Below are 57,671 nucleotides of genomic sequence, written 5' to 3'. Positions count from 1 at the left end.
AAAAAAAGAGTGTTCGACAGGAAGAACCCATCAAACACCCTTTTCTACGAATTAAGAAGCAGGATTATAAAATACCCGTAAAGATATCGTTGCAATATAGCTGTTTTCCGAAGCATTTGTCACGTCAATTTGTTCTATTTCTGCCTTACGCTGCATACCATCAACTTCTGTTAGGAACTGGTGCAATGCTTTGTAATCAGAAGAAGTTGTGCTGAGCTGATAGACAAAGGACCCATCTGCTTCGGTAGTCGTATCATTGGAAATCGATGTAATTGTCGTATCATTTCCCTTGGCTAATTTCGTTAATTCTCTTAATAGTTCGTCCTCAAGCGGCGCTTCCGGCAGTTGACTTTGTTCTTTTGGAGCAACCGACGTTTCCAGAACACGTTCCTGGTTCGCTACAGTTGTTTCAACGGAGGCGACGTCATTCTTTATAGGCATCACATATAGAACAAAACACATTACCGTCAGCAAAATAACAAGCAAGAAGGAAAAAATCATAACCTTCCGTCGCTGTGAGGGATCTGACCAGTTTATCATTCTGCTGTCACCTCGCTTGTCCAAGCAGCTTGATCTATAGTAAAGATAAATACTGCTTGAAAACTATTAGCTCCTTGCGGCGTCATTGACTGTAAGGACGCACGAGACACAAAACCGGTATCTTGGACCGCTTGAATGTAATCAGCAGCACTATCCGCGTTCTCCACAAGCACGGTTACCGTTACAGGTTCTATCCCAGGTGCATTGTAACTAATCAGTTCTGTTCCTTCAGGCGCTAAGCCTTTGAGCTTGTCCATCAACTCAACTGCATAAGGCATTGCTGTGCCGGTGTTATTGGAGGAGTCTGGTGTCATTGCATCAAGCTCTGTTTGATTTGCGGCTTGTTGGGTCTCCAAGTCTTGCAGCTGTCCTTTAGCTGAGAGAAGCTGCCACGTAAACAAAACTGCACAAACAAGTATAATAGCTCCTAAAATACTCAGGAAAAGAACCGGGGAACGATGCTCCTGTGATTGATTTCGGAGTAAATTAATATCCAGCATCCTATTTATCCCCTTTCATCGACAAACCCAGCACATCAGCGTAGGCAAGAGGCAGTTCTTCCATTAACTCACGCTGGAATGTTACTGTCTCGATTTGCAGGCGCTGTCTAAGTTCATCGATTACTTCACTCAGCTGTTCATAATCTCCAGAAACAAGCAGCTTTGTAATACCAGATTCGCCGTTCATAACGGAATAGCGGTAGAAATCCATAAAGCGCTCAATTTCCGTGAGCTGCTCTTGTAAATAAGCGTTCGCTCGGTCCGTTTCTTCTGTATAAAACAAATCTTGCTCCATATGCTCCTGCAAGTTTCCAAAACTAGATTGTGACTGACGAATAAACAAAGGCATGTCTTGATGAAATGCTGTTAAAATAAGACCGCTGTGATTCCATTGCAATAAAAGAAGATGATCAGCAGCCGTTTCCTCGTACTGTTTCGTATATAGACGATAAAGAGATAAAGAAGCCAAATCTGCTGTAATCGGCTGAAGTCCCGCTTCTTTAAATGCTTGCTGAAACGCATCAACACGCTTGCCAGGATATGCAACTAACAGAATGGTATGTTCTTCTTCTCCTTCAGCGAGCAATTCAAAATCCAAAACCGGATCCTCAAAAGGCAGCTGAATTGTGTGCTGTAATTCTGTATACAGAAACGGTTTAATCTCCTCCCGTTTCAATTGACTCGGCACTTGATGCTGCCGCAACGTTACCGCTTGGTCAGGCAATGTAAATAATAGATTGCGGCCGCGCCAGTTGTTTTCTTCCACTACTTTTCGGACAACCTTTATGAATTGTTCGGCAGATTCCAATTTTCCGTTTCGGATTGTTCCCTGCGGCATTTCCAAACTGCCATATGTATTGCCATTGCGAAATCCAGCAGGCTCACCTGCTGCATAGCGCAAAACGTTTTCTTGAATGATGATGTACACTTGTTTGCTTTGCTTTTTAAACATGAACGACCCTCATTTAAAAGAATGAATTAATGTACCAGCTTATCATTGCTTCTCCATGGAAATAAGTAATCAGTGCCCCGAGCAGAATGTAAGGGCCAAAAGGAATAGCCTGCTTCCGCTTCAGCACCTTTGTCAAAAGGAGCACGAAACTGATTATCGCCCCAATAACCGACGATAAGAAGAACGTAAGCAAAACACCCTTCCAGCCAAGCACGACTCCCAGTACGACAAACAGCTTCAAATCCCCGCCGCCCATTCCGCCTCGGCTGAATAGAATTACAAGGAAAAGCAGCACAAATGCTACGACAGCTCCAATGATAGAATCCCACCAAGGGTCTAATGGAGTGATGACACGGAGAATAATGAATAGTGGAAGAAAGAACAGCAATATCTTATTCGGAATCAGCATAAATTTCATATCCGTAACGAACAGAATCGCAGCCATAGATACGAAAACAAAAGCAGTAATCAGCTCCCATTCCAGTCCGATTACATAATAGCTATAGCCAAATAATAAGCCTGTTGCCAGTTCCGTGAAGGGATAGAGTGGGGAAATCTTCTGTTTGCAGCTGCGACATTTTCCGCCAAGGATTATGTAGGAGATTACTGGTATTAGATCGTATGCTTTAATCTGCTGCTTACAATTAGGGCAGTAAGAGCGTTCGGATTGGAACATCTTTTTTTCAGGTATCCGCATGCCTACGACATTGTAGAAGGAACCGAGGACCGAGCCAAAAATAATAACGTATAATAGTAGAAAAATTGACAAAGTATCACACCTTTTATTAGTAAAGAACAGAAATCTCTCACAAAGAGAGATTTCTGTAGATTGTTAATTATTCTGGGTCAGCACCAGCAGTGTATTCTCCACTACCACCTTCAATAGTTGCAGTAAACTCACCATCATCTGATAAAGTCACTTTACCTGTTGTAATATCTTCATTAGTATCAGGGTTAACAGGCTGTTTGAGGTAACCTTCATCCACAAGCGTTTGTAATGTAATACTATCTCCACGAGCTAAATCTCCTGCAGCTTCAGCCAATCTAGCAGCCTCAATCATTTGTTGCGCAGAAGCATCAATAGAATCTTGCTTCGTGTTAGAGATGATACTACCAATAGCAGGAATCGCAATCGCAGCCAAAATACCCAAAATAACAATAACTGCTAATAACTCAACAAGTGTAAAACCTTTCTCTGACTTCATTTTCTTTTTCAAAAATTTCATCATACATGGACTCTCCTTTATTATGTAGTAGTTTCCGGCCATGTGGAAACAAGTGTGATCAATATGGCCGGTTGCACTACTAGCTCCAAAATAACCAAGTGCCCACATAGAGTTATTTTTTCAACGCTTCCTATTAATCTAGTAAGATTATATCAAACTATTGTAGAAAATCTACCCGCAATATGAAAAATTTACAGTTATTTTGTCATTTTTGTAGTTCTTTCCTACTGCAAGTTTTCATACATGGAGAACATTGGAATAACAACTGCTGTGACAATACTACCAACCATTGCTGAAAGGATAAGAATTAAGATTGGCTCGAGCATAGCTTTCAATCTCTCAGCAGCATAATCAAGTTCCTGTTCATAAAAATCAGCAGCTCGATGCAGCAAGCTGTCCAGCGAACCAGATTTCTCTCCCACCCGAATCATTTGCGTAATCATCGGCGGGAACGCCCAATGCGCTTCCATCGGCTTGGCAAGTGAGTCACCTTTCTCAATTGTTTCATAGCAGTCCTGTATAACTTGCTCCATTACTTTATTCTGCAAAATACGGCTTGATATTTGCAAAGTATCCAAAATAGGTACGGAGCTTTCAAGCAGTGAGCTCATTGTTCGAGTCATCCGGGCAAGAATCGCTTTTTGATAAAAACTTCCGAGCACAGGGATCCGCAATCTAACTTTGTCTATAAAAAGTTTTCCTTCGGGCTTTGAAATAATTACCCGATATAGTACAGCACATAAAAGCAAGAAAACTATACCAAGGTACCAATATTTCTGCATACCTTCTGATAAACTTAAAACGAAAGCTGTATAGGCTGGAAGTTCTGCATCCATACTGGCAAACATACCGGTAAATTGTGGAAAGACAACCACCAGAAGCGCCACACAAATCCCTATGGCAACAAATGCTACGAGAACTGGATAGCTCATTGCTGTAATTACTTTTTGCCGCATGTCGTATTGTTTCTCATAATAAACCGCCATCTTGTTTAATACATCGTCAAGTTCCCCGCTCGCTTCTCCCGCGCGAATCATATTTACGAACAACTCAGGAAATATTTTTGGATGCTTTTCAACAGAATCTGAGAAACGAACACCTTCCACAAGGTCTGTACGAACAACTTTTAGCGTTTCTTTTAAAAACTTATCTTTTGTTTGTTCCTGCAGCAAGCCTGTTGCTTCTACTAACGAAACACCCGCTTCAATAAGTGTTGATAATTGGCGGAGGAAGATGATAAATTCTTTTTTCTTCACTCGTTTTCCGAACGAAAGTTCTTTATTTAATGTGCGATTCAATTCGCGCAGCTTAAAAACAATAAGCTGCTGCGCTTGCAGCTTTTCTAGCGCTTCACTGCGATTATCTGCTTGCACTTTGCCTCGCTTTGCTTTACCTAGCATATCTCGAGCATTGTATTGAAAGTAATGCATTTATACCCCTCGCTCTTCCAAGAATGGTGTCACTTGCTCCATCGTTACGATTCCTGCGGACACCATTTTGCGAATGCTCATGTCCATCGTATGCATACCTTGATCACGCGACGTTTGCATAATACTTGGAATCTGATGCATTTTCCCATTGCGAATCAAGTTTTTGATTGCTGATGTGTTAATGAGTAACTCTGTTAATGCTTTACGCCCTTGTCCATCGGCTCGGCGAACGAGTCGCTGCGATAGCACTGCAGACAGCACACTAGCTAATTGAATACGAATTTGCGGCTGTTGTTCAGCTGGAAACACGTCGATAATCCGATCGATTGTTTGTGACGCGGAACTCGTATGCAACGTTGCTAATACGAGGTGACCCGTTTCGGCTGCTGTTATAGCTGTCGATATCGTTTCTAAGTCTCGCAGCTCTCCCACAAGAATGACATCCGGATCTTGGCGCAAACAAGCGCGCAGACCATTTGCGAAATTATCCGTATCCAAGCCCACTTCCCGCTGGTCGATAATACATTGATTATGACTGTGTAAATACTCAATTGGATCTTCCAACGTAATGATGTGCCGCTGCATGCTCGTATTCATATGGTGAATCATCGCAGCTAAAGTGGTACTCTTCCCGCTGCCAGTCGGACCTGTTACAAGAACTAAGCCCTGAGGTTTTCCAGATAGCATGCGCAGTACATCCGGCAAATCCAGATCAGTTAGCGTTGGCACGTTGGTCGGGACAACACGGACCGCTAAAGAAACGCAGCCTCTTTGGTGATAAGCATTAATCCGAAACCGTGAAATACCAGGAATACTATAGGAAAAATCAACTTCCCCTGCTTCTTTAAATCGATTCCAGTTTTTTTCACTTAAAATCGCTTTTGCCATTCCTTCTGTATCCTCAGGCTTCAGGTTTTCTCCCTGATGACGGCGCAGGACACCGTGCACACGAAAGATTGGCGGAACTGCCACTGTCAAATGAATATCGGATGCTTTCATTTCCATTGCTGTTATCAATAGCTGATCAAAAGTCTCTCTCATCTGGACGCTCCTTAACTATCTACCGTAATCCGCAATACTTCTTCCACTGTTGTCATGCCTTGTATCGCTTTCTCTAACCCATCATCGATTAACATTTTCATTCCATTTTCTATGGCTGCTTGCTTAATTGTATCCACCGAACGCTGCTGAATAAGCAAATCACGAATTTGATCATCGACAACGAGCAGCTCATGTACAGCCATCCGCCCTCTATAACCTGTCTGCTTACAGCTGTTACACCCCATACCGCGAAATAGCTGGTCACTTTCTAAACCGTGTCTTGCTAGTAGTTCCGCTTCTACGTTAGTTGGTGTATATGCTTGTTTACAGTCTCGGCATATGCGTTTCACGAGGCGTTGTGCTACAACCCCTGTCACAGAGGAGACAACTAAATATGGCTCTATCTTCATGTCCATTAAACGCGGTATAGATGCAATGGCGTTATTTGTATGTAACGTACTGAAAACAAGGTGACCAGTAAGGGAAGCACGGATGGCAATCTCTGCCGTCTCACTATCCCGGATCTCCCCGACCATGATAATATTCGGGTCTTGACGAAGAATTGACCGCAGTCCTGTTGCAAAGGTTAGTCCGATGCTGCTGTTCACTTGCATCTGGTTCACACCTTGCAGTTCAAACTCTACCGGGTCTTCAACCGTGATAATATTAAACTGCTCGCGATTCAAGTGATTAATAGATGCATATAGACCTGAGGATTTACCAGAACCAGTTGGACCGGTAAACAATATTAGACCAGAGGGCTGCTCAATAAGCCGACTGTATTTCTGATAATTATCTTCGCTAAAATCTAACTCGTTTAGTCCTTTAATTACATTGCTTAAGTCAAGAATCCGAATAACCACTTTTTCTCCGTAAACAGTTGGAAGCACACTTATACGAAGGTCCACATGTGTGTTTTCCATTTTTAGCTTAATTCGCCCATCCTGCGGCAGTCGAGTTTCTGTAATGTTCATGTTAGCTAAAATTTTAACGCGAGCCACTACCGCTGCCTGAATTGATTTAGGCAAGGTTCTTTCCCGGCGAAGGTCACCATCAATCCGATAGCGAACTTGCACTTCTGTTTCGTAAGGGTCCATATGTATATCACTAGCTTTCAGCTGAACACCTGAGCTAATAAGCTGCTCTACGATACGAATCGCTGGCGCCGCTTCTGCCGCCGCCTCGGAACGTGATTCACCAGATTCTGCTTCTTTGTAGACAGCCGTTATTGCTTCCAAGATTTCTGCTTTAGCGGCAATGACCGGTTTAATCGAGAACCCGGTATACATCTCCATATCATCAATCGCGTAATAATCCATTGGATCATGCATCGCAACCGTCAGCACGTTATTTTCTCTGCTTAGTGGAATCACGACACTTTTTCTGGCGAACTGAATCGGAAGAAGCTTTACTAAGTCAAATTGGAATGGATAACGGAAAAGTGAAACATGCGGGATCCCTAACTGAAATTCTAATACTTCAATTAGTTGCTGTTCGGTGATATATCCTTTTTCAAGCAGCACATCCCCTAATTTTTGACCCGGCCGCTGTTCTTGAATTGCCGCTACGATCTGCTCTTCTGTAACAAGCTCTGCCCTTTTCAGCAGTTCACCCAGTTTTCTCTTTTTCGCCACACTTCCACTTCCTATCTTAAGTTTCTACAAAATCTTCACTGTCTCTTGTCAATAGATTACTATTAATATAGTCTTAGATTAAAATGTAAGCAATACTAAAGTAACATAAATAGGAATTCTGATGGAACTTTGGAACTATCTGGAGATGGGGATGTATTCAACCTCTGTACGTTTATTATCATTTTTATCACTTACTATTACCGTCAATTCGATTTGATTTTTATCCAACTCAAGTTTTGGTCTAAGTGTAGCGGTAAAGTCATCAATATTTATTGAATCAGGTACGTTGTTAACTAAGCTAGACATTTCTTTTTCCGTAATGCCCTCAGTTCCGCCATGTTGTTTTAAGTATGTACTCACATATATTGCAGACATATTTATAATATCAGTTTCAGCAGCAGCTTCTTCTTGCTTCACCATTTGTTTAGAAGTGGTTAGCAGCTGCGCAAATAGAATTGTTCCTAAAACAACAAACAGCACGATAATCCAGAGGACTAAAACCAATGCTGCACCTTTTTCATTATTAACTTTGGCCATTGGTTTCACCCACTGTTAGAAATTTTCTCGCTATCCCTTTTGTTTCTGGTCTTTCCCCATTTGTTGTGGTAAAGACAGCTTTAACAAGGTTTTCTACCTGCCCTGTTTCGTACCTACATACATCTACGTCAACTGTATATGTTTTACCACCTATTGTTTTCGTGAAATTCGGTAACTTGCTCTTTTTTGCGCTGCTACAACTTGCCAGCTGACTTGCTGTAATATCCAAATCAGAGATTTTTTCATATTCTGCTGCAACAACATGTGCCGCTTCATTTGTTTTTAATGTATTGCCATTTATCTTGTTGTGCATAGCAGCTTGAGTGAACATAGGAACAAAAGCAACAATCACTATTGCTAAAATTGTTAGGCTCACCATTATCTCAATTAAGGTAAAGCCCTTCTCATTAAATTTATATAATTTCAATAGTCTCACCTCTATTAATCTTTCAGGAGTGTTAATATGTCGAATGAAAAAGGATTCACGCTCATTGAACTGCTTGCCGGATTGCTTTTATTCAGCATTGTATCCGTAGCTGCGGTGTCCCTAACTGTTCAAGCGATGCATAACAATACAAATGCAGAAGCGACTAACAGTTTAAGAAACGATGCTGCTTATGTAACACAAGTCTTACGTACTGCTTATGAAAACGGTAATTTAGATGGTATGTGTCTTAATAAGGAAGAGGAAAATATACTTCGATCAAAAAGTGATGAAATAATCACGTTACAGTTAAATGATAATAAACTTTCAGCTATCGAATTTTCTTATAAAGGGTCTGACCCTTCTAAACCTAATTGCTTTAATTCTCAATCAGAAGTTAAAACTTTGCAAGTAAATTTTACTATATCTCATGAAAACATTAATAAAAAAACCGAGACTTTTGATGTGGTTACTGCTTTCACAAAACCTACAGATGAAGAACTTACTGTATCCATTACACAGCCAACGCTTCCTCCAATCACCAATCCAGATGATGAAGAATCAAAACCCGATGACAAAGAAGAAGATAAACCGCCTGTAGCGGAAGAACCGGAGGAACCTTATAAACCTGAAGAACCATCTGACTCGACTGACGAAATACCAGACGGCTGTGATTATTATGGAGACACAAAATTAGCAGACAGTCAGTTCGGAGATTGGAAGTACTGCCCAATAATAAATATCCACGACGGCAGTCTTTGGATACCGATGAGCACATCTATCTTTATACAATTTAATATTGATCACAATTTTTACGTATCCGGTAATCTAACTGGTCAACAGAATGCGATTATTAATGCAAAAGATGATTCATTTATAAAAAACAATGTAAACCTGCACTCACAAAACTTGTTCACAGGCAGAAATCTAACTGCCGGTGGAACTTTTATTCTTGATACAAAAAGTTCTGTTCAGCTGAAGGGATCGTTGCAGACTGGAGGAACCACTGAATTCAGATCGAATACAAGTGTAACTGCTGGTAAAAACGTAACTCTCGGCGGAAATACAACAATACAGGAAAATGCCAAAGTGAACACAGGAGGTAACTTCCTTTTGATGGGCAATCTACAGCTCACTAGTAACCCAAATGTAGTTATCAAAGGTAATACAGAGATAAGAGGTGCTTATAATTCAGAGAATAACAGCTACGTAGAAGTAGGGAAAAACTTTACGATTGAAAATAAGATTAACCTAAAAAGCAATTCTGTTTTATATATAAAAGGAGATGCCCATTTAAACGGAAACGTGCACATACAAGAGGATGCTAAAATAGTTTCTGATGGCGACATATATATCAAAGGAAAAATAACACCTGACTGGGACGGAGGAACTATCTGCGCTAAAGGTGACATCAAAATGGATCAACCCTATACAGGTCACGAAGTAAAGATCCAGCCAAACAACCAAAAATGCCAAAATTAAAGACCTATCCCACCCGGGATAGGTCTTTCCTTATATCCGCTTATTCTACAACAAACTCAAAGTCAGCTGTGAACTTAACATCTTTCCCAATCAATACGCCGCCTGTTTCTAGTGCTGCGTTGTACGTTAGGCCGTATGCTTCACGGTTGATTTTGCCTTCTACTTCGAAGCCGGCGATTGTGCTGCCGTCCATTGGGTTTTTGGATGTGCCGTTGTATTCTGCTTTGAAAGTTTCTTCGTTTGTTACGTCTTTAATAGTGAAGTCGCCAGTGATTTCGAATTCGTCACCAGAAACTTGTTTAACTGATTTGCTTTTGAATGTCATGGCAGGATGACCCGCTGCGTCGAAGAAGTCTCCGGACTGCAGGTGACCGTCACGGTCCTGGTTGCCTGTATTAATTGAAGCAGACTGGATAGTTACGGTAACAGATGAATTATCCAAATCATTCAAATCTCCGCTGAATTGTACGTCGAAGTCTTCGAATTTCCCCTTTGCTTTGGAAACCATCATATGTTTCACCGTAAATGAAATACCGCTGTGTGCTTTATCTAATTTTAATTCTGCCATGTTTGTTCCTCCTCAGTTTCGTTTTTTCATATAGTTACTTTACGTAAGTAACTATATATTAATCACCTAAACACGTCAACAGTAAATACAAAAAAACATTCCTATCAAGAAGGAATGTTTTCTGGACTTTGTTCAATTTGATCATATATGGCTACTCTGTTGCGGCCCCGCTGTTTTGCACCGACATACATGGCACGATCGGCGTGCCTGACAAGTTCGAGGTGATCCTCGCTGTTCTCTGGGTAAGATGCAACGCCAATACTTGCGGTGACAGCAAGTGTAACAATTGACTGGTCATCAAGAAAATGCTGCGTGATAAAAATGCGCTCTGTGATGCACTGCTGCACTTCTGACGCAATAGCCTCCGCTTCATCTGATGTACAGCCAGGAAGAATAATGGCGAATTCTTCTCCGCCATAGCGTGCCAGCACTCCTTCTTCACCTACGACGAGACGTAACCTGTCCGCTACTTGGCACAGCACATCATTGCCTGCTTCATGCCCGTACAAGTCGTTCACTTGTTTGAAGTGATCCAAGTCGAGCATAATCAGAGATACCGGCTCTGATTGGTCTCGATATTCAAACAGCTTATTCATTTCTTTTTCGAAATAGCGATAATTATACAATCCTGTTAACGCACAGCGCTCACTGATTTTCTTTGTTTGTTCATAGTTAACAGCATTCAGCAAGCTGACGGCCATAAAATCTGCAAGCAAATTAACAAGCGTATATTGATACTTTTCGTATGCGTTTCGCTGATCAGATAACAAAACAAGCATACCAATCAGTTGATTTTCACGTTGTATCGGCAAGCACATCAAACTTTCACTGTACGCTGGGGCAGTTTCTTTCCAATTGTGTATCCATTGTTTGCGTTTTCCGTATCTCACGCCGGCGCCTTTTGCACAAATTGTACTACCCAATCCTTTTTCTTTATTTATCCAATCTCCATGCTTATAGGGAGAATGTTGCTTAGGGTCGTATAAACGAATTAATTTTAACCCCTCCCCTTCTTTCACATCGAAGAGAAGAGCCTGATCTACAGGAACAAGTTCGACGATTCGCTCCATAAACAGGTCGAGCGTCTCTTTCACATTCAATTGTGCGGTCAGCTTATGTCCTATTTCACTGACCATCCGCAACCGCTCATTCATGCTGCGGCTGCCATAATAGAGCCGCAAAATGTACGAGGTACTGGCGATGGAAAAACCGATAAATACGACAGCAATTGCACCGATCTCTTGATACAGCAAATGCAGAAGAAGCGCTGCTGGCAAAATATAAAAGGTTGTCATGAATTCCCAGAAAAAGCTTCGTTCAAAAATTTTGTCACGTTTACCAAATATGAATCTTCTGGTCAAAGTAATCAAAACATGATTCAGCAGAAAAAGCGTCAAAGAATAAGCCAATATGGCAATGATATGCATCGGTGTTCCCAGTGTCTTTTCTTCATTTCCTGGCAAATCAAATAAACGATATACACCTGCTGCGCTGACAGACATTACCAGGAACATCAGATAATTTAAAGGAATCCGGAAGATATCTTTTCTTGTCACCCGCACTTGCAGCAGCACAATCGTGATGCTAAGTGTTGTAATAATCAATTCAATAAATAAGCCGAAGTTGAGATAAATAACCAAGGTGATGCCATTGAGGAAGAAAACAGGTATTTGGTTAACCATGATCGGAAAAAGTGCAACGACGATCGCCAGCACGGTAAATGCACTTAAATCCAGCCATTTGATCTCCTGAAAATCAGTATGTTGATAGATCATATACAAAGAAGCAGGCCACATGATCAACCATGCTATCCAAATCCCAAGTCTCTTGCTGCTGCTCACCATCTAGCTTCTTCCTTCCTGCTTTGTCCCACGACCTCATAAATTTCAGATAATTAAAATTAACACATTTTTCAATTTTTAACAATATACGTTCGCACTTGATAGATAAAGTGAAGTGATCCCGTCACAAAATAAACCGTATCTCTTTGATTAGCTGTAAATGCCTGATCGACCCATTCCGTCCATTTGCCTGTCCTATTTAATCCCGGAAATGCTTCTGTCAGTGTTTCCAAGTCAGCGGCACGTTCGTGTTCAAAAGACGTTAATGTGATGTCGTCTGTAACCTCTTGAAGCTGCTGCATCATCTGTTCGAAAGGCTTGTCCTGAAATGCACCGAATAGAACCTTTCGTTTCGTGTCTGGGTAATTTGCTTGTACCGTTCTAACAAAAGCAGCCATTCCTTCTGCATTATGTGCTCCATCAAGGATTATTTTAGGCTCTTTCTCGACAAGCTCAAATCTACCCGGCAGCTGCGTCTGGCTTATGGCTTGTCTCACTTTATCTTCTTCTAAAGAAATCCCTAACTCCTGAAGAACCCGGCAAGCTACCGATGCAAGTGCTGCATTCAGCTTTTGATGCGGGCCTTTCATTTTTGGATGCACTTGTAATCGCTCCACGTCCTTTTCTCTTACCCAAGTAACCGGCACTCCTTCCGCCTTTGCATGCGCCTCTACTACTTTCATTGCCTCATCCTGTGCCGCAGCACTAAGCACTGGTGCTCCAGCTTTGATAATACCGGCTTTTTCTGCTGCAATGTCCGCAATGGTATTCCCTAAGAACTTCTGATGGTCAAGCCCGATATTGGTAATAATGCTGAGTAACGGCTGTACGACGTTAGTCGCGTCACCACGGCCGCCCATGCCTGCTTCGATCACGCTGATGTCAGCATGTTGGGCCAAATAAGAAAAAGCGATACAAACATGGATTTCAAATTCACTCGGATGCGCATCTTGACCGTCCATTTCTTCAATTGCAGCAAGAAGCGCATTGCACTCATGAACAAAGGCTTCCTCTGTTATCCAATTACTATCTACTTGAATACTTTCCAAAAAGCCGCCTGGAGTCGGTGACGTAAAGCTTCCCGCTTTCCAGTTGTTTGCTGTCAATGCTTGGGCAATATAAGCAGCCGTTGACCCTTTGCCATTTGTACCTGCAATATGTATTGTTTTCATTCGCCGCTCAGGATTGCCTGATGCTTCTAGCAGCTGCTGGATCCGATGCAACCCCGGCTTTATGCCAAGATGTCTGCGGCTGGCCAAAAAAGCTTCTGCTTGTGCTAGGTTTTCAAACATAAAGCATCTCCTTCCATGTATAATGGACTATTATAACAAACTAGATCGTGCTGCCACTATAGAAATAATTTCTTCATATGTAGCGCATCTCCTAAAGAAAGGAACTTCAACTATGGCTACACCGAAACTTGGCTGGGTCATCTACAATGGCCACCTTGGCGGAAAAAAGTTTCTCGATTTTGCAGAATGGATGCAGCGCGCCGCCAAAGCTCAGCAGATTGATATGAAAATCATTAAAAATAACGCCTTGTTAGGCGTCGTTGGTTCAGCTAACGGTTTACTCAAAGAAGCAGAGGACATGCCGGACTTTGTCGTCTTTAGTGACAAAGATATTCCGCTTGCGCAGCAGCTGGAAACCTTAGGAATTCCGTTATTCAACTCCAGCAAATCCATTGCTCTCTGTGACAATAAAATTTTGATGTACCAAGCACTTGCCGCAGCAGGGATTGCAATACCGAAAACGGTTATAGCACCAAAGATATTCCCAGGTACCTTGCCTGTTCAGCTGGATACGTTTGAACCAGTAATAGCAGAACTCGGCTTTCCGATGATTGTCAAGGAAGCATTCGGATCTTTTGGAGAACAAGTGTATCTTATCCAAACAAAAGAACAACTACATAAGAAAATAAAAGAGATTGGCACCGCCCCCTTTGTTCTGCAAGAGTACATCCATACAAGTCACGGGCGGGACATCCGGATAAACGTTGTCGGTGGTAAGGTCGTTGCCTCTATGATTCGATTATCAGACACTGATTTTCGAGCCAATGTGTCACGAGGCGGCAGCATGCAGCCGTATACCCCTTCGGAAAAGGAAGCAGAACTTGCGATTGCAGCTGCGCACACTGTCGGAACTAATTTTGCAGGTGTTGACCTGTTGTTTGGACCTCATGGGGAGCCAATCGTCTGCGAAGTAAATTCCAATGCACATATCCGTTCCATCTTTGACTGCACCGGTGTCGATGTCTCTGATGCTATTATTTCGCATATTAAAGAGATACTGTCATGAATGGCTGGCTGATTTACAATCGAGCAGATGCCGAACGAAACGCCGCTTTTATTGATTGGTTTCTTTCGGAAAGTGAACAGCTTCGCCTGAAATTGCGTCTCGTCTTCACAGATGAGTTGTCTATCTCGATAATGCGCGGACAAGCAGCCTTGAATCACAAAGAACTGGACATTCCCAACTTTGCTATCGTGCGGACCATTGATCCACTGTTGACGGCACAGCTCGAGCAAGCAGGCATTGCTTGTTTCAATAATGCACGTATAGCTGACCTGGCAAATAACAAAATGAAAACCCATCTGGAATTAGCAAAGCTTGGCATCCCGATGGTAGATATGTTTTTCCAAACGAATGCCTCTATCCCCCAACCGCCACTAGCTTACCCTTTTGTGTGGAAATCAGCAGGCGGTCGAGGCGGCAGGGACGTACATTTAGTAGAAACAGAAGCACAATACCAGCACTTGCAGCAGCAATATATCAACCAACCTATTCTCATGCAGAAGTTAGCACCGGCCGCGGGTAAAGATGTACGCGTTTTTGTTATTGGCAAAACGATTATTGCGGCCGTTCTTCGCAGCAGTGAACAAGATTTCCGCGCAAACTATTCCCTTGGCGGCAATGCTTCTCTCTACCCGCTAAAAATAGAAGAACAACAACTCGTACAGCGCATTGTGGATCATTACGACTTCAGCTTTGTAGGAATTGATTTTCTCTTTGATGGGGACGGGCGCTTTTTGTTCAATGAAATAGAAGATGTAGTAGGCAGCAGAACGCTTAGTCAAGTGAGTGACGTGAATATTGTTCGGCTGTATTTAGAATACATAAAGCAGTCGTTGAGTAAATAATGTACAACTGAATTCGAGAATCCAGCTTTAAGATGCTAACGCTAATTAAAAGGCGCTCACGCAACATAGGGCGTCTCCCGCTTCTAATTGTTTAAATGTTTCGAATATTTATCTTGTATCTGTTTAATTTATCTTATAAGAACTGACAGGAGGCAATACATATGATCTTAGAGTTAGAAAATGTTTCATTAAAAAGAGATGGCAACTGGATATTACAAGACCTGAATTGGCAAGTACAAAAAGGGCAAAACTGGGTCTTATTCGGACTGAACGGATCGGGTAAAACCTCTCTGTTGAACTTGCTTAATGCGTATACTTTTCCGACGAAAGGCAGCATGCAGGTACTAGGAAAAGAGTTTGGCCAGACATACCTTGCTGAAAAACTGCGCATTCAAATTGGTTTTGTTTCCTCCTCTATTCAGCAGAAGTTCGACTTGGGGAATAATGCATATGAAGTTGTATTGAGCGGTGCTTTTGCATCCATCGGACTCTATGAAAAGCCTACGGAGAAAATGAAAGAAAGAGCCGTACAGCTGCTTCATGATCTCGGCTGTTTTGCCTACGCAAACCGCCGCTACGAAACACTATCGCTCGGGGAAAGACAGCGTGTTTTAATCGCCCGTGCATTAATGGCAGATCCGCCGCTGCTCATTTTGGACGAGCCTGCCAATGGATTAGATTTTCTAGCACGGGAAGCTCTATTAGAATCAATCGAAAGAATCAGCAGCAAGCCGAACGCACCGACCATTATCTATGTAACGCATCATATCGAGGAGATTTTACCGATATTTGATCAAACACTTTTGCTTAAGGAAGGAAAAGTATTCGCATCCGGCAGTACGAAACACCTCATTTCCAGCGGCCAGCTCTCTGCCTTCTTCGGAATTCCCGTCAACGTATTATGGGACCAAGATCGTCCGCTTCTATCTCGCGTACATATAGCTAACAAGTAAAGAGAAAAAACTATCACCTGTTATCTTTTGCTTGTAGTAAAAAAACCGCTTACAGCGGTTTTTTAGCTTTGACATGATAAAAGCATATACACGAGGAACACAATATGAATAGATTAAACTAGAGTACTTATTACTAATGAAGGAGGGATTCCTATTGCCGCAAAGATCTTTTCGCTTTTGTGTGTTTCCAGGGTATAACTGGTGCGGACCTGGCTGCAGTGGTCCAGGTAATCCTGTTAATAAAGTGGATGCTGTATGCAAACAGCATGATATTTGTTATAGAAGATACGGTAATCGATGTGATTGCGATCAAGCGTTTTTACAACGGCTTCGACCATTAATCAATCATCATACACAAGAAGGCCGACATGCACAACTTATGTATAACTATATGAGACTTCAGACCTCTTTAACATGCAGAGGATATAGAAAGTAATAGGAACTTTTTAGAGGTCGCTTTTCGCTGTCATATTGTATTTCTAGTGTACTATTAGACCTAACAATATATTTTTTCATCAAAGCAGACTTGCTATCTAAATAAGGGGCAGTAAACGTGACAGATATCTTTATACGATGAGCTTCATTTATCAACCATCTTAACATTCACATATATAATCAGCACAAGATTCGCCAGTACCACATACTGCACCGCAGCTATGCTCCATACCCATGAGAAAATAAACGGCACTAAGATTAAAATGGCTCCACTAACCAAGTAAAATGCGCTGACAAGTTCAATAAATTTCTTTTTATCTCGGATTCGTTCTTGGTTATACCCGCGGAGGAAACGCAGCTTCTTTTTCACGTTAATAAAGTAAGCAGAGATAACAAACACGACGCCTATAAAAACAGACATAATCTGAATTTCCAAGCCACTCACCTCCGTCGATAAATTCAGAAGTCTTGTGTCAGCAATTAAAAATGATATAGAAAAAAGAATGCCACACAATTATGTAGCATTCTTTTCCATTTATTTTATATTATTTCTTATACTGTTTAAAGTGCACTCTTCATTTTAGCATCTCAAGCTTTACGATTCCGTCCCATAACAAGTGCTAATACAATTAATATTGCTAGTGCGCAAAAACAAACTACCGTTCCAACCGAAATCCCTTTACTAAACGTAGATCCAATTAAAATGACACCTAAGCCCGCCATCCCGACAATCGTAGTCGCTGGAAACAACTTCATTTTGAAATGCGGCACTTCTGCGTAGCCAGGACGCAGTTTCAGCTGTGCTGCGCATATGCTTAACCACAGCAATAGCATCGTGAAGCCCGGTATTGTCATCATTGTTCCGATAATACTATCTGGGGCAAAGTAAGCTAATCCGGCTCCTACTAGCAGTAATCCACCATTCAATGTGATTGCGTTGATTGGAGCTCCTGATTTAGAAGTTTTCGTCAAAGCTTGAGGCGCTTCTCTTTTTTCTGCTAAAGCAAACATCGTTCTGGAAGTCGCAAACATGCCGGAGTTAGCGGCAGAAAGAACGGCCGTCAATAAGATGAAGTTCATCACGTGTGCAACTCCTGGTATGCCGATTGCATCCATTACTTGAGTAAATGGGCTTTCCATGTCAGCAACTTGGTTCCAAGGAATCAATCCGGCAATAATCGTAATTGGCAAAATATAAAAGATAAGCACCCGCCAAACGACACCTTGGATTACTTTTGGTAATACTTTTTTTACGTCTTTCGTTTCGGAGATGGCTACGCCAATCAACTCAGATCCTCCAAAAGAGAACATAACAATCAAACAAGCGCTGAATACACCTTGCAACCCGTTCGGGAAGAATCCGCCATGACCGAGTAAATGCTGTGTTGGTGTGTCTGGAGCAAAATCTGTTAATCCTAATAAAACTGCTCCGCCTAATATAATAAAAAGTACTAGTGCGATAATCTTAATACTGGCAAACCAAAATTCCATTTCACCGTAAAACTTCACTTGCAGACTATTTATACTAATGATGATTGCGGCACAAATAGCACTTAACAGCCAAAGCGGCGTTTCAGAAAACCAAAATTGTAAGAAAGAGCCTGCTGCTAGGATTTCTACAATGGTAACGAGTGTCCAGTTAATCCAGTACAGCCAGCCAACGATAAAGGAAATATGAAAACCAAATGCTTTATGAACTAAATGCTGTACATTATGATTTGGATACATCACTGCCATTTCAGCTAAGGCAACCATGACAATAAGCAATAGTACGCCGCCCAGCAAGTAAGAAACAACAACACCCGGACCGGCAATTCCGATTGTTTCTCCGCTTCCTTTAAAGATACCGGTTCCGATCATACCAGCTAATGCTAAAAATTGAACATGTCTAGGTAATAGCTCTTTCCGCAAACCATTCTGACTCATCTTGATCTCCTCTTTCCGTTCTTAATTTCTTCTTCCGTAATGCTGTATAAAAATAACCATCTTCCATGGTTAACCACCTCCTTAACGTCCAAAACACAAAAAATCCCTGCTGACATCTATATCAGCAGGGACGAATTATCGCGGTACCACCCTAATTATCGACATACGTATGTCGATCTCTCATGCTGCATAACGGCGCTTCACCGTCTTCCCCTCACCTTTGGTTTCGAGAAAGATGCTCCTGGACTGTAATTCATGCTGTTCTTTGCACTGACTCGCACCGGCCGTCAGCTCTCTGATTCAGGGAGAACATACACTACTCGTTTCCATTCATTGCTTGATCCTTATTCAAATAAAAAATCCCTGCTGAAAAATATCAGCAGGGACGTGATTTTACGCGGTACCACCCTAATTATCAACATACGTATGTTGATCTCTCATTCTGCATAACGGCTCGTCACCGTCTTCTCCTCACCCTTTGGTTTCGAAGAAGATGCTCCTGGACTGTAATTCATGCTGTTCTTTGCACTGACTCGCACCAACCGTCAGCTCGCTTTTGCAGGGAGAACATACACTACTGTGTTCCATTCAACGCTCATTTATTAAGATATTTAGTATCCTACAGGAAAGCTGTTAAAAGGTCAATATGTTAAAGGTATTTATTTTTTTAGATCACTGTTAAACGTATGACTAGCATACAGCTCTGGAGGACAAGAAACGTTATGCTGCTAGTATTGTGTTTGCTTTTCATCCTAAAAGCAGCAGAACTTTTTTACATATTTAGACAATAATTTTAGATGCAGTGCCTCTGCATCACAAAGCTTAAAAAACAACAAAGACAATCTGTGTTATAATGGAGTTAGAACGGAAGGGAGATTTTAATTTGCTCAAAGGTGGAGATAGTGTATTCTATCCATATCATGGGACTGGAACCATAGAATCTAAGGAATATATAACGGTCAAAGAACAGGAAAAAGAGTTTTTCAAAGTGTTTTTCCCTAACCGGAAAATGCACATATTTGTACCGAATCAAGATAAGAATTGGAATGGTCTTCGTCCAATCATTTCTTTAGATCAATTCGAAACGGTGAAAAAAGATTTCTATGATGAATGTGTTCCTTTACCTTCCTCTGTAAGTGAACGGTCCAAATTTTTGGAAAAGAAAATGAAGTCAGGTACTACTTCAGACCTTTTCCATATCATGCGAGACTTGCTGAACTTCCATATAACGGTAGGTAAGCTCTCACCACTAGACAAGAAAACGTATCATGATGCAGAAGCATTCTTAACGGAAGAGATTGAACTAATGAAGAACATCACCTTCTCGGAAGCTTCTTCTGAAATGAAATCCGAAATAGGGAATCGCTTTAACATAGCCGCTCCCACATTTAAATAATGTAGACCTAGCAAAGAAGCTACTATATACGAAAACCCTTTCTGTTAAAGTTACAAAACTTTTTACGGAAAGGGTTTTTATATTTTCATAATTGCCTAACCTTCTACCGATTCCGCTTCCTTATCTACTTCCTCGTCACCAGCTTCATTATAGGGCTCTTCATGATTTAGACGATTGGAGTCTTCCGTTTTCGTATCACTCGTGTCATCCGCATCACCACTGCAGCCGCTTATAATGAAAACAGAAAGCAGAGTTCCCAAAAGGAAAGTATATTTGTTATTCATAGCTTGCCCCTCCTTATTCGCTAGTTTCGATCCACCTGAACAACCGTTTGCAGTGCCTTTCTTATACACTACCCTCAAGAAACGCCTTTCTAAACGGGTTTCCTTAATGCGACAGAACTGTTACTAATAAAAAAAAGAGAGGATGAACATCGTTAGAAATGCAGTTGCAATGATAAGTGCAACAAAGATCATAATCAAATTCAGGGCGCTAATATTAACTATGCTCATACCTATAAGGATAAAAAGAAGTAGACAGTAAGACAGAAATATATAGTATGTATATAGCGCTCCCTTTTGCTGGATTAACTTCATACGTTCATCAGGTTTTCGAAAATCGTCTCCGAAATAACTTAAAACAAAACACTGAATCGCTACAGAAATTAATAATAAACCCAGAAAAGTAAAATTTGTTCCGCTATTTAACAAGTCATCAACGAATATGTATATACCAACACCAAATACGAAAATACCAGCTAATAGATTATTCATTCTTGAATACATACTTCAGCCTCCTATCAAATTTTTTTATAATCACTATCTTCCAAGAAAAATAGTTCCTCTACCTTTGTTTCAAATATTTCTGCAATTATTAATGCTAAAGGAAGAGAGGGGTTGTATTTCCCTTTTTCAATAGATATGACCGTTTGGCGTGATACTCCTAACATGGTTGCTAGTTTCTCTTGAGAATATCCCTTCTGTTTTCGATACGTTGGGATTTTGTTCTTCATTCCTTTCACCTCTTCTATACACATCATAAAGTAAAGTTACCTTTACGTAAAGCGCACTTTACATAAATACACAAAAAAGAGTTATCCCCTAGAATATAGAGACAACTCTTTTTTAACTAAACGATACTCAGCTACCCTTTGCTCCCTGCTTCCCAATCGTCTCGCAAAAGTCCATATACATGTGCATCATGTGTTTTCCCGCCATGATAATAATAACTGCGCAAAAGCCCTTCTCTTTGGAATCCTTGCTTTTCCAGAAGCGAAGCTGATGCGGTATTTTCGGGATAAACCATTGCACCAATTCGCAGTAGCTCGATTTCTTCAAAGCAATAACGAAGCACGGCCTGCATGGCTTCATTTGCAAAGCCCTTTTTCCAATGGTCAGGATGAAGTTCGTAGCCAATTTCTGCACGCATATTGCTGCGGTTTACTTGATGCAATCCGATTGTGCCAAGGAACCTGCCTGCTTCTTTACAGTACATGCCCCAGCGAATCACTCTGCCTTCTTGCAGTCCGCAGCGGAAGGAGGAAATGACGCGCTCAGCTTCTTCAATCGACTGAAGCGGATCCATGCCATAAAACTGTGTCACATTTTCATCAGACAAGGTGGCAAAAAGGTACGGTGCATCCTGCATCTTCACTTGATCCAAGACAATCCGTTTTGTTTCAAGCTTCTGGAATGTGAGCATGTTATCTCTCCTTATGTAAGCAAAAGACGCACTAGCTTTGTTTTCTAGTGCGTCTTTTGCTGTTTTTATCTTTAGCCTTTTAATTCATTGATACGCTGCTGCACGCGTGCGCGTTTGTCTTCGTAGTCCGCTTGTTTGGCGCGTTCTTCGTCCACAATCTTCGCAGGTGCTTTGCTGATGAAGCCTTGGTTGGATAGCTTCTTCTCTACACGTTCCACTTCTTTTGACCATTTGTCGAGTTCTTTTTCCAGACGCTCAATTTCTTGAGAAATATCAATCAAGCCTTCTAGCGGCAAGTAAAGCTCTACGCCTGTGAGAACTGCTGACATTGCTTTATCTGGTGCTGTCACTTCTGTAGCAATTGTCAGCTCACTTGGGTTACAGAAGCGTTCGATATAGTGCTGCTGCGCTTTAAGCTCTGTTTCAATTGTGCTGTCTTCTGCTTGAATAAGCAGCTGGATTTGCTTGGACATTGGCGTATCCACTTCCGCACGGATGTTCCGAACAGAACGGATGATGCTTACTAAGCGTTTCATCTCTTCGGCTGCTTTTTCATCGTGAAGGTCTTTATTAACTGCAGGCCATGCAGCAATCGTAATGGATTCTCCTTCATGAGGCAGCTGTTGCCAAATTTCTTCTGTGATGAATGGCATGAATGGGTGCAGCATGCGCATTGTTTGATCGAGTACATGTGCAAGCACAGAACGTGTCATTTGTTTTGCCGCTTCGTCTTCCCCGTATAGCGGCAGCTTCGCCATTTCAATATACCAGTCACACACATCATCCCAGATGAAGTTGTACAGATGACGGCCGGCTTCACCGAATTCATATTTTTCTGCATTGTATGTCACAGCTTCAATGGTTTCATTCAAACGGGTAAGGATCCATTTATCTGCCAAGCTCTTCTCTTTGGATAAATCGATATCTTCGTATTTCAGCCCTTCCATGTTCATTAAAGCGAAACGAGAAGCATTCCAAATTTTATTGGCGAAGTTCCAGGTCGACTCCACCTTCTCCCATTGGAAGCGTAAATCCTGACCTGGTGATGAACCAGTCGACAAGAAGTAACGCAAGGAGTCGGCACCGTACTTCTCAATTACATCCATCGGGTCCACACCGTTACCAAGCGACTTACTCATCTTACGGCCTTCTCCGTCACGAACGAGACCATGAATAAGTACATCTTTGAACGGACGTTCACCTGTGAACTCTTTGGACTGGAAGATCATGCGGCTTACCCAGAATGCGATAATGTCATAGCCAGTTACAAGTACATCTGTTGGGAAGTAGCGCTTGAAATCAGCAGCTTCTGTGTCCGGCCAGTCCATTGTCGAAAACGGCCACAATGCAGAAGAGAACCATGTATCCAGCACATCTTCGTCCTGCTGCCAATTTTCAATATCTGCTGGTGCTTCTTTGCCTACATACACTTCTCCCGTTTCCTTGTGATACCAAGCTGGGATGCGGTGCCCCCACCAAAGCTGACGAGAAATACACCAGTCACGGATGTTTTCCATCCAGTAAGAGTATGTTCTTTCAAAACGTTCTGGTACGAAGTTGATTTTATCTTCGCCCGCTTGCATTTCCAGTGCTTGTTTCGCTAGCGGCTCCATGTTAACAAACCATTGTGTGCTCAAGTAAGGCTCTACAACAGCACCGCTGCGCTCGGAATGACCAACACTGTGCATATGCTCTTCAATCTTGAAGAGAACGCCTTGCTCCTGCAAATCTTTTACAATTTGCTTGCGGGCATCAAAACGATCCATGCCGTTGTATTTACCTGCTTTTTCATTCATCGTGCCGTCTTCATGCATAACAAGAATGCGCTCAAGGTCGTGACGGTTTCCTAGCTCGAAGTCATTTGGATCATGCGCAGGTGTGATTTTTACTGCACCAGAACCAAATTCCATGTCTACATAATCATCTGCAACAATTGGAATCTCACGGTTTACTACCGGAAGGATGACAGTTTTACCGATCAAGTGCTGGTAGCGCTCATCATCCGGATGAACGGCTACGGCAGTATCACCAAGGAATGTTTCCGGACGTGTTGTCGCAATTTCGATATGCCCCGTTCCGTCAGCCAATGGATAACGCATATGATAAAAGTGGCCTTGTACGTCTTTATGAATGACCTCAATATCAGAAAGTGCCGTTTTAGCAGCCGGATCCCAGTTGATGATATATTCGCCGCGGTACAGCAAGCCTTTTTCGTATAACGTAACAAATACTTCTTTCACAGCCTCAGAGAGCCCATCATCTAATGTAAAACGCTCACGAGAGTAATCTAAACCAAGTCCCATCTTCGACCATTGCGTGCGGATAAAGCTAGCATACTCTTCTTTCCATTCCCAGCTCTTCTCTAAGAAGCCTTCGCGGCCGAGTTCATAACGATTGATGCCTTGCTCACGCAGCTTCGCATCTACTTTTGCTTGCGTAGCAATGCCGGCGTGGTCCATTCCTGGAAGCCAAAGCACATCATACCCTTGCATCCGCTTCATACGAGTTAGAATATCCTGTAACGTTGTATCCCATGCGTGGCCTAGGTGCAGCTTTCCTGTTACGTTTGGCGGCGGAATTACGATGGAGTAAGGCTGCTTGCTCTCATCTCCTGTTGCTTCGAAATATTTGCCATCAAGCCAGAACTGATAACGGCCCGCTTCAATACTGGACGGATCATATTTGGATGGCAATGCTGTTTGTTCTTGTGATTTGTCTGTTGTCATGCCTAGTTCCTCCTTTTATGCTTTGGTGAACATATAAAAACCCTTCTCATCCAAAAGGACGAAAAGGGTTAGTTTCCGTGGTACCACCTTCATTTACGGCGCAAATAATAGATCTGCGTCGTACACTCAAGGGAGATAACGGCTCTTCACCGGCTTCCCCTACTGAGAATCGTGTTCGGGGTTGCTGCATCCAGGGCGACCTTCTACTGCAGGTATCCGGGAAACTTCCACCAATTGCTTCCCTCTCTAGTATGGATCCTTACACTATACTCTTCCCTGTCAAAGCATTTATGTCGTGTATAGCTTATTGTATCCACTTGGCAGTAAAAAAGTCAATGCAGTCGCATATTTTTTTCAAAAAAGGGTAAACGCCTACGCGATTTGGAACATATACTGTCTATAGGAGGGATGACAATGAGTAAAATCAACCGCAACAATATGCCGGGCTTTCTCCGGTATTGGATTTCTGTCACCGAGAAGGCCATGATTCCGCTAATCATCTTTCAATTTATCCGGACGATCTTGTTTCCATCGATTTTAGATGTCTTACTGCTGGGCGGATTAATTGCTCTGTACTTTAGCTTTCAGTCAAAAGCAATTTAGTTACGCCTCTTCATTTTCCTGGGCTTCTTGATCGCGAATATCCTGGAAGTAAGCTTGCGCGTTGAGAGCCTGCGCCAGCTGCCGATGTGTCTGGGTCAACTCCATTACTACAGCAGGGGCATCCGCTTTTTGCGGAGCATCTACATACTGCCTTACCTGCTTGAGATACCTCCCCGGATGCAGCAGATGCAGCATGAGCAGACTCTCTTCGTTTTTCTTCATTTGCCGGTGTTCCTCATACGTATGCATATAATAGGGCGGATTTATCACATTGCTGTCGACAAACCGCCATTCTTCTTGGTAATAGCCAGCAAGATCAAGACTAGGGTTACCGAGCTTGGTCTTTTCCCAGTTAAGCAGATGCAGCGGACTGCCATCTTGTACATGAGACGGCCGCAAACTGCCATGCAAGACACTGTGTTCCATCTCTGGATCTTCTTTTAAGTCCGCATCATAATGGTCATACCACTTGTCGAGCATAGCAGAGACGTGCTCAATATCTTTGTACTGCGTGCAGACGAGCAGCGGGACTGCCCCCATATAAGTCTGCGATTCGAAACGCTCCACGATAGCAAGCAGCTCATCCCGATCCTGCTGCAGCTTTTCTTTTTGTTTGGTGATTGCCAGCGAATAAGCTTCATAATCGATGGGGTATCGTTTGCTGGTAGACGCGTGGATTTTTCCAAGTGTAGTAAACAGCATTTCATACGGATGATCTGGTTCATCTGTTCGATGCCGCTCCAGCCAAGGCATAAGATAAAAGACTTCCCCTTCATCGACTACGTAGAAACTTTCCTGCAACGTTTGATAAACCGGCGGCACACCTTCCCGGTAAAAGTTATGCTTGCCTTGGACAACCATCAGCCAGCGGTCAAGCCGCTCTGGGTGGAGAGCTGACCTTTTTAAAGCAAAAGCCGCCTGGTGCGTTTGCACTTTTAACAGGCGACTGGAAATAGCTTGAACAGAGGCTGGCGTGATGCCATAGGCAGCTAGGATACGGTCAACATTTTCCATCTAGCTCACCTCGTTCTCATATAGTTAGCCTTTCTTTGAACGGCGCTGCTGCGGGATGACGAGAAGCTGTCCTTCTGCAACTGCTTCGTCCTCCAATTTGTTCGAACTAAGAATCGAGCTCGCTGGCACATCATAGCGCGTTGCAATCTTCTCTAATGTATCTCTTTCCTGCACAATACAAACACGTACCTTGGTAAATGTTTCTTCTCTAGCACCGAACATACTGACGAGGAAATTGGAGTTACTGCGATCATCTGCTGCTTCTTGCTCTTCCGCTTCTTCTTCCAAGTCTTGTGGCTGCAGTTCTTGATTGACTGGAACTTCTTGAACAGATACATCTTTATAAGAATCTGTGTAAGGATTATCATCTATGTCTTCTTCATCAAGATTGGCTTGCGGTACTTCAGTCGGCTCTGCTGTTTTGCTGCCAAAGAACTCACTCAGCGTTTTTGTTTCTTTATACTTCCATCGATCATCTTCATCAGACGTTAAAACAGGCGGAGCCTCAAATGCCGGCGGTGGCGGTACGTCTTCTTCCTGTTTCGCTTGATACGTAAAAGTAAAGTCCGGAGCTTCTGCAGGCTCCTCATGCGGCAGCTCACGATCCAACGTATATGCATTGTCATCTTCTGGTCCCGCTTGACGGAAATCAGCAGCTTGAAAAGCATCCTCCAGTTCATCCGGCAGCACATAAAGTTCCTCTGGCTGCTGTTCACTTTCTTCCGCAGTATCAACGTCTTCTTCCTGCAAAATGGAAGGAGAATTATCCGCCTCATACGCTGCTTGCTTTCGCAATTCTTCATAAGCTTCATTTGCTCGTAAAGCTTCTGCGTGTGCTTCTTCAATTGCTTGCTCTTGTAAATGAGCTTCTTGGATTGCTTGCTGTTGCAAGTATGCTTCTTCTATTTCGGATTCATCTGGCAGTTCAACTTGAGCTTCAGCTTCCGCTTCTACTTCTTGTTCAGCTGGAGTATCCGTTTCATATTGCGCTTGCGAGAAGAAATAACTTTGTGTTTCTGGCTGTTCCGTTTCCTCCGGCTGCGAAGAAGCGGCATATGCTTCTTGATTAAAATTGTACGGCTGCTGTTCGGACAGCTGCTCATCACGTACGTCATCTGCTGCCTCAATCTGTTCAGCTTCTGTCGTTACTTCTTCTGTTTGTTCTGCTTGTAACGAATAGGCTTGCTCCTCAGCTTGATAATTGTCACGAGCTTCAGACTCAATCTGCTCTGCAATTTCATCCGTATAAGATTGGACAGGCTCTCCTTGCTCGAACGTTGGAATAGGATAATAAGGCTGTTCCGGCGCTTGCGTCTCCGGCTGTCTTTGTTCCTCCGTGACACCGTAAATTGCAACAGTAGCATGAAGTTCCAGCACATTGGTGCCAGGTATTTCATAATCAAACTGATCAATCGCTACATACACTTCGTTCAACTGGCGTATACGATACTTAGGGACAGATATTTCAACGGGAAAGCGATGATAAAATGTATTCGTGCCAGTTTGCTGTCTTTCAACATTCTCCATTTCTCTAGTACCTGGGCTGACAGCTACTGCACTGCCTTCCGCAACTTCCTCAACAGGATGATATTCTCCTGTTAGTTCAATGACGCCATGAACAGAAATATCATGCTCAAACTCCTGGATATTGATCTCCGGCTCCAATGCGATTCCGATAAGATCCTGCAACTGGTCTTCAGCTCGAAAACTGAGCGATTCTTTTATATCAAACGTAAAAGGCGTTGTCTCATTTTTAGACAAGTGGAATCCTCCCTCCAAGATTTAAGCATTCTCTGTACTAAAACCTATGCGGGTGCTGCTGCACATATGTAGGAAAATCCCTTGTCCTTATGAAAAAAAGCCCAAGCAATAAGCTTGGACTTTCATTTATGATGCTGCAATTTTCTTGAAAGCTTGTCTTGCAGCTTCAATTGTTGTCTCAATATCTTCGTCCGTGTGCGCAGCTGATAGGAATAAACCTTCAAACTGAGATGGCGGCAAGAAAATTCCTGCTTCAATCATTTCTTGGTAATACATAGAGAAGTGATCCAAATTAGCTGTTTTTGCTGTATCAAAGTTGATAACCGGTTCGTCCGTAAAGAACACACCAATCATAGAACCTGCTCGGTTTACTTGTAAAGGAATACCGAATTCCTCTGCCGCTGCTTTGTATCCTTCCGCAAGACGATCAGCATGCGCATTGATTTTTTCATATGCCGCTTTATCCATAGCAGCCAACGTTTCATAGCCGGCTGTCATTGCCAATGGATTACCTGACAACGTACCAGCTTGATAAATGTCACCAGCTGGCGCAATTCGGTCCATAATATCTTTACGGCCGCCATACGCGCCTACTGGCAATCCGCCGCCGATGATTTTGCCTAGGCAAGTTAAATCCGGCTCCACGTCAAAATGTCCTTGCGCAGAATGGTATCCAACGCGGAATCCTGTCATTACTTCGTCAAAGATAAGCAACGAGCCATGCTGCTTCGTCATCTCACGGATGCCTTCTAAGAAACCAGGCTGTGGCGGCACAACACCCATGTTTCCGCAAACCGGCTCAGCAATTACCGCAGCAATATCGTCTCCAAACTGTTCAAACGCATATTTTACACTTTCTAAATCATTGTATGGAACCGTAATGGTGTTACGGGCAATCGTTTCTGGCACTCCTGGGCTGTCTGGCAGACCGAGTGTCGCCACACCAGAACCTGCTTTAATCAAGAGCGAGTCTCCGTGACCATGGTAGCTGCCGACAAACTTCAGAATCTTGTCACGTCCAGTAAAGCCGCGTGCCAGACGAAGTGCACTCATCGTCGCTTCTGTACCAGAGTTGACCATGCGGACAATTTCCATAGAAGGAATTCGCTCTTTTACTAATGCAGCCATCTTATTTTCTATAACAGTTGGAGCACCGAAGCTTGTTCCTTTTTCGGTAACAGTTTTCAGTCCTTCCACGACACGATCATCTGCATGTCCTAAAATGAGCGGTCCCCAGCTTAATACGTAATCGATGTATGTATTTCCATCGATATCGGTAATTTTTGAACCCTTTCCGCTTTCCATGAAGATCGGATCCATCCCAACAGAACGAAAAGCACGAACTGGAGAGTTCACGCCGCCAGGCATATGCTGTTTTGCTTCTTCAAATGCTGCAATTGACTTTTCAAAATGCTTCATTGCGATTCCTCCTTTATTTGTCTTCCTTCAGCCATCTTGCTACATCTTTCGCAAAGTACGTCATGATTAAATCAGCACCAGCACGTTTCATACCGATCATTTTCTCCATTACAATAGCTTTTTCATCGATCCAGCCGTTCAAAGCAGCTGCTTTGACCATGCTGTATTCTCCACTTACGTTATAAGCAACAACTGGTGCGTTGAAATTATTACGTACGTCACGAATAATATCCAAGTAAGCAAGTGCAGGTTTAACAATTAAAAAGTCCGCATTTTCTTCAATATCAGAGTCTGCTTCGCGCAGTGCTTCCATTCTGTTAGATGGATCCATCTGATATGTTTTGCGATCGCCAAACTGCGGAGCGCCATCTGCCGCTTCACGGAATGGACCATAGAAAGCAGATGCGTATTTGACGGAATAAGCCATAATCGGTATGTTCGTAAATCCAGCTTCATCTAATCCTTTACGGATAGCTTGTACATACCCATCCATCATGTTGGAAGGTGCAATAATATCTGCTCCTGCTTTCGCCTGGCTTACAGCTGTATCTACCAAGTAGCCCAGCGATTCATCATTATCGATTATTCCGTCATGCACAATGCCGCAATGGCCGTGTGACGTGTATTCGCAAAGACAAGTATCAGCAATCAGGAGCAAGTCCGGGAATTCTTGTTTAGTTTGTGTGATGGCACGCTGCACGATGCCATGATCATGGAATGCGCCAGAACCGACTTCATCTTTCTCTGCCGGGATACCAAAGAATAAGACGGATTTGATTCCGAGTTCGCTAACTTCCTTCATTTCAGCTGATAAGTTATCAAGTGACAGCTGAAATACACCCGGCATGGAGGAAACTTCATTACGGATGTTTTCTCCTTCCGCAACGAATACCGGATAAATCAAGTCATCTACAGTTACTTGTGTTTCTCTTACTAATGCCCGCATGTTCGCAGATGTACGCAAACGGCGGTGGCGTTTAAATTCAGCCATACTAATCACCTGTCCTTTGTTCATAGAAATGTACTAATGTATCAATCATTGCTTCTGCCGTAAAAACTTCCGGCACCAGAATGTTATGAAAGCCGTGCCTCTTGGCAGCTCTCTCTGTTGTCGGACCAATTACAAGACACAGCTTGTTTAGCTGCTTGTGTTTCATGTCTGAGCTGCGGATAAAAGCGAAAAAGGCCTCAATAGAAGATGGACTCGTAAAAGTCAGGACCTCTGGTTTCTCATTCTCCAGCACGTCATTTAAAAGCATCTGATTTGTCTGCTCTTCTACCGTATCATATACAACCATTTTCTCAAATGCATAGTCATTCTGTCTTAAACCATTTGCCAAAGCCGGCCTGGACAGACTGCCTTGAATAAGCAAAATACGGCTGGCAGCAGCATCTGTTGCTGCAAAGGCTTCTGCTAAATCATCTGCCGTATAAGCTTTCGGAACTAAATCAGCTTTCCGGCCGAGAATGTCCTCTATCGCATCGGCTGTCTTTTGTCCAACAGCGGCTATTCGGCAATGACGCCAATCATCCAAATGAGAATAGTGCTTCACGACAGCCTGAAAATGTTTCACGCCATTTCTGCTGGAGAAGAACAGCCAATTAAAACGGTCTGCTTGCCGGGAAAGCAATTGATTCCGCTCATCGTCTCTCGTTCGGAAAGTTAATAAAGGAACTTCTATCGGGTTTGCTCCTGCAAGGGCAAGCTGCTCAGCGAACCGCGCTGTCTGCTGTTTCGGACGCGTTACCAGCACCTTGACAGCCGGCAGCCGGCTCATTTAGATTCAGACTCCTGAATCGCCTTGTTGACGATCTCCTGTGCACCTTGTTCCTGCATGCGTTCTGCAGCAATCTTCCCTACTTCTTGCGGATCGGCTCCGCGTACTTCTTCTTTATATACTTCCTTGCCATCTGGAGAAGCAATCAAAGCTGTCAAGATGACTTCGTCTTCATCCATATGGGCAACACCTGCAATTGGTACTTGGCAGCTGCCGTTCATTAGATAAAGGAAAGTACGCTCAGCCAATACTGTCTGCTGTGTATATGAATCATTAATTTTCGCTAGCAGTTCGATCAATTCCATATCTGTATCACGACATTCGATCGCTAAAGCACCTTGACCTATAGCCGGCAAACATAGATCTGTTTCCAGAAATTCTGTTACGATGTCATCGCTCCAGCCCATCCGTTTTAATCCAGCAGCTGCTAGGACAATTGCATCAAAGTTTTCTTCTTTCAATTTTCGCAGACGCGTATCAATATTGCCGCGAATTGGTTTGATTTCAACATCCGGACGAATGGAAAGAATTTGTGAAGCGCGTCGTAAACTGCTCGTTCCGACAACCGCATCTTCCGGCAGCTCTTTTAAAGAAAGATTATTCTTTGAAATCAGAGCATCACGGTAGTCTTCTCGTACAGGTACGCTGGCAATTGTCAGACCTACCGGAAGTTCAGATGGCATATCTTTCATACTATGTACAGCCATATCAATGTCTTCGTTATACATAGCTTCCTCAATTTCCTTTACAAACAATCCTTTTCCTCCGACTTTTGAAAGTGTCACGTCAAGGATTTTATCTCCTTTTGTTTCGATTTTCTTTATTTCGAATTCATATGGTGCACCAGCTCGTTTCAGCTGTTCGATTACCCACTTTGTCTGCGTGAGCGCCAGATTACTTTTTCTTGAACCTACAATAATTTTTCGCATTGCAATACCTCCTGGAAGATGGGTTGCTACCCTGTAAAATGAAATGATGAGTACGTGCTAAGCAAGAAGAAGTTAATGATAAGAATTAGGAATGCCGCTATTGTATATATTGCTAATCCTTTTCCTCGAATACCTCTTGCTAAACGCAGAAATAGGTATACGGCATAAACAGCTAAAACGGTCAGCGAGCCGATTGTCTTCCAATCATACCAATAAAAGACCGCCGCTGTCGTGTATGCCCATACGACACCCATAATAACTGATAACAGCAATAATGGCGTGCCAATAGTGATTGATGTAAAGGTGTATGTCTCTAGCTTACCCAAGTCCCCGAGTCTCGTCCAAAATCGATACCCTTTTTTCTGTTTAAGAAGCTGAAACTGCATGACATACATAACAGCAAAGACGAAAGACAGCGTAAAGAATGCATAAGCTAGAATTGCTAATGTAATATGTGCAATCAGCACTTCATTCATAAATGGTATTGTTCTGGTCCACTGTCGCTCATAAGCGGAGCTCGCAATATATAACAACATCATAAAAAAGCCGACAACATTCAAAAAGAACGTGAGAAAATCGACTTTGTAAATCCGATTAATGAATAAGGACAAAGACACAAGCACCCAAGCATAAAAATATAACCCTTCATAGACGTCTTTAACTGGCAGACCGCCATGTGAAATCATTTCCTGCAATAAAAAAAGGCTCTGAAAGAACCAAACCAATGTAAGCAAACGGAAGGCGAGTTGATTCGCCTTCCGATTCTTTTGTATAAAGTCGATAAAATAGCTGAAAATGCTGGCTGCATATAATACTAATATGATTTCATAAAGATAAGCAGGTACCTGCATTTGGGAGCCCTTCTTTTTTATCTAGTAGTGGATGCATTAGGTACAGACGCTATGCTCTGCGCCTCATGACGATCCAGCTTGATAATATTATTCTGTTTATCCACGACAGCTTTCTCAATACCAAAGATCTCTGCGAATTGCTGGATAAGCTCTTCGCTGTTTTCACGGCCGGCAAGCTCTTTCGCTTGTGTAATAGGCTGCTTCAGCATTTGGTTAACGATACTTTTCGTATGCTTGTTCAGCACGCGGATTTCCCGGTCACTCAAATTCGGCAGTTTTCGCTCGAGGCTCTTCATCGTTTCTGTCTGTATGGAAGCTGCTTTGCGGCGAAGCTCGGTAATTACGGGTACAACACCCAATGTCTGCAGCCATACTTTAAAATCAACAATGCCGCCTTCGATCATAATTTCAATATTTTCAACAGCTTCTTGACGGGCAGCTAAGTTCGCATCCACGACATCCTGCAAATCGTCGATATCATATAAGAATGTGCTTTCCAATTCATCCACATCCGGATTAATATCGCGTGGCACAGCAATGTCGACCAGAAATAGAGGCTGGCCTTTTCGTGCTTTTAGAATTGGCTGGAGAATCTGTTTATCCAGTACATACCCTGGCGCTCCAGTAGAACTGATGACGATGTCTGCGTGTTGCAAAGCAGACTCTAATTCATCCCAACCAGCTGCTTTACCGTTAAACAATGCTGCTAACTGTTCAGCTTTTTCTTTCGTACGGTTAACGACCGTTACATCCTTTACGCCTGAACCGTGCAGATTTTTTGCTGCCAATTCCCCCATTTTACCAGCGCCGAGAATCACGACTCGTTTTGATGCGATATCACCGAATATCTTCTTCGACAGCTCCACTGCAGCATAGCTGACAGAAACCGCATTCTCACCGATCCCTGTTTCTGTATGTGCACGTTTTGCTACTGTAACTGCTTGTTTAAATAACTCATTGTATATAGTGCCCGATGTGTGTAGCTCCTGCGCTTTTTGAAAAGCGCGTTTCAGCTGACCTAGAATCTGTGTTTCCCCTACGACCATAGAATCCAATCCGCTTGCTACACGGTACAGATGCTCCACAGCTCGTTCATCCTCATGAAATGTAAGATAAGATGCGATTTCTTCTTTCTCTATACCGAACCATTCAGATAAAAATTTCTTTATATAATAGCGCCCGGTATGCATTTGATCGACTACTGCATAAATCTCCGTGCGGTTGCATGTAGAAACGATCACATTCTCGAGCATGCTTTTCTGGTTGGAGAGTGCTTGCATCGCTAATCCAAGCTCTTCTTCCTTGAAGGTTAATCTTTCTCTTATTTCAATCGGGGCTGTGCGATAATTGATTCCTGCAACTAACATGTACATTCCCTTTTTCCCCCTTGAAAACCGTATCGCTCATACCAGTATAACACTACGTAATTTCTGTCCTCGATTAATTTGTGAACAGAACGTAAACAATTGTGTTAGGATAAAGTGTGTCTTGCATTTAGGTGTGAGTTTGTGAATAATTTAATAAGTACATATTACAAATTAACACAGCTACTCATGATAATCAACGATTTAATCTTATTTAATAATAATTATTATGTGGAGAGATGTTATGTCAAAGAAAAATGCTTTTGTCGGATTCTTATTACTTGGAATTGGCGCTTACTTTTTGCTGCGTCAGTTACGTGTTCCACTTTTTGTTGACTTTTATTCGTGGCCAACATTACTCATTATTATCGGTGCCGCACTGTTATTGCATGCTTATCTTGCGAAAGATCATAAAAACTTATTCGCAGGCTATACATTGCTTGGTCTAGGAATACATTTCCATGGCTTAAGCCATTATACGTTCTGGACGAACAGCTGGGGCGCGTATCCATTGTTGGTTGGAGCAGCGCTCTTACTAGCGGCGCTGAAAACAAAAAAAGGTTATGTATGGGCGATTCTGCTGCTGGCTCTTGGTATTTTTGCTATCGCCGCACCAAACCAGCCCGCATGGTTTGGCTGGTTTGATCGAACTGCTGGAATTATTAGTGATTTCTGGCCTGTGCTGCTTATACTGGCTGGCGCTTACCTTTTATTCCGAAAAAAATAACCGTACAAGCCCAAAGGCTTGTACGGTTATTTTTCATAGGAATTGTTTTAATACTCCCCATGCTTCTTCCTTACCTTCTCCTGTTTCGGAAGAGAAAGGCAAAATGATGTCTTCTTGTTCCAGCTGCAGTTCATCTGCAGCGCGTTTAATATGCTGCACACGCTTGCCTTTTGGAATCTTATCCAATTTTGTTGCAACCACAACAACTGGCAGTTCATAATGCTTGAGAAAATCATACATTGTCACATCATCCTTGGTCGGCTTGTGCCGAATATCAACTAGTAGCACAACCGCCTTCAAGTTTTCCCGTTCTGTGAAATATTCTTCAAGCATTCTGCCCCATGCATTACGTTCCCGCTTGGAAACTTTCGCATAGCCATAGCCCGGCACATCGACGAAATGAAAACGCTCATTAATCTTATAAAAGTTCAATGTTTGCGTCTTTCCTGGTTTCTGTGATGTGCGGACTAGGTTCTTACGGTTAATCATCTTATTGATAAAAGATGACTTCCCAACATTTGAGCGGCCAGCTAAAGCAATTTCCGGCATATGTGTCTCCGGATACTGTTTTTTTGATACCGCACTAATTACTATTTCTGCTTCAGTTACTTTCATGTTTATCTTCCACCAATGCGTATTTTAATACCTCATCAAGATGGCTGACTTTGATAAACGTCATGTCCTGCTTAATTGTGTCCGGAATGTCTTCCAGATCCCGGTCATTATCGGCTGGGAAAAGAATCGTTGAGATTCCGGCACGATGCGCACTCAAGGACTTCTCCTTCAAGCCGCCAATCGGCAGCACACGCCCGCGCAGTGTAATCTCCCCGGTCATACCAACTTCTTTTCGTACCGGTCTGCCCGTCAATGCACTCGTCAAAGCGGTCGCAATCGTAATACCAGCTGAAGGTCCATCCTTTGGCGTTGCTCCTTCTGGCACATGGATATGGATATCATACTGTTCATGGAAATTCGGATCCACACCTAGCTCCTCGGCATTAGAACGGATATAGCTGAATGCTGCCTGGGCAGATTCTTTCATTACATCGCCAAGTTTACCAGTGAGCGTCAGTTTTCCTTTACCTGGAGATAAGGAAACTTCGATGGATAGTGTGTCTCCGCCGGCTGTTGTATAAGCAAGACCTGTCGCTGCGCCAACTTGATTCTCCTCTTCCATTAAACCATAACGGAAGCGCGGACGTCCAAGCAATTCTTCCACTTTCTTTTCGGTAACGGTAATTCGCTTCTTATCTTCTGATACAATGATTCTGGCAACTTTCCGGCATACAGCAGCCAGCTCACGCTCAAGCCCGCGGACACCAGCTTCTCTTGTATAACGGCGGACAATATGTTGCAATGCTTCATCTTTTAAGATAATGTTCCCTTTTTTCAATCCATTTTCTTTAATCTGCTTTGGCAGCAAATGTTCTTTAGCAATATGAAGTTTTTCCACTTCAGTGTAACCTGCTATGCTGATAATCTCCATTCTATCCAGCAACGGACCAGGTATAGAACCAAGGTTGTTCGCTGTTGCAATGAACATAACATTCGAAAGATCATACGTTTCTTCAATGAAGTGATCGCTAAATGTGCTGTTTTGTTCCGGATCAAGCACTTCTAGCATCGCCGAAGATGGATCGCCTCGGAAATCATTTGACATCTTGTCAATCTCATCAAGAAGAACGATTGGATTTGTCGTTCCTGCACGGCGCATCCCTTGCATGATACGTCCTGGCATCGCGCCGACATATGTCCGGCGATGACCGCGGATTTCTGCTTCGTCTCGTACACCACCTAATGATATACGAACGAACTCACGGTTTATCGCTTTCCCAATGCTTGTAGCCAAAGATGTTTTACCGACCCCAGGAGGTCCAGCGAGGCACAGAATCGGTCCTTTTAAGGAATTGGTCAGTTTTTGTACAGCCAAATATTCCAATATCCGTTCCTTCACTTTTTCCAACCCATAGTGATCTTCATCCAGCGTTTCCTCCGCATGCGGGATATCCAGGTTGTCTTCTGTTTGTTTCTTCCACGGCAAGGCAATCAACCATTCCAAATAGTTGCGGATAACAGAGCTTTCCGCCGAGCTTTGCGGTACTCGTTCGTATCGGCTCAGCTCTTTCTCTGCAATTTCTTTCATATGATCTGTCATGTCCGAATTCTTAATATCTTCACGGAACTGTTCGATTTCCCCGGACTTGCCATCCCGATCGCCCAGTTCCTTCTGGATTGCTTTCATTTGTTCACGCAAATAATATTCCTTTTGTGTTTTCTCAACAGACTGCTTTACACGCTGTCCGATTTTTTTCTCTAGATCCAGTACTTCTCGCTCATTGGTAATAATGGTGATGATATGACGCAGCCGTTCTTTTACATCGAGCATCTCCAAAATTTCCTGTTTATCTTCTAATCGCAAAGAAAGATGCGACGTAATAATATCCGCCATCCGTCCCGGCTCTTTGATATCTGTTAAGGTTGCTAACGTTTCCTGGCCAATCTTCTTCGAAACCTTTATGTATTGCTCAAACTGTTCCAACAATGCACGCATGAGCGCTTCTTCTTCATTCTTCGTTCCATGCTCGTCTGGTCTTTCCTCAATTTCAACAATAAATTGCTTTTCATCTTCAACAAAACGAATGATTTCCGCTCTATATAATCCTTCAACCAGCACTCGCATCGTACCATTCGGCAGCTTCATCATTTGATTGACTTTCGCTACGGTACCTACTCGATGAATTTCTTCTTCCGTCGGCTGGTCCAGGTCAACCTCTTTTTGCGCAGCAAGAAAGATTGTTTCTTCTTCCAGCATAGCACGCTCCAATGCATGCACAGATTTCTCTCTCCCTACATCTAAATGCAACACCATCGTAGGAAAAATAAGCAATCCTCGTAAGGGCAAGAGAGGCGTTACTAGTGTCTTCTCTTTTTCTCCCATCGTGACACCTCCATATGTCTTCTTAAGTCCTTCTTAAAGTATATACACAACAGCGGTACCGTACCCATACTTTGTGTATTTAAAGAAAAAAATCCCTTGCCACCAACTGTAACAAGGGATTTGCTGTACATGTTATATTGCCTGATTGATGAAGTGAACTTATGCGCTCTCTTTTGGAGATTGTTTATTTTCATCTGTAACCGTGCCATCGTGAAGAACAAATTTCGGACGGCCGTTTTCAAGCAGTACGGTATCTTTAGTTATGATGCATTGCTTAATATCATCACGGGACGGCAGCTCATACATAACATCAAGCATGATACCTTCCATAATGGAACGCAAGCCACGTGCACCAGTTTTACGTTCGATTGCCAGTTTTGCAATTTCGCTCAATGCTTCTTCCTCAATTACCAATTCTACATGGTCCATCTGGAATAGCTTTTCGTATTGTTTAACCAATGCATTTTTTGGTTTCGTCAAGATTTCAACCAACGCCACTTCATCAAGCGGCTCTAGAGCACCGATAACTGGAAGACGACCGATAAATTCAGGAATCAAACCGAATTTCAGCATATCTTCTGGCAATACTTTAGCAAGCAGTTCGCCTTTATCAAGTGTTTGGCTGCCTTCTTCACTAGCACCGAAGCCGATTACTTTGTTACCAAGACGGCGTTTGATAATTTGCTCAATACCATCAAATGCACCACCGCAGATAAACAGAACATTCGTCGTATCAATCTGGATGAATTCTTGATGCGGATGCTTACGGCCGCCTTGTGGCGGAACGCTTGCTACCGTACCTTCAAGGATTTTAAGAAGTGCTTGCTGTACACCTTCCCCTGATACATCGCGTGTGATGGATGGGTTTTCGGATTTACGAGCAACTTTATCAATTTCATCAATGTAAATGATACCTTTTTCTGCTTTTTCTACATCGTAGTCCGCAGATTGGATCAATTTAAGCAAGATGTTCTCTACGTCTTCTCCAACGTAACCTGCTTCTGTTAAAGAAGTCGCATCCGCAATAGCGAATGGTACGTTAAGAATACGCGCTAATGTCTGTGCAAGCAACGTCTTACCGCTACCAGTCGGTCCGATCATCGCAATATTACTCTTAGACAATTCTACATCGTCTGAACCTTTTGTGGAGTTAATCCGTTTGTAATGGTTGTATACCGCTACAGCAAGGTTTTTCTTCGCTTTGTCCTGTCCGATAACATAGTCGTTCAGGATGTCGCGGATTTCTTGTGGTTTTGGAATTTCTTTGAATTCTACTTCTTCTTCATTTCCAAGTTCCTCTTCCACGATCTCGGTGCACAAGTCGATGCACTCATCACATATATAGACGCCTGGTCCGGCTACTAATTTACGTACTTGGTCTTGGCTTTTGCCGCAGAAAGAGCATTTCAGCTGCCCTTTTTCTTCATTAAATTTAAACATCATTTCACCCCTCGAATGTAATATCTATATATGATATCTCGAAAGATCAAACACATTCTGGATGCGCCCAGCCTTCCTTTAGCCAATCATATCAGATAACAGCAGTATTAAAAAGCAAAACACTTTTTCCCTCAGTATTAGCCAAATAACAGGGTATAAACCCTCGCTTCGAAAGATTTCTCTCCCTATCTCCTGCTGGCAAATACTGCATATACGAAAAAAGAGGTACGTTTTATTATGGAGTTTTTTTTGTAAAAGTCAAACCATATGTATGTAGTATATGTAAACAAAAAAGTCGTTCATGCACGTATTCCACAGAGAAGGTAAGAATCCCTCCCTGTGTATACGTTTATGTTTTAGAAAAACAAGGCACAGTGGTTGCTGCCTTGTTTTTCTCTATGTCTATCTTATGCAGTTTTGCTGTTTTCAACCAACACGTCAATTGCTTTTTGGAACTTCAAATCATCTTTAATAGCATCTGTGTTGCCACCAAGCATTTGTGTTAATTGTTCTTTGTCTGTTTGGTACATTTCAGCCATTTTATCAAGCTCAGCATTAACGTCCTCATCAGTTACTTCAAGTTTTTCCGCTTTCGCGATCGCTTCAAGAGTCAAGTTTGTTTTCACACGTTTGCCAGCATCTTCTTTCATTTGCTCGCGAAGTGCAGCTTCATCTTGACCAGAGAACTGCTGATACATTTCAAGCGTCATACCTTGCATTTGCAAGCGCTGTTCGAATTCACGAACCATACGGTCAAGCTCTGTATCTACCATTGCTTGAGGAACGTCTACAGTTGCGTTATCAGTAGCAAGGTTGATTAGCTGTTCACGCTTGTTGTTTTCAGCTGCGTTTGCTTTTTCTTCTTGCAGACGGTTTTTCGTTTTCTCACGAAGTGCATCCAAAGATTCTACTTCTTCGTCTACGTCTTTCGCGAATTCATCATCAAGCTCAGGAAGTTCTTTCGCTTTGATTTCATGAATTTTCACTTTGAAGACAGCTTCTTTACCAGCAAGCTCTTCTGCATGATATTCTTCAGGGAATGTTACAGTGATATCAGACTCACTGCCGGATTCTTTGCCTGTAAGCTGTTCTTCGAATCCAGGAATGAAGCTGCCAGAACCGATTTCTAAGCTATGGTTCTCTGCTTTTCCGCCTTCGAATGCAACGCCATCAACGAAACCTTCGAAGTCCATTACAACTGTGTCGCCTTCTCCAACTGTGCCTTCTTCTTTTACAACCAATTCAGCTTGGTTGTTGCGAAGCGTATCGATTTCTTTTTCAACGTCTTCGTCGGAAACAGCTGTATCTTCTGCTTCTACCTCAAGACCTTTGTAGTCACCAAGTTCTACTTCAGGTTTGATTGCTACAGTAGCTTTGAAGATAAGTTCTTTACCTTGTTCAATCTGCTCAAGATCTACATCCGGCTGTGCAACTGGCTCGATACCAGTCTCTTCAACAGCGTTCATATAAGCTTGAGGAAGCACGATATCAATCGCATCTTGATATAGAGATTCTACACCAAAGCGTTGTTCGAACATTTTACGAGGTACTCTTCCTTTACGGAAACCTGGTACCTGTACTGTTTTGACAACTTTTTTGAACGCTTGGTCAAGCGCGTTGTCCAACTCTTCAGGGGATAGGGTGATAGTTAAGACACCCTCGTTCTTGCCTTCTGTTCTTTCGAATTTTGCTGACATAATATTCCCTCCAACATCTATCGTTTCTTACCTGTTAATCGTTCTCAATTCTAGCATTAAAGAAGTTATTAACTAGTACTGGTTTACAACCATCTCATTATAACATATTCATAGTCGCTTTCAACACTTACAACACGAACTGTGTCATTCCTCGGCAACAGTCAGATATTTTGCCTCAAATGTGATAATTTCTTCCATCATGGAAGCGATTTGCTGTGCTTCTTCATTTGAAACAGGCGGCTGCTCAATCTGTAAGTAGCTGCTAGCCAGCTTTTGCAGCGCTGCAGCTAATGTAAGGCTCTCGTCTTCATCTGGAATGATAGGATATTTTACATACATATAGCGATACAATAATTTGTACACCAGGTCGAAAAGTGATGGATTTTGCTGCTCAAGCATTTGGAGATGCTGAAGTACACGCTCCATCCCTTCTGATTTGTCTACTAGCTGTAAATTCTCAGGTATAACTGTAATTGTTTCTTTCATCTTATGTATGGAAACCGGAAATTCTATTTCCTGCTTGATGAACCATTCCAGTACAGCTGTCTGGACTACTGGATCGGACTGCTCATCAAGGAGATACGCTTCCATCTTCTGTACATGAGGACTTAAATCGAGCAGGTGGCATTTCTGAATGAGCTGCCATTGAGCAGAGACATCCTGATTATTTCTTGCTTTCTCAAAGTTATGTATCAGCTGATCGGCTGCCGTTTGATACTTATCTTCCGCCATTTTCCGACTCACCTTTTGCAGTTGTTCAAACGAAGTCCGAAGCGGAACAGGTATATTCTCTAGTGCATATACCTCATCCAGCATTTCCACTACTTCCTCATAGCGACCGAGCTGGAACAGCAGCGTCAAATGAATATGTAAATATTGCAGGTAATCCTTGTCCTTCGCTTCTAACAGCTGTAAGGACATCTCTTCCGCCTCTTCATGCTTGCCAAGTTCCATCAGGCAGATCAGTCGCCCTGTCAAAATTTCCGGCTGTCGGTAGCCATAATCCAACAGCTGTTCGAATTTCTGAATCGCTTCGGCATAATTCTTCTCCTGCAGCTCCTTCATTCCTTGCTGCTCCAGCCGCGTCTTCAGACCGGGGAACAATACTACATTATTCTCTTTATCCATCGGCAACATCCTTATCAGATTTTCAGTTCAGAGACCTGGTATCAGCTATACCCTTAAATGTAACAAAGAAAACGCTTATTGAAAACTTAAAATAGCAAAAAGCTGTGAATCAAACTATTCACAGCCTTTGCAATGCAATAGATTATTTGTCTGCATTAGATGCAGGAACCGGGAATGGTATCACATTCTCCATGCTTACCGGCAAATCATCTTCATCTTCTTCATCCAGAAAATCAAACAGCCGCTGCTGCATATCTCCCAATTCTGAATTCAGTTCTTCTTGTTTGTTATTCGTTGCAAAAATATCGCGCTTAATCTGAAGATAGAATTCCTTCAGCGCCTTATCCGTATACTTGCTCAACAGCCAATCGGTTACCGTATACTCCTCTTGCAGCTCCAAGTCATAGATGCGAACCATAAAATATTTGCCATAAGGAACAGATTCGATAAACCGATAACGTTTCGTCTCATCTAAGTACATAGGCCACCTCCAACAAAAGTGTAGCATGTATATCGATGCATTTATGTATATTTTCGCCATAATATACATAAAAATTACATTTTGTTCATATATGCAAGCTTAAATATCTCTGTACTATTTTGCGCTGACTCCATAAGTCTTCCTCCTCGGCTCGGTAGCAGTACTTATTTATAACCGAATTGGAGGCGATCCAATCTTGCATGCTTATGGCAAGACAGCAAACGACCGAACAGGAAATCCTGATGCTTTTTCAGCTTTTGGTACTATATTAAAGATAAATGCCCCTTTGGCTGGCAGCTGATCGAGATTTGTTAACAGTTCTACTTGATAGGAGTCTTGTTCCAACACATAGTACTCGCCAACTAAAGCACCGTTTTTCTGAAAGTCAACGGCGGCATCGGTATCAAAGGTTTCATGACCAACTGCCTTTATTTCTCTCTCTTCATATAGAAACTTTAACGCTGCAAGCGACCAGCCGGGAGAGTGACTGTTGCCTTGTTCATCTTTGTTATCCATTTTCACTTGATCAGGCCAACGCTTGCTCCAATCCGTTCGCAAAGCAACAAATGTGTCTGGCTCAATTTCTCCGTGTTCTGCTTCAAACGCCAAAATGTCAGCTACAGACAATGAGTAGTCGTGATTCGCAGCCGCTTCCCCTGATTTATCAATGACAACCAGCGGCAGCACCAATTCCTGCAGCTCAAGCTCCTCTAAGTAACGCGTGTTCCGAACGAAATGAATCGGTGCATCCAAGTGCGTCCCATACTGACCAGGAAAAGAGAAATTCTGTGCAAAAAAACCATCATTATGGGTAAAGAGCGTCTGAAACTTTGCTGGTTCAAATGCCGAGAAATACGGAGAGTCTGGTCCGAATGTATGAGTCAGGTCTATCCACTGTTTTTGTTTCAATACCTTTAATGCGTGCTGTAGCTCATTTGTCATTAGATTCACCTCTATAGTTAGATACTAGATTCAAAACTTTTGCCAGAAGAAAGCTCCCTCTATTTTTGAAATGTATAATGGAACTTTATGTTTAGCCGCCGAATCCCACAAAATAACGGAAAGTAATAACAAAAATAGAATAAGGAATTAAAACTGCCCCAATAAAAAAATAAACTATTCCCAACGTTACTTTCCATACCTGTGTTTGCGCAAAGAAAGCTGTAATAAAACCAAAGATCGGTCCAAGGATATATAAAATTAAACAGACAGGAATAAAAACACGCATGAACAGTGAAATGATTTCATTGTCTAATGGAACTTTCAAAATTAGAACCACTTGGAGAACAAACAGTAAGACTACACCAACCGCAGTAAGTAAAGATACTTTTGTTTTACCTTTAGTAAACCATCTGATAGGCAGAGCACCTCCAATTGCCTCTTCAATTATTGTATCATTATCGGTAAATCATGGAATTAGGTTAACGTAAAAAAGTGCAATCTCAAAGACTGCACTTCCTGACTAAGCTATTTACTTTATCCAATATACACACTCTCACAAGTCCCCGGCTGTGGTTCATAAAAGCAATGGTCTTTAAATTGGCCCGTAAAAGGCTGATCGTACCAAGTCGGAGGGCATGGTGCGTAGGGGTTGAAGTACCAAAGGGAAAACCGTGCTGGCTGCTCCCTCCAAAACTTTAGATTTCTTTCCGCCAGTCGTCTTTCTGAATCGCGTGCTCGCTGATAAAAAACGTTCCCTTTTTGTACAGCTTCAAACGAATAGTTGCCGCCCTGTACTTGGAAAATAACGTCACGGATTGCTCGCACATCTCCAAAGTCTAAGCAGTCAGCTACCGCTCTGTTCACAATAACCGTTCCAACGTATAGCATGCCTTGCTGGCCTTCCCCTTCAGCTTCAGCTCGCATCATTCTGGCCATTAGATCCACATCTTTGCTGGTGTACTTGACTCGTGCCATTTTATCACCTCAGAACAAAGTATGAAGAAGAGCCTTGTCTAATGTCAGCGTATTTTAGATTTCTAAGTATTACATTCCTTCTGCAGCGAAATATGCTTTCAGCCATGTATCAGCCATCAGCTGATTGCCAGTTTCCGTCATATGGACGCCATCCGTTGTCAAACCAGTTTTTTCTGTTTCCAGGAATGCTGTATGCGTCGGGATAAGTGTTGCGTTATACGTTGTAGCCAGGTCCCGCACAATCTCTACATACGGAAGCAGCAGCTGGTTTCCTTTTGAATTCTTATCTTCTTCAATAATGGTTGGCTCCATTAGAAACAGCTTCGTTTCAAGCTTGACGGTTTCTGCCAAGATGTTGTTATAAACGTCTTTGAATTCCTCAGGTGAAACCTGCTTCATTTGCGGCTGATCCAGCTGTCTCCAAACGTCATTGATACCAATAGAAACAGAAATTAAGTCTGGAGCTAGAAGAAGTACATCTTCTTTCCATCTCGCTGCTAAGTCAGTGACACGATTGCCTCCCACTCCTTCGTTAATGATTTCTACTTCTTTTTTCTGCTTTATTTCATCTTGAATCATTTTTACGTAACCGTCTCCTATTGCAAGCGGGTCCTCAAACCTTCCACACTCTGTAATGCTATCACCGATAAAAATCCATTTCTCTGTCATGTAAAAACACGCCCCTTCTTATCTTTTTTTAATCCAATCTGTAGGTGTGCTGCCCGTTCTTTTCTTAAAGATATGGCTGAAATATTGCGGGTTGTTGCCATAACCTACTTGTTCAGCCAGTTCAAACACTTTGATATCGTCTTGTTTCTCCATAATTTCTAGCGCTTTATCTATCTTCCTATTTAATACATACGCTGAAAATTTCTCTCCCACTTCTTTTTTAAACAGTTTGCCAAGGTAATCTGTATTCATATAGAGCACTTCACTCGCAACCCAGCGCAGCGATAGGTCCGGATTTTCTATATTGTCACGTATGCTGTCTATCATTTTATTCACAACACTAGAATATCGCTTCGTGTCGCTCGAGGTCTTTTTCGCGTGTTCCCTTTTTTCGCCGAGTTCCTGCACAATTTCCGCTAACGCTTCCTGAATGTCTTCCTCACTGGATGGTTTAAGCAAATAATGCTTTACCCCGAAACGCATCGCTTTCTGCGCATATTCAAATTCGTTATAACCGGACAATAAAATCCATTTGATAAGAGGTGAAATCTTACTACCTTGCTCAATCAATCCCATCCCATCCAGGCCAGGCATGGTAATATCCGTTATGACAATATCAGGAGCATGTTTGTGAATGAATTCCAGCGCTTCTAAGCCATTACGAGCAATCCCTCCTAATTCGGTTCCGTGCCGCTCCCATTCCACAATCGAAGAAATACCTTCCAGCAGCATTGGTTCGTCATCTACCAGCAGCACTTTGAACATGATCACTCCCTCCTTTATAAGGAATTGTCAGCATGACCGTCGTTCCAGCTCCAAGTTCACTTCTAACTTCTATTCCATATGCTGCGCCGAACAGCATCTTTAACCTATTATTGATATTTCGTATCCCTAGACCAGTTCCTTTCGTACGATATACACCACTCTGCAGGTTACGGATGAATTCATCATCCATGCCAGGACCATCATCTATAACAGAAATAACGGTATCTTCACCAACATGCGCTGCCTCGATGGTGATCGTACAGACACCAACTATTTCTTGCACACCATATCGGATTGCATTTTCCACTAATGGCTGGAGGCTGAATTTAGGCACCTTACAAGCAAGAAGGTGATTAGGCAGCTTATTGCGAAAAACTAGACGATCTTGAAAACGGTACGATTGGATCATAATATAGTGGTTTACAATTTCCATTTCCTCAGCAAGCGTTATGAGCGACTCTTTCGTTTCAAGCGAAGAACGCAAAATAAAGCCTAATGAAGTGGCCATACGGGATGTTTCCTGCACCTTGCCTAGTTTCGCTGACCAATTGATAGATTCTAATGTATTGTATAAAAAGTGAGGATTTATTTGGGCTTGGAGCGTTTTGAACTCTGCGTCTTTAATGACAAGCTGTTTTTCGTAGTTTTCTTCAATTAGCGAATGAATCTGCCGCATCATCTTATTGAAGTTCTCATGCATTTGCCCCGCTTCATCATTCGTAAATCTTATATCTTGATTATCATGAAAATCCATAACCTCTGCCGTTTCAACTCTTTTCATCTTTCTGTTTAACGCCTCAATCGGATTTGTGATTCCCTTTATAAAGCGGATGCCAAGCAAAAGCAGTAAGACAAACAACAGCAAATAAAGGCTGATGACGGCTTTCATAACAAAAGAGACTGCTTCAAACAATTGATTATAAGGAGAAGCAATCATATACTTCCAATTCGTGAAATTGGCCGAGGTATAAGTCACAAAATATCTTTCACCTTCATAATTGACTAAACGATAGCCAGCATCATCAAGCAAACTGGAGGCTAAGTATGCATCCTTCTCCGCTGTTTCCTGAGGAAATATTATTTCCTGGTCTGCATTCGTAATCAGCAGCTTCGTTCCTTGTTCCGCCGCACTATCTTCGAATGAAGACACCATCTCATTCATATTGAAACGCACGACAACCATTCCTAACCGCTCGAATGATAAATTTGCATATGCGTTCACCTCTCTGGCAGCTATAAACGATTCATCCTGCTTATTCGCAACAAACCATTCCACACCGCCATCCTTTTCCATTGTTGCCCGCTTATACTCCAATAACTGCTCGTTTCCAATCGCTACAACACGCTTCCCTATACTGTAATTGCGATCCGCTGTGTCATATACCTGAATGGAATCGATATAATTCTCAAAAGCACCTAATTCCACAAGTCTTCTTTCTATACTCACTCCGGTTAAATAAGACTCATAACCGCCATCACTTTCTTTCAAGTTAATTAAGTAGGATTGAAGATACGGATCTGTTGCCAATGTATATGAAAGCCTTTTCATTTTTGCAATCTCTTTTTCCACCAAAGCAGACGATACCTTCAATGACTGGGCAGACTGTCGATGGATTTCTTCATTATAAACATGCAGCGCGTACTGGATGAGCAATAACCCGCCTACACTAAACGAAATCAAGATAAGAGACAGCAAACAAAACAACTTATGCTTCATTTTCAGATCAGAAAATAAACGGGTGAATCGTTTCATATTGGTTATTCCCCTCTTACTTTGAGTAAATCTCTCTATGATCTAAATTTTACTCTTACCCATTTAATTCGCTAGTTTTACAGGTTTCCCTGCTTCCTGGATACATACTTGGCAACTTATCGCCTTTCTGTGTCCCTTCTTATTAAGCTGTAAAAGATACATATAAAGTTATCAAATGTGTAAATTATGCGATTTTGCTTCTTCTTGATTTCTATCTGTATTCTATCTATAAACTTACATTTGACTGCTACCTTTTTTAACAGCAATTGTACTAAACTACAATGTCACCTTCAGTTTTCCAAAAAAGAAACCAGTGTTGTATTGGCTTTCCAGTTCATTATATATCTATTTTTGGTAATTATTCTCTTAATCCTTTACTTTTCTGTGCAACATACCCTATTTCCGACGCACGCATGCTACATTTCTTGATAAAACGAAACGCAACAAACACCATGACAAGTATCATGGTGTTGTTTCTACCCTATAAGCAGCGATTCCGCCCCATCAATATAAATCTCCGTTCCCGTAATATGGCTTGATTCATCGGATGCCAAAAATTTCACCAGATTCGCCACTTCTTCCGGTTTACCTGATCGATTGTCCAACGGTTTACTGCCTTCCGGGAATGTGACGGGTACTTTGACTTCTTCTAAATCAGGCGAAGGTTTTATCGATTTTTTAAAATCCGTTTCGACGCCGCCTGGGCAAATGACGTTAACGCGAACGTGATATTGAGCCAGCTCCAGCGCGGCCATTTTAGCGAATGTTGCCTGTGCTGCTTTGGAGGTGGAGTAGGCCGTAAAACCTGCTTGTGAAAAGACGCGGTTGCCGCTGACTGAACTAGTAATGATAATGCTGCCGCCTTGCTGCTTTACATAAGGAATGACTGCTTTGACGAGATAGAATGTCCCATTTAAGTTAATGCTGAGCACTTGGCTCCAATTATCGATGCTCATTGATTCAATAGAGGATGTTTCGCCTACAATACCGGCGTTAGCAAATACAACATCAATCCTGCCATAATGCTGCATCACTTTTTCGGCCGCTGCCCCTACTTGATCATATACTGCCATATCACAAGGAATTGCCAGTACGGTATAGCCCTCTGCTTCCATTTCTTCTTGAACTGCTTGTAATTTTGCTTGATTTACATCCAGCAAGCAAATACGGAAACCTGTTTCAGCCAGCTTACGTGCAGCAGCCTTCCCAATTCCCGATGCCCCGCCAGAGATGACGGCCGTTTTTTCCACGAAAATAGCCTCCAATTATAGTTTTATTAAATCTTTTATGGTAACGGCATTGCCAGTTCTCAAGGAAAGGTTGCCTGCAATACCAGTCATAATGCTCATCGCGCCATCCACATGCGATGCGGCTCGTTTGAACACATCTGGCTGCGGCTTGCCAAAAAGATCTTCCAGCAAAGCTGTGTCGCCTCCTCCGTGACCACCCTCTGTCGTTTCCACTTCCACCTCGTAAGGCATATCGAACATCGGGCTAACGATGATGGACAACTGCTCCAACTGACCTTCTTCGGCTTTCTTTCCTCCCGAATTCACATAAGACTTTTCAATAATATGCGCATCAATTCTTCCTTTGGTACCGTTAAAAGAGACTCGAAAACCCTCCCAAGGCAAGTAAGCGTTTAAGGAATACGTCAGGATGCTCTTGTTTTTATAATTCACCAGCACGCCTAAAGTATCCTCAATACTTATACCATCTCCAAAAACACTTTGATCTCTTTGATAGCCATCTTCTTTTTCAGCATCCAGATACATTGCTTTTAAGTGCACATTGTTTGCCAAATCAATGGCGAAAGGATCCTCTTTCGCTAGATCGCTCTGATGCGCCCGCTGGTAGAAGTTTGTTTCGCCTCTTTGCTCAGCGTTTTCTTTGCCATAAAAAAGCAGGTCACCGACCGCATACACACGCTCAGGTGTTGTATCCAGCCAGAAATTCACCAAATCAAAGTGATGCGTGGACTTATGCACGAGCAGACCGCCGCTGTTTCGTTTGTCTCGGTGCCACCTGCGGAAATAATCGGCTCCATGCTTTGTATCAAGTGCCCATTCAAAATGAACGGAATTCACTTGACCAATGACGCCTGAGCTGATTAGCTCTTTGATTTTTGTATTATGTGGTGCGTATCGGTAATTAAACGTAACTCGCACTTCTCTTCCAGTCCGATGAATGGCATCCAAAATTTCTTGGCATTTTTGTTCATCGATTGTCATCGGTTTTTCGGTTATTACGTCACAGCCAAGCTCCAGCGCCTGAATGATATACGTATGATGTGTGCGATCAATCGTTGTGACCATCACGACATCCGGCTTTTCCTGTAAAATCATTTGTCTAAAATCAGCTGCATGATACAGAGGAATACGAGGATGCTGATATTTTTCCTCCAAAAGCTGATTTGCATAATCCATCCGTGTCTTATTACTGTCACAAAAAGCTGCTAATGTACATGTATCTTTGAAATCTTTCGCCATCGCGCCGTAATAAAATTCTGCCCGGCCGCCTGTTCCAACAAGTACATATTTTTTCATACAAGAATCTCCTTACTCAGGCTCGTTTAGCCAGTAATTTGGATGCTTTTTGTTCTGTTCTTTCAAATGCTCTTACAGCTGGCATCATAATAATCAGTGCTAGAATGCTGAAGCTGAAAAACAAAGCTAACCCTTGGAAGTACCATAGAATTGCACCTATGCCTCCAACTGCTACACACATAAGAAAGGTTTGGCCTGGATTGAGCATCATCATAAAGAAAGCGCGCTTTACGATTTGAAGCGGTTTCATTTCGTACCGAACGAGCATCGGAAATGCATATAAACTTGTCAGCCCAACGAGGCAGGTAAGAACAAGATAAGGAATCGTGAGGTATAATGCCGTACCACTTGCAGCTGAAGTTAGGAAAAGAAAGTCCAAGTAAAGGATATATCCTAATAAAACAAAGATAAATCCCAGTTTATTGCTGTTTAGAAACTCCTTTTTATACGTGGTGAGAAAGGTTTGGAATATGGGAAACTCTGTTTTCCCTCGCAGCCATTGCTGCATGACATGCAGGAGGGCTGTAGTAGCCGGGAAGAACCCAAACAGTACCAGCCCTGGTACTAAGAAAAGCAGCCAGAGAATGTTGACATAAGCCATTCTCGTAATCCACTCAAGCCCTTTATTTATCGCAGCCATACAATACCGCTCCTTTACCTGCTATTTTAGACCAGTTGTACTGATGCCTTCTACTACATAGCGCTGGAAGATGAAGAAAATCACAAACACTGGTACAAGTGTGACCATGGACATGGCAAACATTGCCCCCCAGTTGGAGACTGTTTCATTACTTAAAAACATGTTCAGCGCCATCGAAACGGTATACTTATCCGGGCTATTTAAATACAGTACCGGTCCGAGCAAGTTATCCCATGTCCAATAGAAAGTGAAGATTGCCGTCGTTGCTAGAGCTGGTACAATCAGCGGCAAGATTACTTTATAAAAGATCTGGAATGTATTAGCTCCATCGATTGTCGCTGCTTCATCCAGCTCCCGCGGAATCGTTCGAATAAATTGAACGAGCAAGAAGATGAAGAATGGGTGCCCAAAGAACGCTGGAACAACAAGCGGCTTAAGTGAATTTAGCCAGCCGAGTTCTGAGAAGATGATGTACTGCGGAATCATGACTACCTCATATGGAAGCATCAGCGTCACCAGCATAATCGCAAACCAAAAACCGCGGCCAACAAACTTAAGTCTGGCAAATCCGAACGCAATCAAAGAACAAGAAATCAAATGACCAACGAGCATCCAGAAAACAAATACGATCGTATTTTTAATGAACGTTCCAAACCCATAGCCGCCAAATCCTTCCCAGCCCTGCGGGTAATTGACAAGCGTGAATGGATTCGGAATAAGCGAACCTGCCGTGACGAATATATCGTTACTTTCCTTAAATGAACTGACTAACAGCCAGATCACCGGATACAGCAGCAAGATAGCAAAGCCTCCGACTAAAATATGATAAAGAAAATATTTTACTTTTGAATTGGCCAAGGCTACTTCACCTCCGACTCATAATGCACCCAATACTTGGACGTCCAGAAAATAATCCCTGTCAAAGCGGCTACAATCAGCAGCATAACCCACGCCATCGCCGAAGCATAGCCCATGTTGAAGTACTCAAATCCTTGCTTGAAAAGATACAAGGAGTACAGCAGCGTTCCATCCAGCGGGCCACCTGTACCTTTGGAAATAATAAATGCCGGCACAAACGTCATAAATGCAGCAATTGTCTGCATGATAATGTTGAAAAGCAAAACCGGACTTAACATTGGCAAGGTAATCTTAAAGAATTTCTGGAAGAAGTTCGCTCCATCTACACTGGCTGCTTCATAAAAACTGGATGGAATAGACTTTAATCCAGCTAGGAAAATCAGCATCGAGGATCCAAATTGCCAAATAGACAAGAAAATCAACATCCATAAAGCAGCCGTTGGCTCTCCGAACCAGCGGATAGCATCCAAACCAAGACCACCTAAAGCTAAATTCACGATTCCTGCATCGCCAAAAATATTACGCCACATAATCGCAACCGCTACACTTCCGCCAATTAAGGAAGGGAGATAATACATTGTGCGGTACAAACCGACTGCTCTTGATCCGGCATTCAGCAGCATGGCAACAAGTAACGCAAATGCCAGTCTTAAAGGAACACCGCCTAGTACATAGATAATGGTTACTTTTAATGATTGAAGGTAACGGGGGTCCTCTGTGAACATTTTTGTATAATTACCTAACCCAATCCATTTCGGTGAGTCAAACAGACCATAACTTGTAAACGAGAAATATAAGGAAGCCATCATAGGAATAATTGTAAAGCATAAAAAACCGATAACGAATGGACCGATAAAAACATAACCCCATAAATTACGTTGTAACCGTGAATTCAACAACCCACTCCACTCCTCTCTTATAGAAGTGTGACGAAGACAGAAAGCTGATTTGCAGCATCAGCTTTCCGCTTCATCACAGTTTGCTTCTATTGCCCAAGCATACCTTCTGCTTGGCTTCGGAAGCTTTTCGCTGCTTCTTCCGGTGTAATCTGACCGTAGCTAATTTGTTCAGACATTGTATCTAACAGCTCGATCACCTCACCAGCACCTGCAGGATCCGGCGCACCCATCGGTGAACTATTTTGTTCCGCCCACTCTACGTATTCAAATACTTGCGCCTGAGCTTCAGAAACTTCACTCTTCAGTGCATCTTTTACTTCTGAAGAACCTGGTACACCGCGGTCACCTAGAATTAATTTATTCGCTTCAATGTCATTCATAAAGAAGTTCAAGAAATCAGCAGCCGCTTCTTTATGCTTGGAGTTTTGGGAAACAGAGAAGAACATACCTGGCTTCAAATACAAGCCATCTGACGTACCTGGTCCCGGCATTGGCGCGATTTCAAGCGGCTTCTCCGCCACCTGCTTCAAACCGACAAACTGATTGGACCATTGGAAAATCCCAACACCTTCTCCTTTTACAACTGGATCATCTTCAATACCCGATATCTGTGTAAGTACATCAGGCGTTGGCGTGGAACCTTTTTCTACTTGCTCCGCTATCATGCCGAAATAATCGACGAACAACTGATCATCTTTGTAGCCAAGACCGCTGCCATCTTCTGCATACAAACGTGCACCATTACTGCGAAGATAATAATCAAAGAACACATCCGGCTTTAAGTGTGTGTCAAAGTAAATACCTTTCGCAGCTGCTTTGTCAGACATGGACTGGTAATCCTCCCACGTCCATCCTTCTGGGATTTCTCGATCAAATCCTATTTCTTCTAATAAGTCCGGATTGTAATGGAACCCAACGGCATTTACTCCCGTGTTCATACCATAAATCCCATCATTTATTTTTCCGCCATTCACGTAGTCTTCGGTCATCTTGCTCGTGTCAATCTGTTCACCAAGATAAGGTGTCAAATCAGCCAATTTATTGCCTTGTGCATATTGCGCTAAATAAGAAACATCCATCTGCACGATATCTGGCAGTTCATTTGCGGCAGCCTGAGGAGAAAGCTTCTGCCAATAATCATCCCAGCTCGCATACTCCGCCTCAATTTTTACATCAGGATTTTGTTCTTCATACATCTCTATAACTTTTGCGGTATAATCATTTCGCGGCTGATCACCCCACCAAGCCATCCGCAGCGTCACCTTGCCATCTTCTGAACCAGAACCTCCACTCGAACTGCTGCCTCCACCACTACAAGCAGCAAGCAGCAAAACCAAGATCAAACCCCATACAACCACTACTGACTTTCTTCTCATCCCACATCCCCCTTTGTTTGTTGTTGATGTAAGCGTTTACAATATGTAGTTTATCAAACGGGTGGGTAATTGGCATTACAGAAAACAGAGGTAAATGGTTAAAAATTGGAGGAAGTGTTTCAATGTAAGGAGAATAGTACGACATCCGCTATTGACCATTGTCTCAAATCCCAAAATCTATTAGATAATCATACTGGTTCCTAATAAACGTGATTTATGGATAGAATAAGAACGCCTCCTTATGGATAAGTTAAAGTTAAAAACAACCATATGGGTGATTTGATGTGATGGTAAACAATGGCATTCTACACCTGAACAAAAAGCCCATGATAGAAGAAAGAATCAATATTTACGTAGAAACGGTTGGAAAGTATTGCGATTTAGCGGCAGACAAATAAACAGTCAGATGCCTGAAGTATTAGCACAAATTAATCAGGAAACTGATTAAACTTTTTACAAGCTGATAATCACGGTAAAAAGATTCAAGAATAAAAAAGCTACCCACAAAGGATAGCTTTAATAAAGATGCCTTCAAATATTAAGTTTTCTCGAACCAATCCATTTGACCATGTCAGGATCTCGGTGGGAGAAAAATAAACTCTCTTTTGTATCTAACGCGGTAATCTTTTCGATTTCACCTTGGCTAAGTTCAAAGTCAAAGATGTCAAAGTTTTCGATTATTCTTTCTTTACGGACAGACTTCGGAATAGCAACGACACCTCTTTGTATCAGCCACCGCAGAATGACTTGTGCAGCAGATTTTTTATGTGTTTCAGCTATTGAAACCAAGGTTTCGTTCTGGAACATGTTATTTTTCCCTTCAGCAAATGGGCCCCAAGACTCTATTTGGACATTATTTTCTTTCATAAAGTTATGATTCTCTATTTGCTGGCAGAACGGGTGTGTTTCTACCTGATTAACCGCAGGTACGACTTCATTATGAACAATGAAGTCCATTAGGCGGTCTGGCTGGAAGTTACTAACTCCAATTGCTTTAACTTTTCCTTCCTTGTATAATTCCTCCATTGCTTGCCATGAACCATACACATCACCATAAGGCTGATGAATCAAGTATAAATCCAAATAATCTAATTGAAGTCTTTCCAATGATTTTGCAAAAGCTTTCTTTGTGTTCTCATACCCCGCATCTTGCACCCACAGTTTTGTTGTAATAAATAGCTCTTCTCGTGGAATCCCGCTTCGCTTGATCGCTCTTCCTACAGCTGCTTCATTTTGGTATGATGCTGCCGTATCAATTAGGCGATAACCTGATATAATCGCATCATAAACTGCTCTTTCACATTCATCTTGATCCTCAATTTGGAAAACACCAAAACCTAGTATAGGCATCTCTAGTCCGTTGTTTAAAATTACATTGTTCATTAAAAATCCTCCAATCATATTATCAATAATTTGTTTAGTATAAGCTCACATTTGCTGCTTTATGGGTCGCCCTGGCTTTTCTATTTGGCTATAGAACACAAAGTGTGCTATCTCATTCCGGGCAATAGCTTGCCTGATTCTCTTATTCAAACAGGGCATATTACAGAATAGCAAGCCTGTTCTTACAGCTGAATATCTGGCTGAAACTCTTGTAATCTTAGCTTATATACAAAAAGGGCGTGATCTTCATCTGGACCATCTACAATAACCTGATAATCTTCGAATGGTCTTATGTCTAAATCAACAATCTCCATAATGGATTTAGGCGTATTTTTAACAGGTACGGTTTTTTGTTTGTATTTCAAAAAGACATGTGAGGAGAACTGAGCAGCATTGCTTACTAATACGGTTGCAAAACGGGCTGTTCCACCATCCGCTCCAAACTTAAGATTTATTTTAACCATTGTCCGACCTCATTTCCTTTCCTATGCAGATTAAATTACGCTTTATACATATTATCCCTTAAATGCAGCAGCAGTTTTTACCTATTCATGGCTAATGCTTGCACAATCCTCTCAACCAGGCTTACATAAGGAGAGGGATGATATATAATGTTTCTGACAAGTACAGAATTGGGAGGGACTATGCGTGAAGCAGCATAAAGAGATCATCGAACTGATCGAAAGGTACACTAGAAATGATGGAACCTACCCCAGCAATGTGCCATCCTTATTTTTTTCACGTTATTCAGATGTAACGGAGCCAAGATACGGCATACAGAATCCTTCTTTATGTATAGTGGTTCAAGGCGAGAAGCAAGTTCTTCTTGCAGAAGAAAGATTTACTTACGGGCCGGCGAATTACTTCGTGTCATCTGTTGACTTGCCCATTACAGGGCAAGTAACACATGCCACGATGGAAAAACCTTACCTTTCGCTAAAACTGGAATTTACGCCAAGTGATGTTTTAGAGATCTTACAAGAAACAAGCCTCAATGCGAAACCGAAAAGAGATTTAAACAGAGCCATGTTCGTCAGCAATTTAAACCTAACATTAATGGATTCGGTCACAAGATTAGTTCGCTTAGTCGACAGTCCGAATGATATACCCATTCTCGCTCCTCTAATCACGAAAGAAATTTTATACAGAGTTCTTATTGATCAACATGGTGATGCATTGAAACAAATCGCTCTAAAGGGCAGCTACACTTCACGTGTAAAAGAGGCCATTGCGTTTATTATGGATAACTTCAAACGCACGTTTCGTATGGAGGAACTCGCCGAGATAGCTAATATGAGCGTTTCTTCCCTGCATCGAAACTTTAAAGAAGTGACAGCGATGAGTCCCCTCCAGTTCCAAAAACAATTACGACTGCAAGAAGCACGTCGCCTGTTATTAACAGAATCAACAGATGCAACGGATGCCGCCTTTCAAGTTGGATACGAAAGCCCGTCTCAATTCAGCCGAGAGTATGCCCGTATGTTCGGGTTGCCTCCAATACAAGATATCAAGAAGATGAAAGAAAGTTACGATGACACCTTGAAAGCGTGAACTTTTTTCATCTCAACCAAAAATGCCTATAAAATGCGAAACTAAAATCTATAATCGCATTTTACAGGCATATTTTATACTTATCTAATATCCTTCTCCATCTCTAATTGAGGTAAATAAAGAAACTATAAAAGTTATTGATAATATCCCCGTTAGTTATTAAATCTTCTTGAGTCGATTCATGTCCGCTCTGGGCGAAGAACCAAACATACGAGTATATTCTCGTGTGAATTGGGGATGGCTCTCGTATCCCACTCGGTAAGCGACTTCTGCTACGTCAGATAACTCCGCTAATAATAATCGTCTTGCTTCCTGCAACCGCAGCTGCTTTTGGAACTGAATTGGACTCATAGCAGTTACCTCTTTAAAATGGCGGTGCAGAGAAGAGACGCTCATATTTGCTCTTTCTGCTAATTCTTCTATCCGAAAAGTCTTCTCAAAATCAAGGATGATTGTTTCAATTACATTTCTAATACGCATGGCATTGCTTCCTTCAACGGCCATTTGCTGCAGTGCTTCACCGTTTGGACCTTGAAGAACCCAATACAGTATTTCTCTCTTATATAGTGATGCAAAAACTGGAATATGTTTTGGCGTGTCCAACAAAGCGGCTAAACGAACTACTGCATCTAACAATGAAGAACTTGCTTCCCCTATAAACATCGCTCGTTTTGTGTGTCTCCTCTTTCCCGCTTGTATTCCGGTCTCATGCAGAGCATCTAAAATTTCCTT

58 protein-coding genes, 2 pseudogenes, 1 riboswitch and 3 other annotated features (1 of these 64 running past the window's edge) are annotated in these 57,671 nt (G+C 42.3%); of the genes and pseudogenes, 10 read left to right on the top strand and 50 right to left on the bottom strand.

Annotation, left to right across the window (positions count from 1 at the left end):
• Positions 1 to 51: 51 nt before the first annotated feature.
• The 10 genes from pilO to B1K52_RS11490 form a co-directional block, all read right to left on the bottom strand.
• Entirely contained in the window at positions 52 to 540 is a 489-nt protein-coding gene (pilO, locus tag B1K52_RS11535; protein ID WP_077308372.1) for a type 4a pilus biogenesis protein PilO, read from the bottom strand.
• A complete protein-coding gene (locus tag B1K52_RS11530) occupies positions 537 to 1,040 on the bottom strand; it encodes a hypothetical protein (RefSeq protein WP_077308370.1) in 504 nt (167 codons plus the stop codon). The genes pilO and B1K52_RS11530 overlap by 4 nt, the downstream gene beginning before the upstream one ends.
• 1 nt (position 1,041) lies before the next feature.
• On the bottom strand, positions 1,042 to 1,992 hold the full coding sequence (pilM, locus tag B1K52_RS11525) for a type IV pilus biogenesis protein PilM (RefSeq protein ID WP_077308368.1): 951 nt from the start codon (positions 1,990 to 1,992) through the stop codon (positions 1,042 to 1,044).
• A gap of 13 nt (positions 1,993 to 2,005) precedes the next feature.
• Entirely contained in the window at positions 2,006 to 2,761 is a 756-nt protein-coding gene (locus tag B1K52_RS11520; protein WP_077308366.1) for a prepilin peptidase, read from the bottom strand.
• 67 nt (positions 2,762 to 2,828) lie between these two features.
• Positions 2,829 to 3,221, bottom strand: a complete 393-nt coding sequence (locus tag B1K52_RS18420; RefSeq protein ID WP_143588876.1) for a prepilin-type N-terminal cleavage/methylation domain-containing protein — start codon at positions 3,219 to 3,221, stop codon at positions 2,829 to 2,831.
• Positions 3,222 to 3,274: 53 nt separating this feature from the next.
• Positions 3,275 to 3,357: riboswitch (cyclic di-GMP riboswitch) on the bottom strand.
• A gap of 85 nt (positions 3,358 to 3,442) precedes the next feature.
• Entirely contained in the window at positions 3,443 to 4,648 is a 1,206-nt protein-coding gene (locus B1K52_RS11510; RefSeq protein ID WP_077308362.1) for a type II secretion system F family protein, read from the bottom strand.
• Positions 4,649 to 5,689, bottom strand: a complete 1,041-nt coding sequence (locus tag B1K52_RS11505) for a type IV pilus twitching motility protein PilT (protein WP_077308360.1) — start codon at positions 5,687 to 5,689, stop codon at positions 4,649 to 4,651. It lies immediately after the preceding gene.
• 11 nt (positions 5,690 to 5,700) lie between these two features.
• Entirely contained in the window at positions 5,701 to 7,323 is a 1,623-nt protein-coding gene (locus B1K52_RS11500) for a GspE/PulE family protein (RefSeq protein WP_077308358.1), read from the bottom strand.
• Positions 7,324 to 7,458: 135 nt separating this feature from the next.
• Entirely contained in the window at positions 7,459 to 7,860 is a 402-nt protein-coding gene (locus tag B1K52_RS11495; RefSeq protein ID WP_077308356.1) for a hypothetical protein, read from the bottom strand.
• Positions 7,847 to 8,287, bottom strand: a complete 441-nt coding sequence (locus tag B1K52_RS11490) for a pilus assembly FimT family protein (protein WP_077308354.1) — start codon at positions 8,285 to 8,287, stop codon at positions 7,847 to 7,849. The genes B1K52_RS11495 and B1K52_RS11490 overlap by 14 nt, the downstream gene beginning before the upstream one ends.
• 36 nt (positions 8,288 to 8,323) lie before the next feature.
• On the opposite strand from B1K52_RS11490, the gene B1K52_RS11485 reads away from it, so the two are divergent.
• Positions 8,324 to 9,766 carry a prepilin-type N-terminal cleavage/methylation domain-containing protein gene (locus B1K52_RS11485; RefSeq protein WP_077308352.1) on the top strand — a complete coding sequence of 481 codons (1,443 nt, stop codon included), beginning with the start codon at positions 8,324 to 8,326 and terminating at the stop codon, positions 9,764 to 9,766.
• A 40-nt stretch (positions 9,767 to 9,806) separates the two neighbouring features.
• Here the strand turns inward: B1K52_RS11485 and B1K52_RS11480 are convergent, their stop codons facing one another.
• From B1K52_RS11480 to B1K52_RS11470, 3 genes are all read right to left on the bottom strand, one after another.
• Positions 9,807 to 10,334, bottom strand: a complete 528-nt coding sequence (locus B1K52_RS11480; RefSeq protein WP_077308350.1) for a YceI family protein — start codon at positions 10,332 to 10,334, stop codon at positions 9,807 to 9,809.
• Between the two features lie 104 nt (positions 10,335 to 10,438).
• A complete protein-coding gene (locus B1K52_RS11475; RefSeq protein ID WP_077308348.1) occupies positions 10,439 to 12,178 on the bottom strand; it encodes a sensor domain-containing diguanylate cyclase in 1,740 nt (579 codons plus the stop codon).
• A gap of 68 nt (positions 12,179 to 12,246) precedes the next feature.
• Positions 12,247 to 13,467 (bottom strand): bifunctional folylpolyglutamate synthase/dihydrofolate synthase, encoded by a 1,221-nt coding sequence (locus tag B1K52_RS11470; RefSeq protein ID WP_077308346.1) that lies wholly within the window; start codon positions 13,465 to 13,467, stop codon positions 12,247 to 12,249.
• Between the two features lie 112 nt (positions 13,468 to 13,579).
• On the opposite strand from B1K52_RS11470, the gene B1K52_RS11465 reads away from it, so the two are divergent.
• From B1K52_RS11465 to B1K52_RS11450, 4 genes are all read left to right on the top strand, one after another.
• A complete protein-coding gene (locus tag B1K52_RS11465; RefSeq protein ID WP_077308344.1) occupies positions 13,580 to 14,473 on the top strand; it encodes an ATP-grasp domain-containing protein in 894 nt (297 codons plus the stop codon).
• Complete coding sequence (locus B1K52_RS11460) at positions 14,470 to 15,315, top strand: ATP-grasp domain-containing protein (RefSeq protein ID WP_077308342.1); 846 nt, start codon at positions 14,470 to 14,472, stop codon at positions 15,313 to 15,315. The genes B1K52_RS11465 and B1K52_RS11460 overlap by 4 nt, the downstream gene beginning before the upstream one ends.
• Positions 15,316 to 15,476: 161 nt before the next feature.
• Positions 15,477 to 16,268, top strand: coding sequence for an ABC transporter ATP-binding protein (locus B1K52_RS11455; protein ID WP_077308339.1), 792 nt, complete (start codon positions 15,477 to 15,479; stop codon positions 16,266 to 16,268).
• A 136-nt stretch (positions 16,269 to 16,404) separates the two neighbouring features.
• Positions 16,405 to 16,704, top strand: coding sequence for a phospholipase (locus B1K52_RS11450; protein ID WP_077308337.1), 300 nt, complete (start codon positions 16,405 to 16,407; stop codon positions 16,702 to 16,704).
• Between the two features lie 144 nt (positions 16,705 to 16,848).
• On the opposite strand, the gene B1K52_RS11445 is transcribed toward B1K52_RS11450, so the two are convergent.
• Positions 16,849 to 17,139 carry a DUF3784 domain-containing protein gene (locus tag B1K52_RS11445; RefSeq protein ID WP_077308335.1) on the bottom strand — a complete coding sequence of 97 codons (291 nt, stop codon included), beginning with the start codon at positions 17,137 to 17,139 and terminating at the stop codon, positions 16,849 to 16,851.
• A gap of 152 nt (positions 17,140 to 17,291) precedes the next feature.
• A complete protein-coding gene (locus tag B1K52_RS11440) occupies positions 17,292 to 18,635 on the bottom strand; it encodes an amino acid permease (RefSeq protein WP_077308333.1) in 1,344 nt (447 codons plus the stop codon).
• A 117-nt stretch (positions 18,636 to 18,752) separates the two neighbouring features.
• Positions 18,753 to 18,972 (bottom strand) — a binding site (T-box leader).
• Between the two features lie 35 nt (positions 18,973 to 19,007).
• Positions 19,008 to 19,230 (bottom strand) — a binding site (T-box leader).
• Between the two features lie 282 nt (positions 19,231 to 19,512).
• Here B1K52_RS11440 and B1K52_RS11435 point away from each other — a divergent pair.
• Positions 19,513 to 20,025: a CarD family transcriptional regulator gene (locus B1K52_RS11435; protein WP_077308331.1), complete on the top strand. Its 513-nt coding sequence runs from the start codon at positions 19,513 to 19,515 to the stop codon at positions 20,023 to 20,025.
• A gap of 95 nt (positions 20,026 to 20,120) precedes the next feature.
• On the opposite strand, the gene B1K52_RS11430 is transcribed toward B1K52_RS11435, so the two are convergent.
• The 5 genes from B1K52_RS11430 to B1K52_RS11410 form a co-directional block, all read right to left on the bottom strand.
• Complete coding sequence (locus tag B1K52_RS11430) at positions 20,121 to 20,309, bottom strand: hypothetical protein (RefSeq protein WP_077308329.1); 189 nt, start codon at positions 20,307 to 20,309, stop codon at positions 20,121 to 20,123.
• Between the two features lie 123 nt (positions 20,310 to 20,432).
• On the bottom strand, positions 20,433 to 20,810 hold the full coding sequence (locus B1K52_RS11425; RefSeq protein WP_077308327.1) for a hypothetical protein: 378 nt from the start codon (positions 20,808 to 20,810) through the stop codon (positions 20,433 to 20,435).
• 14 nt (positions 20,811 to 20,824) lie between these two features.
• Entirely contained in the window at positions 20,825 to 21,037 is a 213-nt protein-coding gene (locus B1K52_RS11420; protein WP_077308325.1) for a helix-turn-helix transcriptional regulator, read from the bottom strand.
• Between the two features lie 131 nt (positions 21,038 to 21,168).
• The gene (locus B1K52_RS11415) at positions 21,169 to 21,726 is read right to left on the bottom strand and encodes a GNAT family N-acetyltransferase (protein ID WP_077308323.1); all 558 of its coding nucleotides are present in this window, start codon (positions 21,724 to 21,726) and stop codon (positions 21,169 to 21,171) included.
• A 71-nt stretch (positions 21,727 to 21,797) separates the two neighbouring features.
• Positions 21,798 to 24,452, bottom strand: coding sequence for a valine--tRNA ligase (locus B1K52_RS11410; RefSeq protein WP_077308321.1), 2,655 nt, complete (start codon positions 24,450 to 24,452; stop codon positions 21,798 to 21,800).
• Between the two features lie 51 nt (positions 24,453 to 24,503).
• Positions 24,504 to 24,744 (bottom strand) — a binding site (T-box leader).
• A 122-nt stretch (positions 24,745 to 24,866) separates the two neighbouring features.
• Between B1K52_RS11410 and B1K52_RS11405 the strand changes: the two genes are divergently transcribed.
• On the top strand, positions 24,867 to 25,055 hold the full coding sequence (locus B1K52_RS11405) for a hypothetical protein (RefSeq protein ID WP_077308319.1): 189 nt from the start codon (positions 24,867 to 24,869) through the stop codon (positions 25,053 to 25,055).
• Here B1K52_RS11405 and B1K52_RS11400 read toward each other — a convergent pair whose 3' ends face one another.
• The 8 genes from B1K52_RS11400 to hemA all read right to left on the bottom strand — a co-directional run bounded on the left by B1K52_RS11400 (position 25,056) and on the right by hemA (position 34,180).
• A complete protein-coding gene (locus tag B1K52_RS11400) occupies positions 25,056 to 26,069 on the bottom strand; it encodes a protein kinase family protein (RefSeq protein WP_077308317.1) in 1,014 nt (337 codons plus the stop codon).
• A gap of 24 nt (positions 26,070 to 26,093) precedes the next feature.
• Entirely contained in the window at positions 26,094 to 27,830 is a 1,737-nt protein-coding gene (locus B1K52_RS11395) for a LysM peptidoglycan-binding domain-containing protein (RefSeq protein WP_077308314.1), read from the bottom strand.
• Positions 27,831 to 27,956: 126 nt separating this feature from the next.
• Positions 27,957 to 29,249 carry a glutamate-1-semialdehyde 2,1-aminomutase gene (hemL, locus tag B1K52_RS11390; protein ID WP_077308312.1) on the bottom strand — a complete coding sequence of 431 codons (1,293 nt, stop codon included), beginning with the start codon at positions 29,247 to 29,249 and terminating at the stop codon, positions 27,957 to 27,959.
• Between the two features lie 13 nt (positions 29,250 to 29,262).
• Complete coding sequence (hemB, locus tag B1K52_RS11385; RefSeq protein WP_373022428.1) at positions 29,263 to 30,240, bottom strand: porphobilinogen synthase; 978 nt, start codon at positions 30,238 to 30,240, stop codon at positions 29,263 to 29,265.
• Position 30,241: 1 nt separating this feature from the next.
• Entirely contained in the window at positions 30,242 to 31,027 is a 786-nt protein-coding gene (locus tag B1K52_RS11380) for a uroporphyrinogen-III synthase (RefSeq protein ID WP_077308310.1), read from the bottom strand.
• Entirely contained in the window at positions 31,024 to 31,956 is a 933-nt protein-coding gene (gene hemC / locus B1K52_RS11375) for a hydroxymethylbilane synthase (RefSeq protein ID WP_077308308.1), read from the bottom strand. The genes B1K52_RS11380 and hemC overlap by 4 nt, the downstream gene beginning before the upstream one ends.
• 26 nt (positions 31,957 to 31,982) lie before the next feature.
• Positions 31,983 to 32,807 carry a cytochrome C assembly family protein gene (locus tag B1K52_RS11370; protein ID WP_077308306.1) on the bottom strand — a complete coding sequence of 275 codons (825 nt, stop codon included), beginning with the start codon at positions 32,805 to 32,807 and terminating at the stop codon, positions 31,983 to 31,985.
• Positions 32,808 to 32,824: 17 nt separating this feature from the next.
• Positions 32,825 to 34,180, bottom strand: coding sequence for a glutamyl-tRNA reductase (gene hemA / locus B1K52_RS11365; RefSeq protein ID WP_077308304.1), 1,356 nt, complete (start codon positions 34,178 to 34,180; stop codon positions 32,825 to 32,827).
• A 235-nt stretch (positions 34,181 to 34,415) separates the two neighbouring features.
• Here hemA and B1K52_RS11360 point away from each other — a divergent pair, with 235 nt between their 5' ends.
• Complete coding sequence (locus tag B1K52_RS11360) at positions 34,416 to 34,898, top strand: LiaI-LiaF-like domain-containing protein (RefSeq protein WP_077308302.1); 483 nt, start codon at positions 34,416 to 34,418, stop codon at positions 34,896 to 34,898.
• A 33-nt stretch (positions 34,899 to 34,931) separates the two neighbouring features.
• Here B1K52_RS11360 and yihA read toward each other — a convergent pair whose 3' ends face one another.
• The 19 genes and pseudogenes from yihA to B1K52_RS11270 all read right to left on the bottom strand — a co-directional run bounded on the left by yihA (position 34,932) and on the right by B1K52_RS11270 (position 54,005).
• A complete protein-coding gene (gene yihA / locus B1K52_RS11355) occupies positions 34,932 to 35,513 on the bottom strand; it encodes a ribosome biogenesis GTP-binding protein YihA/YsxC (RefSeq protein ID WP_077308300.1) in 582 nt (193 codons plus the stop codon).
• A complete protein-coding gene (gene lon / locus B1K52_RS11350) occupies positions 35,500 to 37,836 on the bottom strand; it encodes an endopeptidase La (protein WP_077308298.1) in 2,337 nt (778 codons plus the stop codon). The genes yihA and lon overlap by 14 nt, the downstream gene beginning before the upstream one ends.
• A 159-nt stretch (positions 37,837 to 37,995) precedes the next feature.
• Positions 37,996 to 39,276: an ATP-dependent protease ATP-binding subunit ClpX gene (clpX, locus tag B1K52_RS11345; protein ID WP_077308296.1), complete on the bottom strand. Its 1,281-nt coding sequence runs from the start codon at positions 39,274 to 39,276 to the stop codon at positions 37,996 to 37,998.
• Between the two features lie 407 nt (positions 39,277 to 39,683).
• Positions 39,684 to 40,973 (bottom strand): trigger factor, encoded by a 1,290-nt coding sequence (gene tig, locus B1K52_RS11340; RefSeq protein ID WP_077308294.1) that lies wholly within the window; start codon positions 40,971 to 40,973, stop codon positions 39,684 to 39,686.
• A 144-nt stretch (positions 40,974 to 41,117) separates the two neighbouring features.
• On the bottom strand, positions 41,118 to 42,101 hold the full coding sequence (locus B1K52_RS11335) for a tetratricopeptide repeat protein (RefSeq protein WP_179106537.1): 984 nt from the start codon (positions 42,099 to 42,101) through the stop codon (positions 41,118 to 41,120).
• A 142-nt stretch (positions 42,102 to 42,243) separates the two neighbouring features.
• Positions 42,244 to 42,582 (bottom strand): hypothetical protein, encoded by a 339-nt coding sequence (locus B1K52_RS11330; protein WP_077308290.1) that lies wholly within the window; start codon positions 42,580 to 42,582, stop codon positions 42,244 to 42,246.
• Positions 42,583 to 42,786: 204 nt separating this feature from the next.
• Positions 42,787 to 43,524 carry a cyclase family protein gene (locus B1K52_RS11325; RefSeq protein ID WP_077308288.1) on the bottom strand — a complete coding sequence of 246 codons (738 nt, stop codon included), beginning with the start codon at positions 43,522 to 43,524 and terminating at the stop codon, positions 42,787 to 42,789.
• Positions 43,525 to 43,615: 91 nt separating this feature from the next.
• Positions 43,616 to 43,849: a hypothetical protein gene (locus tag B1K52_RS11320; RefSeq protein WP_077308286.1), complete on the bottom strand. Its 234-nt coding sequence runs from the start codon at positions 43,847 to 43,849 to the stop codon at positions 43,616 to 43,618.
• A 209-nt stretch (positions 43,850 to 44,058) separates the two neighbouring features.
• Positions 44,059 to 44,499 (bottom strand): cell wall hydrolase, encoded by a 441-nt coding sequence (locus tag B1K52_RS11315; protein ID WP_077308284.1) that lies wholly within the window; start codon positions 44,497 to 44,499, stop codon positions 44,059 to 44,061.
• 69 nt (positions 44,500 to 44,568) lie between these two features.
• Positions 44,569 to 45,168, bottom strand: coding sequence for an SGNH/GDSL hydrolase family protein (locus B1K52_RS11310; RefSeq protein WP_077308282.1), 600 nt, complete (start codon positions 45,166 to 45,168; stop codon positions 44,569 to 44,571).
• Between the two features lie 18 nt (positions 45,169 to 45,186).
• Positions 45,187 to 45,933: a response regulator transcription factor gene (locus tag B1K52_RS11305; RefSeq protein ID WP_077308279.1), complete on the bottom strand. Its 747-nt coding sequence runs from the start codon at positions 45,931 to 45,933 to the stop codon at positions 45,187 to 45,189.
• Complete coding sequence (locus B1K52_RS11300) at positions 45,908 to 47,686, bottom strand: cache domain-containing sensor histidine kinase (RefSeq protein WP_077308277.1); 1,779 nt, start codon at positions 47,684 to 47,686, stop codon at positions 45,908 to 45,910. Before B1K52_RS11300 ends, B1K52_RS11305 begins: the two co-directional genes overlap by 26 nt.
• A gap of 476 nt (positions 47,687 to 48,162) precedes the next feature.
• A complete protein-coding gene (locus tag B1K52_RS11295) occupies positions 48,163 to 48,936 on the bottom strand; it encodes an SDR family oxidoreductase (protein ID WP_256855899.1) in 774 nt (257 codons plus the stop codon).
• 15 nt (positions 48,937 to 48,951) lie between these two features.
• Entirely contained in the window at positions 48,952 to 49,854 is a 903-nt protein-coding gene (locus tag B1K52_RS11290; protein WP_373022644.1) for a Gfo/Idh/MocA family oxidoreductase, read from the bottom strand.
• Positions 49,855 to 50,232: pseudogene (locus tag B1K52_RS18485) on the bottom strand (Gfo/Idh/MocA family protein); the annotation flags it as partial. It lies immediately after the preceding gene.
• 16 nt (positions 50,233 to 50,248) lie between these two features.
• Positions 50,249 to 50,872: a YesL family protein gene (locus tag B1K52_RS11285; protein WP_077308271.1), complete on the bottom strand. Its 624-nt coding sequence runs from the start codon at positions 50,870 to 50,872 to the stop codon at positions 50,249 to 50,251.
• Between the two features lie 21 nt (positions 50,873 to 50,893).
• A complete protein-coding gene (locus B1K52_RS11280) occupies positions 50,894 to 51,730 on the bottom strand; it encodes a carbohydrate ABC transporter permease (RefSeq protein WP_077308269.1) in 837 nt (278 codons plus the stop codon).
• Between the two features lie 2 nt (positions 51,731 to 51,732).
• Positions 51,733 to 52,629 (bottom strand): carbohydrate ABC transporter permease, encoded by an 897-nt coding sequence (locus tag B1K52_RS11275; protein ID WP_373022423.1) that lies wholly within the window; start codon positions 52,627 to 52,629, stop codon positions 51,733 to 51,735.
• An 86-nt stretch (positions 52,630 to 52,715) separates the two neighbouring features.
• On the bottom strand, positions 52,716 to 54,005 hold the full coding sequence (locus B1K52_RS11270) for an ABC transporter substrate-binding protein (protein WP_077308267.1): 1,290 nt from the start codon (positions 54,003 to 54,005) through the stop codon (positions 52,716 to 52,718).
• 298 nt (positions 54,006 to 54,303) lie between these two features.
• Here B1K52_RS11270 and B1K52_RS11265 point away from each other — a divergent pair.
• Positions 54,304 to 54,453, top strand: a pseudogene (locus B1K52_RS11265) (DUF559 domain-containing protein); the annotation flags it as partial.
• Positions 54,454 to 54,536: 83 nt separating this feature from the next.
• On the opposite strand, the gene B1K52_RS11260 reads toward B1K52_RS11265, so the two are convergent.
• Both B1K52_RS11260 and B1K52_RS11255 read right to left on the bottom strand, forming a co-directional pair.
• Positions 54,537 to 55,388 carry an aldo/keto reductase gene (locus B1K52_RS11260; protein WP_077308265.1) on the bottom strand — a complete coding sequence of 284 codons (852 nt, stop codon included), beginning with the start codon at positions 55,386 to 55,388 and terminating at the stop codon, positions 54,537 to 54,539.
• Between the two features lie 182 nt (positions 55,389 to 55,570).
• Positions 55,571 to 55,852: an HPr family phosphocarrier protein gene (locus B1K52_RS11255; protein ID WP_077308263.1), complete on the bottom strand. Its 282-nt coding sequence runs from the start codon at positions 55,850 to 55,852 to the stop codon at positions 55,571 to 55,573.
• Between the two features lie 184 nt (positions 55,853 to 56,036).
• Here B1K52_RS11255 and B1K52_RS11250 point away from each other — a divergent pair, with 184 nt between their 5' ends.
• Positions 56,037 to 56,939 carry an AraC family transcriptional regulator gene (locus tag B1K52_RS11250; RefSeq protein WP_077308261.1) on the top strand — a complete coding sequence of 301 codons (903 nt, stop codon included), beginning with the start codon at positions 56,037 to 56,039 and terminating at the stop codon, positions 56,937 to 56,939.
• Between the two features lie 159 nt (positions 56,940 to 57,098).
• Here the strand turns inward: B1K52_RS11250 and B1K52_RS11245 are convergent, their stop codons facing one another.
• On the bottom strand, positions 57,099 to 57,671 hold the 3' portion of the coding sequence (locus B1K52_RS11245; RefSeq protein ID WP_077308259.1) for an AraC family transcriptional regulator. It continues 321 nt past the right edge of the window; only the last 573 of its 894 coding nucleotides appear in the window; its start codon lies off the right edge, out of view; its stop codon occupies positions 57,099 to 57,101.

The organism is Terribacillus halophilus, from assembly GCF_900162685.1.
GTDB classification, from domain to species: domain Bacteria; phylum Bacillota; class Bacilli; order Bacillales; family Amphibacillaceae; genus Terribacillus; species Terribacillus halophilus_A.
This window is presented reverse-complemented; position numbering and strand designations above follow the sequence as displayed.

Bases quoted from the DNA above. Each gene is read 5' to 3' on its own strand.
- B1K52_RS11485 (WP_077308352.1), top strand. From the start codon at position 8,324: ATGTCGAATGAAAAAGGATTCACGCTCATTGAACTGCTTGCCGGATTG.
- B1K52_RS11285 (WP_077308271.1), bottom strand. From the start codon at position 50,872: ATGGCTGCGATAAATAAAGGGCTTGAGTGGATTACGAGAATGGCTTAT.
- B1K52_RS11495 (WP_077308356.1), bottom strand. From the start codon at position 7,860: ATGGCCAAAGTTAATAATGAAAAAGGTGCAGCATTGGTTTTAGTCCTC.
- pilO (WP_077308372.1), bottom strand. From the start codon at position 540: ATGATAAACTGGTCAGATCCCTCACAGCGACGGAAGGTTATGATTTTT.
- B1K52_RS11450 (WP_077308337.1), top strand. From the start codon at position 16,405: ATGAAGGAGGGATTCCTATTGCCGCAAAGATCTTTTCGCTTTTGTGTG.
- B1K52_RS11305 (WP_077308279.1), bottom strand. From the start codon at position 45,933: ATGTTCAAAGTGCTGCTGGTAGATGACGAACCAATGCTGCTGGAAGGT.
- hemC (WP_077308308.1), bottom strand. From the start codon at position 31,956: ATGCGAAAAATTATTGTAGGTTCAAGAAAAAGTAATCTGGCGCTCACG.
- B1K52_RS11335 (WP_179106537.1), bottom strand. From the start codon at position 42,101: ATGGATAAAGAGAATAATGTAGTATTGTTCCCCGGTCTGAAGACGCGG.
- B1K52_RS11470 (WP_077308346.1), bottom strand. From the start codon at position 13,467: ATGTTTGAAAACCTAGCACAAGCAGAAGCTTTTTTGGCCAGCCGCAGA.
- B1K52_RS11380 (WP_077308310.1), bottom strand. From the start codon at position 31,027: ATGAGCCGGCTGCCGGCTGTCAAGGTGCTGGTAACGCGTCCGAAACAG.
- B1K52_RS11370 (WP_077308306.1), bottom strand. From the start codon at position 32,807: ATGCAGGTACCTGCTTATCTTTATGAAATCATATTAGTATTATATGCA.
- B1K52_RS11260 (WP_077308265.1), bottom strand. From the start codon at position 55,388: ATGAACAATGTAATTTTAAACAACGGACTAGAGATGCCTATACTAGGT.
- lon (WP_077308298.1), bottom strand. From the start codon at position 37,836: ATGGGAGAAAAAGAGAAGACACTAGTAACGCCTCTCTTGCCCTTACGA.
- B1K52_RS11475 (WP_077308348.1), bottom strand. From the start codon at position 12,178: ATGGTGAGCAGCAGCAAGAGACTTGGGATTTGGATAGCATGGTTGATC.
- B1K52_RS11480 (WP_077308350.1), bottom strand. From the start codon at position 10,334: ATGGCAGAATTAAAATTAGATAAAGCACACAGCGGTATTTCATTTACG.
- B1K52_RS11505 (WP_077308360.1), bottom strand. From the start codon at position 5,689: ATGAGAGAGACTTTTGATCAGCTATTGATAACAGCAATGGAAATGAAA.
- B1K52_RS11415 (WP_077308323.1), bottom strand. From the start codon at position 21,726: ATGCTCACATTCCAGAAGCTTGAAACAAAACGGATTGTCTTGGATCAA.
- hemB (WP_373022428.1), bottom strand. From the start codon at position 30,240: ATGGCTGAATTTAAACGCCACCGCCGTTTGCGTACATCTGCGAACATG.
- B1K52_RS11420 (WP_077308325.1), bottom strand. From the start codon at position 21,037: ATGAAGAACAAAATCCCAACGTATCGAAAACAGAAGGGATATTCTCAA.
- B1K52_RS11330 (WP_077308290.1), bottom strand. From the start codon at position 42,582: ATGTACTTAGATGAGACGAAACGTTATCGGTTTATCGAATCTGTTCCT.
- B1K52_RS11425 (WP_077308327.1), bottom strand. From the start codon at position 20,810: ATGTATTCAAGAATGAATAATCTATTAGCTGGTATTTTCGTATTTGGT.
- B1K52_RS11270 (WP_077308267.1), bottom strand. From the start codon at position 54,005: ATGAGAAGAAAGTCAGTAGTGGTTGTATGGGGTTTGATCTTGGTTTTG.
- B1K52_RS11455 (WP_077308339.1), top strand. From the start codon at position 15,477: ATGATCTTAGAGTTAGAAAATGTTTCATTAAAAAGAGATGGCAACTGG.
- hemL (WP_077308312.1), bottom strand. From the start codon at position 29,249: ATGAAGCATTTTGAAAAGTCAATTGCAGCATTTGAAGAAGCAAAACAG.
- B1K52_RS11315 (WP_077308284.1), bottom strand. From the start codon at position 44,499: ATGGCACGAGTCAAGTACACCAGCAAAGATGTGGATCTAATGGCCAGA.
- hemA (WP_077308304.1), bottom strand. From the start codon at position 34,180: ATGTACATGTTAGTTGCAGGAATCAATTATCGCACAGCCCCGATTGAA.
- B1K52_RS11360 (WP_077308302.1), top strand. From the start codon at position 34,416: ATGTCAAAGAAAAATGCTTTTGTCGGATTCTTATTACTTGGAATTGGC.
- B1K52_RS18420 (WP_143588876.1), bottom strand. From the start codon at position 3,221: ATGATGAAATTTTTGAAAAAGAAAATGAAGTCAGAGAAAGGTTTTACA.
- B1K52_RS11400 (WP_077308317.1), bottom strand. From the start codon at position 26,069: ATGGAAAATGTTGACCGTATCCTAGCTGCCTATGGCATCACGCCAGCC.
- B1K52_RS11255 (WP_077308263.1), bottom strand. From the start codon at position 55,852: ATGGTTAAAATAAATCTTAAGTTTGGAGCGGATGGTGGAACAGCCCGT.
- B1K52_RS11325 (WP_077308288.1), bottom strand. From the start codon at position 43,524: ATGACAAATGAGCTACAGCACGCATTAAAGGTATTGAAACAAAAACAG.
- pilM (WP_077308368.1), bottom strand. From the start codon at position 1,992: ATGTTTAAAAAGCAAAGCAAACAAGTGTACATCATCATTCAAGAAAAC.
- yihA (WP_077308300.1), bottom strand. From the start codon at position 35,513: ATGAAAGTAACTGAAGCAGAAATAGTAATTAGTGCGGTATCAAAAAAA.
- B1K52_RS11405 (WP_077308319.1), top strand. From the start codon at position 24,867: ATGAGTAAAATCAACCGCAACAATATGCCGGGCTTTCTCCGGTATTGG.
- B1K52_RS11410 (WP_077308321.1), bottom strand. From the start codon at position 24,452: ATGACAACAGACAAATCACAAGAACAAACAGCATTGCCATCCAAATAT.
- B1K52_RS11460 (WP_077308342.1), top strand. From the start codon at position 14,470: ATGAATGGCTGGCTGATTTACAATCGAGCAGATGCCGAACGAAACGCC.
- B1K52_RS11510 (WP_077308362.1), bottom strand. From the start codon at position 4,648: ATGCATTACTTTCAATACAATGCTCGAGATATGCTAGGTAAAGCAAAG.
- tig (WP_077308294.1), bottom strand. From the start codon at position 40,973: ATGTCAGCAAAATTCGAAAGAACAGAAGGCAAGAACGAGGGTGTCTTA.
- B1K52_RS11530 (WP_077308370.1), bottom strand. From the start codon at position 1,040: ATGCTGGATATTAATTTACTCCGAAATCAATCACAGGAGCATCGTTCC.
- B1K52_RS11430 (WP_077308329.1), bottom strand. From the start codon at position 20,309: ATGAATAACAAATATACTTTCCTTTTGGGAACTCTGCTTTCTGTTTTC.
- B1K52_RS11465 (WP_077308344.1), top strand. From the start codon at position 13,580: ATGGCTACACCGAAACTTGGCTGGGTCATCTACAATGGCCACCTTGGC.
- clpX (WP_077308296.1), bottom strand. From the start codon at position 39,276: ATGTTTAAATTTAATGAAGAAAAAGGGCAGCTGAAATGCTCTTTCTGC.
- B1K52_RS11310 (WP_077308282.1), bottom strand. From the start codon at position 45,168: ATGACAGAGAAATGGATTTTTATCGGTGATAGCATTACAGAGTGTGGA.
- B1K52_RS11300 (WP_077308277.1), bottom strand. From the start codon at position 47,686: ATGAAACGATTCACCCGTTTATTTTCTGATCTGAAAATGAAGCATAAG.